Here is a 57,671-nt window from a genome sequence, read left to right on the forward strand (position 1 = left end):
AAGGAAAATCTTGTAACCAAATGTTAAGAGCCCAATAAGCAATAGGGATAGCGATAAAATTAGAAATGATTATAAGTTTGAGAAATTCTTGAGTTAATAGCGAAACAATATGATTGGTTGATGCACCTAAGACTTTACGGATACCAAGTTCTTTTTTGCGTTGTTCAGTCATAAAGGATGATAGGCCAAACAGTCCCATTGAAGCGATTAGAATACTGATGACTGAAAAAATAATAAATATGAGAGTTAAGCGTTCTTCCGTTTTAAATCTCTTATCAATTTTATCATCCAAAAAGGAATAATGGAATGCATGATTGGGGCTAAAGCTTTTCCATATTTTTTGGATGTAGGCTATGCTTTCACTTTGTTTGTTTTTTTTGATTTTAATATGGATAACATCTCTATCTTCAGGTTCTTCAGAGATAAATAAACTGAGTGGTTCTATTGTTGTACTTAGTGTTTGATAATGAAAATCGTGGATGACGCCAATGACTTTACCTGATCTCACATCTTTGTGTTCTCCAAAAGCAACGCCAAATTGCAGTTTTTTACCAATGGCGTTGGAGCCCCATTTAAATTTTCGACTTGCAGACTGGTTTATTATAAAAGCTGAGGTTGAGTCGGTTTTAATTGCTCTGCTGAATTTGCGTCCCTGTATCAATTTAAGGTTCATTAGATCGATATAATCAAAGTCAATTACATTAAAATTTAATGCATATTCTTTCATCCCGTTGGCTTCTTCGTAAAGGTGAACGGTTTTTGAATTCGAAAACCCGATTAAGGAATTGGAGGTCGCAACAGCTTCAATATTCGGGTTTTTCTTTAGTTCAGTTTTAAAAAGATCCATTCTTACTCTGAGAGATGAGTCGCGAATTGGAGCCACAACAATATTTTCTTTATCAAATCCCATATCTATATTTTTCAGGAAGAAGAGCTGGGTAATGACGATGATCGTCCCACTAATCATGATAGCAGAAACTGTAAATTGGCAAACAACCAAAATTTGCCTTAAAAGCTTATTCCCACTTCTGGCTTTTCGCCGTTTTTCAAGAATAGATACGGGTTGAAATGAGGATAAATAAAAAGCGGGGTAAAATCCGGATACAATGCCAAGGAATAAAGCTATTGCGATAATAGATAAGATGACATCCGGAGTTTGAAAAATGCTTAGAACCATGTTCTTGTTGAGGAACATATTGAAAAACGGAAGAATCAGCTCTACAATTATGATCGCAATAATTAGGGCGGCAAAAGTAAGACTTAAACTTTCCAATAGGAACAGACGAAAAATGTTCTCTTTTTGTGCGCCAACAACTTTGCGCATACCAACCTCTTTGGCCCTTTTGCTTGATCTGGCAGTGGCCATATTTATATAGTTGATTCCCGCAATTGAAAGGATAAATATGGCGATAACCATTAAAATGTAGATGTGTTTTATATTTCCCGTGGGGGCATCCCAGTTTAAATCTGATTTTAAATGTATGTCTGGAAGTTTTTGAAATATGATTTTGAAATCAATACCAAATTGCTCACCAAAATCAGTCATATACTTTTCATAATAAAGCGGGAACTTTTTTTCGACCTGATCAATAGAATGGTTTTCTTTGAGTAAGATAAAGGTGTAATAGCTAATATTCCAAAACGCAATTGGATCAGTTGTGTTAAAATCATCCTCACCACTTTGTTCAACCAGAGTACTTATGGAATACAGGATATTGAACCTAAAATGCGAATTGGATGGGATGTCTTTAATAACACCAGTGACCGTAAACTTGTACGTGTCATCAACCCAGATGACTTTGTTAATAGGATCTTCATCTCCGAAATATTTGTTAGCCAGCGTTTCATTTAATACAACAGAAAAAGGTTGTGTAAGTGCCTTTTTAGGGTCACCTTTTATTAAATTGTAGGAGAAAACATCAAAAAGAGTGGAGTCCGTATAGGCAATATGTTCCTCGTAAAAATCGTTGTTTTGATATTTTATTTGTTGTTTTCGCGTTGGTATAAACCGAACATATTCTTCTACTTCAGGGAAGTATTGTTTAAAGGTTGGCCCCATAGGTAAAGCTGAAGTGGCCGTACGATCGCGATTCCCGTTGAGAACAAAGTCAGATCCAATTCGGTAAATCCGATCGTGTTTCAGGTTGTATTTGTCGTAGGAATATTCATCGCGAATAAATAAAGTGATTAAGATTGTGCAGACTAATCCTATGGACAATCCGGCCATGTTAATGGCGGAATAGAACTTATTCCTGGATATATTTCGAATAATAGTTTTGAGGAAATTTTTGAGCATAGGATTGTTCGTTTATTCCATAAGTTGGTGTTTTGTATTTGAATGGATTATAGTTTTTGTCTCATATTTTCAGTTACAATATGTCCATCGAAAAGTTGAATGATTCGATGTGAACGATCAGCATCTGAAGGGGAGTGGGTTACCATAACGATGGTTGTCCCTGTCTCGTTGAGTTGAGTCAGTAGATTCATTACTTCTTCACCATTGGTAGAGTCAAGGTTTCCGGTCGGTTCATCGGCTAAAATAAGTTTAGGATTGGTGATAACAGCTCGGGCAATGGCAGCTCTTTGTTGTTGTCCTCCTGACAATTGTTGAGGGAAATGCTTGGCTCTGTGCATGATTTTCATTCTATCCAGAGTCTCATTGACACGTTTTTTACGTTCAGAACTTGAAACTTTCATGTAGAGTAGGGGGAGTTCTACATTTTCGTAAATGGTAAGTTCTTCAATCAAATTAAAACTTTGAAAAACAAAGCCAATGTTTTCTTTTCTAAGGTTGGTTCGTTGGCGCTCGTTGTAGCCGTCAACGCGTTCGTTATAGAAAAATAGTTCTCCACTGCTAGGGTTGTCCAATAAACCTAGAATATTCAGAAGCGTTGATTTCCCACAACCAGAAGGCCCCATGATAGCGACAAATTCACCTTCACTGATTTCCAGATTTACATTATTCAGAGCCGTAGTTTCCACCTCATTGGTTCTGAATTTTTTCATTAAGTTGTTTGTTTTTATCATGATATTTTAAAGTTCAGATTGTGAAAAATAGTGTTTGATTTTATTCGTATCTAATTGCTTTTATAGGTGTAATTTTTGCTATTCTATAGCTCTGATAAAAAACCGATACAAAGGCTATCAGGATAGATAGAAGACCAGCTCCCAAAAATTCCAACCACGAAATATGAATGCGATAAGCAAAACCAGCTAACCACCACTGCATAAGAAAATAGGCAATTGGCCAGGCAATAAAGTTGGCCAGTAATATCCATCTCAGAAAGCGGAAAAGGAATGATTTAAATAGGTTTTGAAATTCAGCTCCAAAGACTTTGCGAATACCCATTTCTTTATACTTCTGTTCAATAATGTATGACGACAAACCAAATAAGCCCAGAGCTGAAATGATAATTGCAATTAGGGTAAAGGAAATAAAAACCAGACTCATGCGCGATTCAGCTTTGTATAAATAAGAGAAATCATCTTTTAAAAGGCGATATGAAAAAGGGATTTTTGGAAAATATTGACTCCAAATTTCTCTGATTTTGTTTATAATGGGTTGTTCGCTTCCCGTGGTTTTAATTGCGATATATTTAAATTCATCGGAGCTGATAAGCATCAGTAAAGGCTTAACGCCAACTTGTAGGCTGTTGAAGTTGAAATTTTTGACCATGCCAATGATCTCGCCTTCGTAGTCCCAAATTTTGACTTTCGCTCCAATTATGGGTTTCATATTCATAACGGAAGCAGCAGCTTCGTTAATGATAAGCTTCAGGCTGTCAGCTCCTTGTTTTGATGAGAATGTACGTCCTTGCAACACTTCCATTTCAAAAGTTTCAATAAAATCATAATCGACGAAACTTAACTGGAATAAGACATCTTTTGCATCTTCCGATTTCCCTTTCCAGGAAATATCAGGTGTTGAATTTGTAAAATTAATGGGCATCTGATTGGCAGCAGTCACTTTGATTACCCCAGGTATTTTAATCAGATCTTCCTTTAAACCGGGGTAGTGCTTTTGAAAATTATCCAACATCTCAATGTAGATGATGTTGTCTTTTTGATAACCAATATCTTTGTCTTGAAGAAAATCTAATTGTTTGTATATAATACTTGTGCAGATAATTAAACCCACCGATATTGTAAATTGTACAATAACCATCAGTTTACGAAAAAAGTGGGAATCTCTGTATAATTTACCCTTTAGAATTCGGATGGGTTTAAATGATGACAAATATATAGCAGGGTAACTTCCCGAAATAAAACCTGTGAACAGAGCGACAGCTGCAAAAGATAGCAGTAAAATTGGATTCGATAGTTTTAGTGATAAATCTCTCTGAGTTAGTTCTCTAAAAAAGGGGAGGAGTAATTCCACCAAAACAACCGCTAATCCAAAAGCAAGCAAACTGATGAATATTGATTCTGCCATAAATAAAGCAAATAACCCTCTTTTGTGTGCACCAACAACTTTCCTGACAGCAACTTCTCTAGCTCGTCGTTCCGAACGTGCTGTGGATAAATTCATATAGTTGAAACATGCAATCAGTAGGATAATAAAGGCTACCATGGAAAAGATTCTGACATAAAGAATAGGGCTAAGCTTTTTACCACTGATTGAATGCAAATGATAATCAGAAAATTTTTGGAGAGCCAGGTCTGTATTGGATTGTTCTAAATTTTGTTTGATATAGGGTTTAATCTGAGTCTCTAAATATGGAATATAGGTATTGTTCTTAACCTGTATCATCGTTAAGAATGCATGGGAATCCCAGTTGTTTAGATTGAAACCCCAATTTTCTTTAATGAAGTTGAAAGGTAATAAATAGTCGAAGTAGAGGGACGAATTTTTGGGAGAATCCTCAAGAACCGCACTGACATGATATTTCAGGTTTGTATTGATGCTGATGGTTTTTCCCAATGGATTGTCTTCGCCGAAATAGCGCTTTGACATCTTTTCCGTAATAACAATTGAATGTTCATCAGGCATAACCAGGTTGGGGTTGCCAAGAAGAACGGGAAAGCTAAACATCTTGAAAAAATCTGAGTCAACACATAATCCCGATTTTTCAACAAAAGTTGATTCTTCAGTGCTCAGCATCAATTTTCCCCATGTTCTTGAAATACGGGTTGCCTTATCAATTTCGACAATATGTTCTTTCAGATTGCTGGCAAGTGGAGCAGGGGTTGCATAAACGGTGAATGTTTCGCCGTCAGCGTAATTTTGGTTCTCGTAAACACAGTATATCTGATTCTTGTTTTTGTGGAATGCATCAAAACTTAATTCGTACTCAACCCACAGTAAAATAAGCAAGCTACACGTAATTCCTGTAGCTAAACCTAAAATATTGATCAGTGAATATCCCTTTTGGAGATAAAGCTTTCTAAGAACAGTATTTAGAAAAATTTTGAACATTAATTTTGAGTATCTGTTGTTTTGAGCATTAAAGAAGTGTCAGAGTCCAATATGTTATTAAAAATTAAGTTGATTTTTTGCGAAAATAAGATTATTTATGACTATCCATATCTGCTTTTTAAATTACTGAAATTTTTATAATAATAAATAGAGTTTAACATTGCACTCTGTTACGTTATGAGTTTATTTATCAGCTAGTTTCATGCCAAAAGGTCTTGTCTTCTGTATATCAGTCTGTCGTGCTGTAATTTAATCATTTTTTGATTTGAAAAATGATTGATTTTCGAACAAGTTTTGTACGGAATCGAACGTTTTTATTTTGATTTTGGATTTTTAGTCCTATCTTGATGTTCGATTTTGGACACATTTAAATTAAAAAAACGCTTGGATTAGAACTGAGCAACCAAGATATAAAATCTGAAACAATGAATAAAGTTGGAAAAATTTTAGCAATTGATGATAATGAAGATATTCTATTTTCATTGAAGTTACTGTTGAAGCAGCATGTCGAATTGATACATACCGAATCAGATCCTGAATTAATACCGAAGTTGATGAAACAGGAAAATTATGATGTGATTCTTTTGGATATGAATTTTACCAAGGATGCTATTAGCGGACAGGAGGGCTATCATTGGTTAAATCGAATTCTCGAGATTGATCCCAGGGCAGTTGTGCTTTTCATTACGGCCTATGGTGATGTTGAAAAATCTGTAAAAGCTATTAAAGCTGGTGCAACTGATTTTATCTTAAAGCCCTGGCAAAACGAAAAGTTAATGGCTACGATTTCGTCAGCGATTAAGCTTAGAAAATCGAAAGAAGAGGTGACACAGCTGAAAACCAAACAAAAAGAGTTGAATGCGGTTCTGGATCAGCCCTTTAATGATTTTATTGGCGTTTCACCCGAAATGCAAACGGTTTTTGCAACCATACAAAAGGTGGCAGTAACTGATGCAAATGTGTTGATCCTAGGCGAGAACGGAACGGGAAAAGAACTCGTAGCGCGAGCCCTTCATCGCAATTCGTCTAGAAAGGATGAAGTTTTTGTTAGTGTTGACTTGGGTGCGATTAATGAAAACCTGTTCGAAAGTGAATTGTTTGGTCATGTGAAAGGTGCTTTTACCGATGCAAGAGCAGATCGTCCTGGTCGTTTTGAAATTGCCTCAGGGGGGACATTGTTTTTGGATGAAATAGGAAACCTATCTTTACCGATGCAGGCTAAATTACTGACGGTTCTTGAAAGACGAGAAGTTATTCGTGTGGGTTCAAACAAACCAATTCCTATTGATATTCGATTGATTTGCGCAACCAATATGCCAATTCTTCAGATGGTCGCTGAGGAGAATTACAGACAGGATTTGCTATATAGAATTAATACCGTAGAGATTAATTTGCCGGCACTTAATGAGCGATATGAGGATATTCCATTATTGGCTGAACACTTCTTGAAAATTTATGCAAAGAAGTATAAGAAGAGTTTTGGTCCACTTTCAAAAGCTTGCATCAATAAATTATACGACTATTCATGGCCTGGAAATGTGCGTGAACTTCAGCATTTGATGGAGCGTGCGGTTATTATGGCTGATGATAATAATTTACAGCCAAGCGATTTTCAGATAAACACCGGGCATTCACAGCAAAGCGATGTTGAGCTGGATAGTTATAATCTGGAAGAAGTGGAGAAGAATATCATTCAGAAAGTATTAAAAACCAATCAGGGAAATATTTCGAAAGCAGCCGGAGAACTTGGTTTAACTAGAACATCCTTGTATCGAAGACTAGAAAAATATGGTTTATAAAAGCTTCAGACTTAATTTTATTTTTAGGATTGTGGCGCTTTCGGCTGCAATATTTCTATTGGCTTTTGTTCTGTCAAAGAATAACTATTATACGACAGCCAGTCTTATTTTTCTTGTGATTATCTATCAGATATACGAGATGATAAAGTACGTCGAAAAGACGAATAGGTTGCTTAAAAACTTCCTTGAATCGATACGTTATTCTGACTTTACAAGAAATTTTAAGGTACAGGGCTTAGGGAGCTCTTTTGATAAATTACAAGAGTCTTTTAATGCAGTAATTTCTGATTTCCAGAAAATTAGAGCGGAGAAAGAAGAGCATTATTTTTACTTGCAAACCGTCATTCAGCATATTGGAATTTCATTGATCGCATTTCATCGAGATGGTTCGGTTGAGATGATAAATAATGCGTCTAAGAAACTGTTTCAAGTTAGTAATTTAACTAAGATTCAGGATTTAGAGAGTTTTAGTCCTGAATTTGTTGAGGCCCTTCTGAAACTGAAGCATGGTGAAAATACGCTGATCAAAGTCAACGATAATGATGATATTCTGCAGTTGGCCATTTACGCTACCGAATTTAAAATAAACGACAGGCAGGTTATTCTGGTTTCGATTAAGAATATCCAGTATGAACTTGAGGAACAGGAGATAGAATCATGGCAGAAACTGATTCGAGTGTTGACCCATGAAATAATGAATTCCATTACGCCTATCTCTTCTTTATCGAATACATTGACTACAATTCTCGACGACTTTGGAATGAATAATGTCAGTAAGTTTGATGAGAAAGATCAAGAGACTATCACAGAAGTGAAAATGGCCTTATCAACGATCCAAAAACGAAGTTCAGGTTTATTGCATTTTGTTGATACCTATAGAAATTTAACTAAGATACCGAATCCGAACTTTAGTATTTTTCCTGTTAAGCAACTTTTCGATAACATCCATATGTTGATGAAAGAAGAGATGAAACATAGAAATATTGAGTGTGATATCAGTATTGATCCTGAAACGATTGAACTTTCTGCTGACGAACTTTTAATTGAGCAGGTATTGATAAATTTGATAAAGAATTCTATTCATGCACTTGAGCATACAGAGAATCCTAAATTAAGTTTACGAGCTTATTTGAATAAGCGTGGTAGGATTTCGATTCAGCTTACCGATAACGGTCAAGGTATAATAAAGGAGGTGTTGGATAAAGTCTTTATCCCATTCTTCACCACTAAACCGAAGGGGTCCGGAATTGGATTGGCTCTTTCAAAGCAGATTGTACGTCTACATGGCGGTACGATAACAGCCCATTCTATACCCGATGAAAAAACAACATTTACACTCACTTTTTAATTATTTAAGGGTGTTAACAGATCTAAATAGGATTTGAAAAGGAGATAAAAGCAAGTGGTTTTCACTTGCTTTTTTTGTTTGAGAAAAGTATTGGGTTCGAATCAAAACACGGGTTTTGTTTTGTAATATATTGTTTATCAGTCGAAAATGAATATATTTAACTGTGTGTAATAAATCTCTCTAAATTTAAATCGAAGAAGATGGAAAAGCGGAATGTGATTATTTATTGGATAGCGACGGGCTTATTGTCTGCTATGATGTTGATGTCTGCATCGATGTATATTTTTAAGTATGAAATGGTGAGTCAGACCTTTGTTCATTTGGGGTTTCCTGTTTATATCATTTATCCTTTAGCAGTTGCTAAAATATTAGGAATCATCGCTATTCTCACAAAGAAATCTCAGTTTTTAAAAGAGTGGGCATACGCAGGTTTCTTTTTTGATTTTGTACTTGCTTTGTCGGCTCATTGGCTTGTTAATGATGGCGAATTTGTACCTGCATTTGTTGCTCTTATTTTGCTGATTGTGTCTTATCGATTTGATAAGAAAATGACCTTTTAAAAAAATACCTCTCAACATAGATTTATTGGGATAGAGCTATAAAAAAAGCTTGGCGAATAGCCAAGCTTTTTTTTGTAAATAGATTTGAATTGAGGATTATAAATCTTCAGGAAATTCCTTCAAATTGTTTTGATATATTTTCATTCCCGTTTTAGGATCGTAATGGGAGCTTGGTCCTGCAATACAACCGCCTTCACATGCCATTACTTCGATAAAATTACCACTGGTTTTCCCCGTTTTGGCAAAGGCTTTAAGCATATTAATCTTCTTTTTGTCTAAGCCATTTACAATAACGGGTTTGATATTTACGTATGGTTTTACTTCTAAAACAGATTGAGCAACCCCACCACTGGCAGCGTAAGCACGACCGTGATTTTTAATGCTTCGATCAAGTTCAATCGGATTGCCATCAATATTAACATGCCATCCTGTAAACAAACCGGAAAGTTCTTCAAAAGTCATCACATAATCCACATTGGGATCAGCCATTCCTTCGCGACGTTTGGCAATACAAGGTCCAATAAATACCAATTTGGCATTTGGGTATTGTTTTTTAGCCAATTCAGCCGTATAATACATCGGACTTTTTGTATGTGATACGTACTGCTCCATCATTGGGATGTGTTTTTTTACTGCTGAAACATAAGCAGGACAACAGGATGTGGTCATAAATGGAGCTTTATCTTCCAGACGTTCTAGCAACTCATCCGCTTCATTTACGGTTGTGACATTTGCACCTTTAGCAACTTCAATTACATCATGGAAACCAAGTTCTTTGATGGCACCAATAACATTTTCTGTTTTATATTTGAATTGACCATAGAGTGCGGGAGCAACCAGAGCGATTGTTTCTTGTTCTGATTTTAGTGATTTCATCACATCAACGATTTGAGAATTCTCCATGATTGAACCAAATGGGCAAGCTGTGATACATTTGCCACAATCAATACATTTCTCTTCATCAATTTGTTCCTTACCATGCTCATTTTTAGAAATAGCACCTACGGGACAGGCATTTTCACAGGGTACCGGCATGAAAATAATGGAGTGATACGGGCAAACATTCATGCAAATTCCACAATTGATACAGTTTTTAGGATCAATTTGAGCTTGACCATTTGCATTCCAACTGACTGCTTTTTTAGGGCAGTTCATCATGCATGGATGAGCGACACAGCCTTTGCACAAATTGGTTACGATATATGAATTTTGAACACACGCGGTACAGGCCTCGTCAACAACAGTTAATATCTTTTCGATAGGATTTTCTCTCTCAAGAGCTTCTGTGGCGTATTCTCCCAGTGTTTTAAGCTCATCACGATCATCTTCAAGTTCGAAACCCAAAAGTGGAATTAACTTTTCTTTAATGATGACTCTTTCCTTAAATATACAGCAGCGATCAGCATCTTCTCTGTTTCTGGGAGCCATCTGAAGGGGAACCCTATCAAGATTAGAAACAAGTTTTTCATCGTTAAAGAGTTCTGCCATATTGGCGACCAGATCTCTTCGAATAATCATTGTATTATCTACGTAAGCCATGCTTGCTGTATTTTTGGGTTATTGGGATTGTTTTTTTTGACGCCGCAAAAGTAGATATAATATGCTTTTTCTTTTAAAATTTTAATATGTTTTTTAATTATGTTTTTAAGTGTTGACATAAAAAAACTCGAATGAAACATTCGAGCTTTTTATTTAATTTTTTTTGTCGGTTTTTAGACCCAGTTCTTTCCCTTTTTTGAGCATATATTGATAGGCTTCTTCGTAGTTGTTCTGAATCTCACCATCGAGAATCGCATCTTTTATAGCTGTTTTGATATCTCCGATAACACGAGAAGGAGAAAGGTTGAACGTGCTGATGATTTCTTCACCACTGATAGGTGGTTGAAAATTTCGGATTGCATCTTTTTCTTCGACCTCTTTTAGTTTGCGTCTAACCAGTTGAAAATTGTCAAGAAATTTCTTCACCTTGGCTTCGTTTTTTGATGTGATATCAGCTTCGCAAAGCAGCATTAATTCCTCGATATCGTCCCCCGCATCAAATAATAAACGGCGAATCGCTGAATCGGTTACAACTTCTTGTGCCAAAACGATAGGGCGCATATGCAAGGAAACCATCTTTTGAACAAATTTCATTTTTTCATTCAAAGGCAGTTTCATATTCTTGAAAATCTTGGGGACCATTTTCTCACCTATAAAGTTGTGAGCATGAAAGGTCCAACCAATACCTTTGACAAATTTCTTCGTTCTTGGTTTTGCAATGTCATGAAGTAAAGCCGACCAACGTAACCACAAATTGTCAGAATGGCAGCATAAATTGTCAAGCACTTCAAGAGTGTGGTAGAAATTATCTTTATGGCTAATCCCATTTCGTGTTTCTCTACCTTTCAGTTTGTCGAATTCAGGGAAAATTAGCTGAAGTAAGCCCGCTTCATCCAGCAATTTAAAACCGATTGATGGTTTTTTAGACATCACAATCTTATTCATTTCCTCAATGATTCGTTCTTTCGAAATGATATGAATTCTGTCCTTATTGGCTTTTATTGCTTCGAAAGTCACATCAGAGATTTTAAAATCCAATTGTGTTGCAAAGCGAATTGCACGCATCATTCTCAGAGGATCATCTGAAAAAGTAATAATGGGATCAAGCGGGGTTTTAATAATCTTACGATTAAGATCATCTACGCCTCCAAAGGGATCAAGAAGTTCACCAAAGTTATTTTTATGCAGGCTTAATGCCAAGGCATTAATGGTGAAGTCCCGACGTTTTTGGTCATCATCCAGTGTCCCATCTTCTACAATCGGATTACGTGAATCTCTTTGATAGGACTCTTTGCGTGCGCCTACAAATTCGATTTCAAAGCCTTTGTATTTAAGCATGGCCGTACCATAACTCTTGAAAATAGAGACTTTAGTGTTACCTGCTCTGGCGGCCACTTTTTTAGCTAATTCAATGCCGCTGCCTATCACAACAACATCAATGTCTTTTGATTCTCTTTCAAGAAAAAGGTCTCGAACAAAGCCTCCAATAACGTAGGATTCCAGGTTTTCTTCAGTTACAATATCTGAAAGGATGGGAAATATGGGGTGTGTTAAAAATCTTTTCACAATATAATCTTATATAAATATCAATTCAGGAGCGTGTTCGGTTTGGCTTAAGCCCTTATAGGTTTCAAGTTTGAAACGAATATCTCCTTGATCGGGCAAAAATACAATTATTTAGGATCATTCTAAAATATAAGAATAGATAATCAGCTTTCTAATGAAATTGTATCAATTTAAAGATGATTCGAATGCATATTGTTTTTTAACGAATGGCAATTTGTCAGATTATTTTCTTGGCATGCTAATTGATATGCAAAAAGTAACATATTTACATTTTTAAATTTAATAAGCATGGTAGAACATTTAACATTAGCATCTTTCAAGGAAAAGGTGTTTGATTTCGAAAATAATAAGGATTGGAAATTTGAAGGGAATAAACCTTGTCTGATTGATTTTTATGCAGACTGGTGTGGCCCTTGTAAAGCGGTAGCTCCTGTTTTGGAAGAGTTGAAGAAGGAGTATGGTGACAAATTGGAGATCTATAAGATTAACACCGAAGAGGAAAAAGAATTGTCTTCTGTATTTGGTATACAAAGTATTCCTTCACTTTTATTTGTGCCACAGGATGGCCAGCCTCAAATGGCTCAAGGTGCCTTGTCTAAAGAATCCTTCAAACAAGCTTTTAAGGATGTTTTAGGCGTGAGTGAATAATCTTCTGAAATAAGAATATTCAAGTATATTTGAGCATTAATATTAAATCAGACAATTATGAGAATTTTAATAAAATCAACCTTCCTGTTAGGCTTCGTGTTCCTTAGTCTTGCAAGCTTTTCTCAATCGAAAGTGATAGCTTTAGACGATGAAGGTTTTAAAGAAAAAGTTTTTGACTTTGTGAAGGAAAAGGAATGGGTGTTTAAAGGTGATAAGCCCGTAATTGTTGATTTTTATGCGACCTGGTGTGGTCCTTGTAAAAGGGTTGCGCCAATTCTTGAAGAATTACAAGAGGAATATGGCGATGCCATTCAAATTTATAAGGTGGATACGGATAAGGCCAGAGCGGTTTCGGCTGCATTTGGTATCACAAGTATTCCTTCCTTTTTGTTTATTCCTGCCAAAGGGCAACCCCAAATGGCAAAAGGGGCTTTCCCAAAAGCAACCTTTGTTAAAGCTTTAACTGAAGTTATGGGAGTAAAGGAAGTTGTTAGTGAGAAATAGAGGATTGTTAAGTCTTTAAATATGAGAGCACCCAAGTTTTAAGGGTGCTTTTTTTATGCCAGCGACTTTGTTTGCTATCAGACATTCCTTGTATCTTTGTTGATAATGAAAAGTTTAGATCATTTTGTATTGAAATGAATTGAGACTTGTATTTTAAGGAAATCAAATTACCTTTGCGCACTAATAACAGTGGGGTGCCTTAAATAAACGGGCTGAGATTATACCCTTAGAAACAGATTAACTTCGGTTTCTTACACCTGATCCGGATAATGCCGGCGTAGGGAATTGCGAAATTACTATTCGCCTGATATCTCATCTTAAGAACCTCATTGCAATATTTTTTTATCGAATGCTGATCTATTCAGCCTAAAAAACTTTATTGTAATGTCTACAATCAAATCTAAATCTTTTTGTGCAAAACTAGCATTGTTGCTTGTTTTTCAATTTTTCTGTTTTACAGGATTCTCACAACTCACAATCAAAGGAAAAGTATTTAATCAGGATGGTAATGTACTTCCCGGAGCAGCCGTAGTTATTAATGGAAGCAATCACGGTGTTTCGACCAATTCAGAAGGGGAGTATCGAATTGAAAATCTTAAACCGGGTTCTTACGAAATTATTGCGAGCTTTTTGGCTTTTGAGTCTCAGACTCAGGAGGTTGATCTTGAATCGGATTTAACTCTTGATTTTATTCTTCAACATTCAGCTATTCTGGCAGATGAGGTTTTGGTGTCAGCAACCCGAGCGGATTCAAAAACGCCGGTTGTGGTGACCAATGTGAGTAATGAAGACTTGTCGAAACGTAACCTTGGGCAAGATATTCCTATGCTTTTATCAATTACCCCCTCTTTTGTGACTACAACTGATGCTGGTGCGGGTGTTGGATATACAGGTTTTCGTATTCGAGGATCAGATGCCAATCGTATCAATGTAACTGTTGATGGTATTCCTTTGAATGATTCAGAATCACATGGTGTTTTCTGGGTAAATATGCCTGATTTTACATCATCTCTCGATGATATTCAAATTCAGCGTGGTGTGGGAACATCAACCAGTGGAGCAGGTGCTTTTGGTGCGAGTATCAATATGCAAACACAAAATGTGAATGCCCTGCCTTATGCAGAAATCTCAAGTTCTGCCGGATCATTCAACACGTTTAAAAATACCGTTAAACTTGGAACCGGATTGAAGAAAGGTTTTGCTTTCGATGCGCGTCTGTCTAAAATTACATCGGATGGTTTTATTGATAGAGCCAGTTCTGATTTGCAGTCGGCCTATGTTTCGGCTGGATATTATGGTGAAAGAACCAGCGTGAAAGCCAATGTGATTGTTGGGAAGGAAAAAACGTATCAAGCCTGGAACGGAGTACCTAAAGTTCGTTTGGAAAATGATGAAGCAGGAATGCAACGTTATGCTGATCATTGGTTAGTTAGTCAGGAAGTGGTTGATCATATGTTGGCTTCTGATTCACGAACGTACAATCAGTACACCTATAATAATGAGACCGATAATTATTGGCAGAAGCATTATCGTTTGTTCTTAACACACCTGTTTGCGGATAATACAAAATTCAATTTGGCTTTCCATTATACACAAGGTGAAGGTTATTACGAGCAGTTTAAGAAAAATGATAAGCTTAAAAAGTATGGTTTGGCGCCAATCGTTATTGGAGGCGAAACGATTGAAAAAACTGATGTTATCCGTCGTAAATGGTTGGATAATGATTTTTACGGAGCTGTTTTTTCTTTTTCGAAGAAAATGGAATCGCTTGATTTGGTTGCAGGTGGTGGCTGGAACAAATATGATGGTGACCACTTTGGTGAAATTCGTTGGATGAAAAATGCCGGGGATGCATTCCTGGGTGATCATTACTACGATAATAATGGAACCAAAGAAGAATATAATGCTTACGTAAAAGCCAATGTTGCTGTAGATAATTATTTGAGTTTATATGCTGATATGCAATTAAGAGGAATTGACTATAAAATTAAAGGCATCGATTCTGATTTAAGAAATATTACTCAGAACCATGATTTTCTATTCTTTAATCCTAAAGTAGGTTTGAATTATGAAATCAATGAGAATCATCGCTTGTTTGCTTCTTTTTCAGTTGCTAATCGTGAACCAAACAGGAGTAATTATATTGATATTGAAGAGGGGAAAGTTCCAACGAGTGAACGCTTATTTGATTACGAGTTAACTTATAAGTTATCAAAAGCAAATTTCTTGTTTGAGGCGAATTTCTTCTATATGGACTATAAGGATCAGTTAGTTTTGACCGGGGGAGTTAATGATGTGGGGGCTGCTTTAATGATGAATGTTGATAAGTCTTATCGAACAGGTGTTGAGTTAAGTGCAGCGACCAATATTACAAAATCGTTTTCGTGGAAAGGGAATTTATCTTTGAGTGAAAATAAAATCAAAAACTTCACAGAAGGCGTAGAGAATTGGGATGAAGGGGGAAATACATTGTTTGACTTAGGCAAAACAGATATTGCTTTTTCACCTAATGTTACAGCGAATTCGATCTTTGCTTACAAACAATCCGGTTTTGGCGCTCAGTTTATTTCTCAATATGTAGGCAAGCAATACATTGATAATTCATCAAATAATGACAGAAGTTTGGATGCATACACCGTATCCAATATAAACTTTTCATATGAATTCAAACCAAAATTTGCTGAGAGTTTAAAATTTAATCTTTTGGTTAATAATGTATTTGATGCAGAGTACGAGTCGAATGCATGGGTGTATTCATACATCACAGGTGGCGAACGTTATCCAATGGATGGCTATTTCCCACAGGCTGGAATTAACTTTATGGCAGGCTTAAGTCTTACATTTTAAAAGGGAAAATACTCTAAATAATAATTTAGTTACTAATTTTAAAACCAAGCTGAGAGAGAGTCCTTTCAGCTTGGTTAGATATAAAAATAGGATGTTAGATTGGATCAGTGCAAACAGTGTTGAAATAATAGGAACGCTTTCAGGCTTTATTTTTCTGTATTTAGAAATCAAACAAAACAAATGGCTTTGGCCTGTTGGTTTGTTTTCTGCACTGATGTATATCTATGTGTTTTTTGTTGCTAAGTTTTATGCCGATATGGGGCTTCAGTTCTATTATGTCTTTATCAGCATATATGGTTGGTTCCATTGGTCACGCTCGAAAGGGCAGAATGAAGACGAATTACCTGTGGTCAATTTAAGTGTAGGTCTCTTTTTTAAACTTCTGTTGGCGAGTTTATTTATTTATATGGGCATTTCTTTTATTTTGGTCAATTATACCGATTCTCCTATACCTTACTGGGATTCTTTTACAACTGCTTTAAGTATTGTCGCCACATGGATGTTAGCTCGAAAGATACTTGAACAATGGCTGGTTTGGGTCCTTGTTGATGCCGTATCCATGGGATTGTATCTTTACAAAGGTTTATATCCGACTTCAATTTTATTTGCCTTTTATACGGTCTTGGCTTTGTATGGTTATTATCAGTGGAAAAAAGATATGCTAAAGTCCAAAGCATTCTAATGCAAATCCCTATTTTTGTGACTCATAAGTTTACAATATAGAAAATGAGATTAAAATCAGCAGTAATATTAGCCAATGGTAGTTTTCCGGTTCATGAAATTCCCTTGAATATTTTAAAAACATCGGAATGCCTGGTTTGTTGCGATGGAGCCATTAATAAGCTTGAAACTGCGGGTATAAAAGCTCATGCCATTGTGGGTGATTTGGATTCACTTTCTAATGATTTAAAACGCAAGTATCAGGATATTATCCATCATTTTTCGAATCAGGATACCAATGATTTAACCAAAGCGGTAAACTGGTGTTTGATGAATAAGATCAACGATATTACCATTGTTGGTGCTACGGGTGAACGGGATGATCATATGATTGGTAATATTTTTCTTTTGCCATCTTATACGAAAAAGATGAAGGTGAAAATGCTGACTGATTATGGGATTTTCACACCTGTTATGCGCTCCCGAAACTTCGATTCTTATATTGGGCAACAAGTTTCAATATTCTCTCCTCAAGCAGAAACCATTATCACGACAGCTAACCTACGCTACGAACTAACCAATCAGAAACTGGACATGTTGTGGCAAGGTACTTTAAATGAATCGATGGGGGATAGCTTTCGTATCGATTTTGAAGGGCCATCGTTGATTGTTTATCAGGAGTATTAATCTTACAATTGAATTGTGGCGGTTTATAATGGCTTTGAATACATTCAGTATGTATGATTATAGTGAATAGCATTTCTACAACTTGACAGATTTGACAGATCATAATATGGAGATAATTAAATAGATTTACAGTGTTAATCATTTATTTTAATTTGAATATTATGAAGAGAATATTAGTTATTATTTGTGTTCTAATCACTTCTTATGGTTATGCACAAGATATAAAATTTGGTGCAAAAGCAGGTTTGAATTTTGCAGATTACGTTGGTGATGATACTGGAGGTAATGATGCCGTTACAAAATTTTATTTTGGTGGTTTTGTTAATTCTCCTATAACTGAAAGATTGTCATTTCAACCGGAATTCTTATTCTCATTTCAAGGGGCAGAATTTGATGATGTTTTTGACAATAAAGTAAAATTCAACACTAATTACTTAAATATTCCGATCTTATTGAAGATGGATCTTGGTTCGAATGATTTTGTAAGTCTTTATGCTGGACCTCAATTGGGTATATTGCTAAGTGCTGAAGCTGAGGCTGACGGGGATACTGAAGATATGAAGGATGCTATGAATAGTTTACAATTAGGTCTGAATTTAGGTTTTTCATTAAAAGTAACAAAAGAATTTGCTCTTGATATCAGATACAACAGAGGTTTATCTAAGGCTTTTGACGGTGAAGGGAAAATATATTCTTCTGTGTTACAATTGGGAGCTTCTTTTATGTTCTAGCCTAGTATTATAATTTTCTTAAAACCTCTAAGGATTGAACTCCTTAGAGGTTTTTTTTTATCATTCAAGCAAAGTGTAACTCTTCCATATCTAGATTATCACTTCATCTTATCCTCAAATCGTCACATCTTCTCATTAACACATTTTAACTCTCATTAAAAAAACTACCTTTGCGGCAAATCTTAAATTATAAGCAATTGCTATGAATCGCAACAACTATTTATTTTTATTTATTCTATTTTTCTGCAGCACAAGTCTGTTGTCTGCACAATCCACAGAAGAGAAAAAGCCTATTAACGTAAAATTCGGGGGCTATGTACACTCTTTGTTCACATATGATACTCGCCAAACAGTAAGTGCTCGTGAGGGCTTTATTTTGCTATATCCTAAGGATGAACTTTTGGATGCTAGTGGTAAAGATATTAACAAAGGTGGCGTTTATAATATGGCTGTTATTCAGTCGCGTGTGAATGCAAAAATCACAGGTCCGGATATCTTAGGTGCTAAAACCAATGGTTTATTAGAGGCTGAGTTTATCGGTAATGCCGAATCTGATGTAAATGGTATGCGTTTGCGTCATGCCTTTGTGAATTTGAACTGGGGAAAAACCTCTTTATTGATTGGTCAGACTTGGTCGCCACTTTTTGTTGCTGAAGTTTTTCCAGGAACCGTAGGAGCCAATGCTGGTTTGCCTTTTAAGCCATTTGCTCGTAATCCGCAAGTACGTTTGACTCATAAAACAGAAAATTGGAAATTTTTAGCAGCTTTGGCATCTGAGCGTGATTATACAAGTACAGGTCCTTTGGGGGCAGGTAACCGATATTTAAGAAATGCTGGTTTGCCAATTATACAAGGACAGGTTCATTATTATGCAGGAAAGCATTTGATAGGAGCTAGTGCTGAATACAAGACTATTAAACCTTCACTTTTGAGTACAACAGGATCTGAAGAGAATAACGATCTTCAAACTTGGAAGAATGACGAAACCCTTTCTTCATGGGCTTTAATGGGTTATTTCAAGTTGAATTTCAAGCCACTTACAATTAAAGCACAAGCAACTTACGGATCGAATATGACCGATGTGTTAATGTTAGGTGGTTATGCGGCTAAGAGTTTAAATCCTGTAACCAACGAAGCTTCTTACACACCAATTAAAGTGTTAGGAACCTGGGCTGACTTTTCATATCAGAAAAACAACTATGAATTTGCCTTATTGGCCGGTTATTCAAAAAATTACGGCGCTGATGATGAGGTTGTTTCAAATATGATCTATAGTCGTAGTCAGAATATTGGCGAGTTGTATCGTATTGCGCCTCGTGTGTCAAAAAAGATTAACAACTTAAAGCTAGAACTTGAAGCTGAATATACGGCTGCTGCATATGCAGATTCTACTGATGGAGCTATTAATGAGAAAGCTGAGGTGATCAATTCTCACTGGGTTGGAAACACTCGTATTTCTGTAGGTTTATACTATTTCTTCTAACGGAGAAATTACAATATATAGAAAAGCTTCACTGATGAAAATCGGTGAAGCTTTTTTTTTTCAGGCTCTGTTATTTAATATTTATTTACGGGCTAAATTTACCAGTAAAATCTTTAGTTCTTCATTTAGAAGTTTTGTATGGCATGAGTAATTGTTAATGATTAGACTAATTGCAACGGGTGTGCCATCTTGTCTTTTAAGGATTCCGGAATAAGATCTGACGCCCGTCATACTCCCTGTTTTTGCGCTGAAATTCCCTGCCAAGTCACTTTGTTTTCCAAAACTTTTGAGTGTGCCATTTTGACCTGCAATAGGTAGTGAATTGAAAAAGGATGTTGCATTTTCACTTCTATTCATATGTGCCAGGACTTGATTTAAAGCCTGAGCTGATATCGCATTAAAGTGGGATAGACCACTGCCATCAAACAGAAATAAGCTAGTGGAGTCAAGGCCTTTTGATTGCCAGAATTCTTTCAAAGCACTGATGCCCGATTGCCATGATCCTTCATTTTTCTCGTTCATCCCAATTTGAAATAAAAGATGATCAGCAAACAGGTTGATGCTTTTTTGATTGGTTAAAGCGACTATTTCAGATAGGGGAGGCGACTTGAATATCAGTAAGGTTTTCTGAGTTTTTGTTCTAAAATCCTGCTCTTTAATTGGGATGCCTCCAGCCTGAAGAACCTTATTCAAGTCTGAAAGTAAAACCATATCAGGTTTTGATACGGCACCTTTTACTTTAAAGTCAGAGCGATTTTGAGGAATGGTTCCCTCGACAAGTCTATGCGAATCTGTTGGACCACCAAAGATATAAGCTCGGTCTTTATTGATGGTTGAGCTCATCACTTGGTTGGAGAATGTGATGCCACTTTGTTTGCTGTCAACTTTTATAATTTTGGTAAATTGTCCGGCTTCTTTTGACTCAAAATGCAGTGTGTAAGTATTGTCCTTATAACTTATTGCATGAGGTACCGCTCCATAATAATTCCCTATATCTTCCCAAATCCATGTGCGTGGCACAGAGCTCTTGTAGCAAGTTGTATCAACGATCAGCTTGCCATTAATTTGATGAATTCCATTTTTTTTTAGCTCCTGATATATCGAAGAGATAAAGCGGTTATTCTTAGGAAAATATTTGGATGCCAGACTAGGATCTCCATTGCCTTTGATGATGAGATTCCCCATCAAAATGCCATTTTTATCAATTCGGCCAGTGATAATAACCTCTGTTTGGAATTGAAAATTGGCGTCTAAAATTTCAAGGGCTGCCGCTGTTGTCAGTAGCTTTTGTGTTGAAGCAGGAGTCAGGCTCTTTTTTGAGTTGTGAGCGGCAAAAATTTCACCTGTTTTTAGATCCCGAATCTCAATGCCAATGCTCGCTGATTTAAAGATATCTTGCTCTACAAAAGTATCAACCAGCTTTTGATCACTATAATTTTGTGCAAAGACAGAAATATAGGCTAAAAGGAGGTAAGTGATGAAACAGTATTTTAAAATAAATCGTGTCATTATGATGTGAGTATATCTTTTGATCATTTTGCGTCAATTCCTAATCAGTAATTCATAATTATTTACTCTTCCATTTCATTCAAAATATTTTCAACTTCTTTTTCGGTATTGTGAAGTTTTTCTTTGCAGATTTTTAAAAGTTCAGAAACACGTTTTACTTTGTCAGAGAGTTGATCCACATCCAATTCTTCATTTTCAATTGCCTGAATGGTTTCTTCAATTTCAGTAATGGCTTCGCGGTAGTTTATTTTCTTTTTAGGCATGGTTTTAATTATTTAAGATTTTGGAATTAAGATTGCTGCTTAAGATGGTTGTAATTTATCGTAAAGCTTTATTTTTTTATCCGTTTGACCTGACTTTCAACACTTCCTTTGGCAAATTTGGTTTCGATGATATCATCTTCTTTCAGTTGACTGACATCTTTTACGATTTTACCTTGGTTAAGTGTTAAAGTGTAGCCCTTTTTCAGGATGTTTTCAGGATCAGCGTATTTGGCACTTTGCTCGAAAAGTTCGAGTTGATGTTTGTGTTTATTAAAAAATCGACGACTTACGTTTCTTTGTTTTAAAAGAAATTGATTGAGATTCATTTGTTCCATATCAAGTAGATGCTTGATATTCAACTTTAAATCGAAAGAGTAAGTCTGTAATTGATGTTTTGAGTTACGCAATAGACTTTTGCCAGAAGCAATGATGCTTTGTCTGGCCATATCCAGTTGGTTATTTTTGTTGGCTAATATCTGACGAACTTGAGGGGTGAACTTTTGTGACAGTTGCTGTAGTCGATCAGAGGATTCTATTAGAATATCCTGGATACTGGCGATAAAATTCTCCTGTAGTCCTTCGTGATAGGCTTCGCATTCGTCAAAACAATCGATTAAGAATTCGGCAGCAGCCGTTGGCGTCTTTACTTTCACATTAGCCACCATATCTACGACACTTTCATCACGTTCATGACCAATTCCGGAAATGACTGGAATTGGGAATTGTGCAATATTTTGAGCCAGGGCATAAGTATCGAAGCAATTGAGATCAGAAGTTGAACCGCCACCGCGGATGATAACCACAACATCAAAAATATCTTCGTAAGCATATATTTTCTCTAAGGTTTCTATGATAGATGCCTCTGCCTGATTCCCTTGCATAATAGCCGGGAATAGTTTGTGGTGAAATTTATATCCTTGTGAATTAGTATCCAGTTGATTCACAAAATCTTCATAACCGGCTGCCGTTGGTGATGATATAAGGGCTATAGTTTTTGGAATTTCCGGAAACAGAAGATCCCGATTCATATCAAAGACACCTTCTTGTTTTAATTTATCGATAACCTCTTTTTTCCTTCGAGCCATATCACCCAAGGTATATGTGGGATCAATATCCTTAATATTTAGGCTGTAGCCATATATTTCCTGGAACTCGACACTAACTTTTATCAAAACTTTAATCCCGGAACTAAGAGTTTGTCCTGTACTGGTTTTGAAATAAGGATGAAGCATTCTAAAGGTGTATGCCCATATCGTCGCACGCGCTTTAGCTGTAATCTGGTCGGTGTTTTCGTCTTTTTCGATTAGTTCCAGATAGCAATGTCCTGTTTGAGTTTGCCTCAGTTCTGATATTTCGGCAATCACCCAAATTTCATCCGAAAAGGCATTGGATAAATGCGATTTAATTTGATTGTTGAGCTGATATAAGGATATGCCTTTCACAGATGGGAGTTTATTTGATAAGATAAATTGATTATGTGTTCTCTGTACGTCTTACAAAATAGTTATTTTCTTCTTTGTTTCATCAAATATTCAGTGGGGTTCTCAATATAATGTTCGGGGTCAATATCCTTGTTTTTGTTTGCTTCCATGGCATCCAATTCTCTTTGTTGAATGGCATCAATTTCATCCTGATTATTGGCAACACCCATTGTGTATATTATCGTTTTATTAATCTGACCCTTTGGTGTGTAAAAGATCCACTTTTCATGTCGTTTGCCGTTCTTGTAAAATCCATCAATTTTAATAATGCCATTGTTATAATAGGTTGTGAAAGCATTATTTAATTTACCATTTAAATAGTGAGCACTGATGATTTTTTTTCCAGACCTGTTATAACGAATCCACTTTCCGTGTTTAAGGTTATTTTTATATTCATAGGTTTCGTATTCTTGGCTATTGGGATAGTAATACGTGCTTAATCCATCCTTTTTTCCATCCACATAATATTCCTGAATCAGAATCTGTTCGTTTTTGTCAAAATATTGCCACAACGAATCTTTCTTTTTGTTTGTATAGTTACCACTAGCAGCTAATTGTCCATAGGTATTGTATAGTTTTGCTTTGGCATTTTTCCCTTTATTAGAAAATAATAAATGTGCTTTTAGTGCTCCATTGTCATGATAACGAAGCATCTCACCTTCAGGATAGCCATCTTTGAAGTTTCCGGCATATATTTTTCTTCCCATTGGAGTGGTATTTTCCCAATAGCCCTGTTTGCGCCCCTGTTCATCTTCTTGATTGATGTTTTGAGCGGATAGAGTCAATGAAAATAGGAAGATCAAGCTGAAAGAAATGAATTTTGACATGAGTTTATACTTAATGTGTTGGATCTGTTAGTGTTGAATATTTAAATTGTTCTCTCTCAAAAATAGTAAGAATTTGTGAGAGAATAGTCGTTTGGGAGAAAGGCAAAATAATAAATGATATTCAGACTTCTGAGGATACTTTGAAAGATATGGAGAGCTATTTTAGTGCTGAACTGTGTTTGTAAGTTTTTAACTTGATAAAATAAAAAATGCCTACTGAAAATTATCAGTAGGCATTTTTTTATATTGAAGAAGCAGACGTGAATTGTCACGTTTACTTCTTAACTTTTAATTACTTCACTTCTTCGAAGTCAACATCAGTTACTTCATCGTCAGCTTTAGTTTGCTGTCCGCCTTGAGCACCTGCATCAGGTCCTGGCTGTCCAGCTTGTTCTTGAGCTTGAGCGTTGTAGATATCCTGAGATGCTGCCTGGAATACAGTATTCAATTCTTCAATAGCTGCATTGATTGCTTCAACATCCTGAGCTTTATGAGCTTCTTTCAATTTATTAAGAGCATCTTCAATTGGCTGTTTTTTGTCAGCTGGTAATTTATCACCAATCTCTTTCAATTGTTTTTCAGTTTGGAAGATTGTACTGTCTGCCTTATTCAAGGTGTCAACCTTCTCCTTAGCCTTATTGTCAGCTTCTTCATTTGCTTTTGCTTCGTCTCTCATACGTGAGATTTCTTCATCTGATAATCCAGAAGAAGCCTCAATACGAATTGACTGCTCTTTTCCTGTTCCTTTATCCTTAGCAGATACGTTTAGGATACCATTTGCATCAATATCGAACGTTACTTCGATTTGTGGTACACCACGCTGTGCTGGAGGAATGTTATCTAAGTTGAAACGACCGATAGTCTTGTTGCCATTTGCCATTGGACGCTCACCTTGTAGTACGTGAATGTCTACAGAAGGCTGGTTGTCGGCAGCAGTGGTAAAGGTTTCAGTTTTCTTAGTTGGAATAGTTGTATTAGCTTCGATAAGCTTAGTCATTACACCACCCATTGTTTCGATACCCATTGAAAGTGGAGTCACATCCAAAAGAAGAACGTCCTTAACTTCACCAGTTAATACACCACCCTGAATAGCAGCACCTACAGCAACAACCTCATCAGGGTTAACACCTTTTGATGGCGCTTTGCCGAAGAACTCCTGAACGATATTCTGAATAGCAGGAATACGAGTTGATCCACCTACTAAGATAACCTCATCAATTTCTGATTTAGTAATACCCGCATCTTTAAGAGCTAGTTTACATGGCTCAAGTACAGCTTGAATTAATTTATCAGCCAGTTGTTCAAATTGAGCACGAGATAATGTTCTAACCAAGTGTTTAGGCATACCGTTTACAGGCATGATATATGGCAAGTTGATTTCAGTGCTTGTTGAGCTTGACAATTCAACTTTGGCTTTTTCAGCAGCTTCTTTTAAACGCTGAAGAGCCATTGCATCTTTACGAAGATCTAAGTTCTCATCTTTAAGGAATTCTTCTGCCAACCAGTCAATAATGATTTGGTCGAAATCGTCACCACCTAAGTGAGTATCACCATTGGTTGATTTTACTTCGAAAACGCCGTCACCTAATTCCAGAACCGAGATATCAAAAGTACCACCACCAAGGTCGAATACGGCAATCTTCATGTCGTGATCTTTCTTATCCAGACCATAAGCCAATGAAGCTGCTGTAGGCTCATTAATAATACGCTTAACAGTTAAACCTGCAATCTCACCAGCTTCTTTAGTCGCCTGACGTTGTGCATCGTTAAAATATGCAGGAACGGTAATTACAGCTTCTGTTACTTCTTGTCCTAAATAATCTTCAGCAGTTTTCTTCATTTTTTGAAGAGTCATTGCTGAAATTTCTTGTGGAGAATATTTACGATCGTCGATTAATACACGTGGAGTGTTGTTGTCGCCTTTAACGACTTTATAAGGTACACGTTCGATTTCTTTAGTTACTTTATCGTATGTTTCACCCATGAAACGCTTGATAGAAGAAATCGTTTTAGTTGGGTTAGTAATCGCTTGACGTTTTGCAGGATCACCAATCTTTCTTTCTCCGTTTTCAATAAAAGCCACAATAGATGGTGTGGTTCTTTTTCCTTCGCTGTTAGGAATTACAACTGGTTCATTTCCTTCCATTACAGAAACACAAGAGTTGGTTGTTCCTAAGTCGATTCCAATAATCTTACCCATTTTATTATTTATTTAAGTTTTTAATATTCGATTTTGTTTTTGAGTTCATTTTTAAACTCGATTGGATTTAATCAAAGCCTGTGCCAATATATTTTCTGCCAAAAGCAATGCATATTTGGCACTGAGATTGTCAAAAAACGGCTTTTACATGTCAGAATTGCTGCCAAAAAGACATGATTGCGTCATCAATCACGAAAGAATAGTTTGTGTTTGGAGCAAGTATCCTGTGACTATCAGATTAAAAGTCGAGTTTGTCTTTGTTTATAGAATATTCTCGTCCATCTAGTTTATCTCTAACTGTTTCAACTTATTTCAATCTTTTTCTAACTTTGCGGAGTAAAGTTGCAATACTTAAAGTAGCTTTGCAGATTGAACTGTTTAAAAATTAGCAACAAAAAAAATGTCAATTCATAAAGAATCAATTAAACGAGTGACCACTCATATTCTTTCGGAGATGAAGCTGAAAGGAGAAAAAATTGCCATGTTAACATCTTACGATTATTCAATGGCTAGTATAGTTGATAAGGCAGGTGTGGATGTGATTCTAGTTGGAGACTCTGCTTCGAATGTGATGGCGGGTCATGAAACAACACTTCCAATAACTTTGGATCAAATGATATACCATGGCGCTTCGGTGGTTCGGGCTGTCAATCGTGCATTAGTTGTTGTCGACTTACCTTTTGGAACTTACCAGGGAAACTCGAAAGAGGCTTTATGTTCTTCTATTCGTATCATGAAGGAATGTAGTGCTGATGCCGTAAAGTTGGAAGGTGGACGTGAGATCCTGGAATCGGTTAATCGTATTTTATCAGCAGGTATTCCTGTAATGGGACATTTGGGATTAACCCCGCAGTCGATTCATAAATTTGGGACTTATGCCGTTCGGGCAAAAGAGGAGGAAGAAGCTCAAAAATTATTGGAAGATGCTAAAATGCTAGAAGAGGCGGGTTGTTTTGCCATTGTTTTAGAAAAAATACCAGCAAGTTTGGCAACTAAAGTTGCTGAATCAATTTCAATTCCGGTTATCGGAATTGGTGCAGGAGGTGGCGTTGATGGTCAGGTTTTAGTTGCACATGATATGCTGGGAATTACACAGGAGTTTTCGCCACGTTTTTTAAGACGATATCACAATTTGTTTGCCGAAATGAAGGGGGCAGTTGAGAATTATATCGAAGATGTGAAGTCGAAAGATTTTCCAAACGAAAGAGAGCAATATTAAGAATTTATAAATATTGAATTAGTGATTTTAGATTGCTAATGATACATTGACATATGGCAAAAGAAAAAAGATTAGAGGTATTGTATGAGGATAATCATATTATAGCTGTAAATAAGCGAAGAGGCGATATCGTTCAGGGAGACAAAACCGGAGATGAGCCTTTGAGCGAAATGGTAAAGGCTTACATTAAAGAGAAATACAATAAGCCAGGCGATGTTTATTTAGGCTTGCCTCACAGACTGGATAGACCTGTTAGTGGTGTTGTAATTTTTGCTAAAACAAGCAAGGCTCTTACTCGTCTGAATTTAATGTTTCAACAAAAAGGAGAGGAAGTTCGTAAGGTTTACTGGGCTATTGTAAGTAGTTGTCCTAGACTTGAAGAAGAAGTTCTGACACACTTCTTATTGAAAAATGAAGAAAGAAATAAGAGTAATGTTTTCGATAAGAAGAAAAAAGGGGCCAAAGAATCGACTTTAGAGTACAAACTTTTGACTCGATCACAGAAGTATTACTTATTGGAGGTTAAACTACATACAGGACGTCATCATCAAATTCGTGCTCAGCTGGCAAGAATTGGTTGTCCGATTCGTGGTGACTTGAAATATGGTTACCCTCGTTCGAACAAAGGGGGAGGTATCGACCTTCATGCACGTGAAATTAGTTTCATGCATCCGGTAAAACAGGAACCGATTACCATTAAGGCACCGATTCCTAAAAACGATAATCTTTGGAAAGAGTTATACCATTTGGTTATAGGTAAATCTTAAGGATAATTCAGCGATAAAATAAAAATGGCTAAATCTTCAGCATATGTTTGAGGATTTAGCCATTTCTTTTTTACGAACGCTGAGGTTTACTCGTCGAGCATGTCTTTTTCGAAATAAAGAGGCAGTAATTGCTTGATGTTTTCTATTTCGAATATCTGTTTTTGTCCATAAAGGAAAACTTGCATGGGGGTATTGTGACGCTCTTCGGTTTCCAATAAAACCTGACGGCAGCTCCCACAAGGTGGAATAGGTCTTTCAAGAAATTGCCCATTGTTATAACAAGCAATTGCAATGCTTTTAACAGGGATATTAGGGTATTTTGAATTGGCATAAAACATGGCAACTCTTTCGGCACATAAACCTGACGGATAGGCTGAGTTTTCCTGATTACTTCCCTGAATGATTTCGCCATTCTCAAGTAATATAGCAGCTCCAACACTAAATTTTGAATATGGGGAATATGATGACTGAGTGGCTTCTTTGGCTTTATTAATCAATTCTTGATTGATAGAATCAAGTTCTTCGATTGAATTGTATTCTAGAACAGTTGTAATTAGTTGAGTTTTCTTCATTACCATACAAATTTCCTGATAAATAATTTTTTATTACAAATTAACGGAGAATAGTAGGATTGTATTTTGATTTCCTATTTTTATGGTTGTTTACTAGAAGTGGCGATAAAGATATAGAATTATTATTAATATTTTGTAAAGGTGTATTTTTAATCCCTTTTGAAAATCATATTTTTCAAATATTGAAATCGACAATAAGCCTCTGGTTAATGATAGATTACGGTTCTAATATTATAAAGAAAGATATATGAAATTACATAAGCCTCTACTGATTTTTATTGTTTGTTGTCTGTTCTCAACACTGACTTTTGCCGAGAAAAACCCGAGGAAGGTTTATATTGACAAATACAAAGAATTGGCAATTCTTGAAATGCAACGTACAGGAATACCTGCCAGTATAACTTTAGCACAAGGCTTGCTCGAATCAGGCAATGGAAATTCAACTTTGGCTACAAAAGCCAATAATCATTTTGGAATAAAATGTCACGATTGGACCGGACCATCGATTAAAATTGATGATGATAGGAAAAATGAGTGTTTTAGAAAGTATAAAGATCCTTATCAGTCCTACAAAGATCATTCTGAATTTTTGACGAAAAGATCACGTTATGAATTCTTATTCAAACTGAAACCAACCGATTATAAAGGCTGGGCCAGGGGATTGAAAAAAGCGGGTTATGCTACCCACCCTAAATATGCTCGCATGCTGATCGATATTATTGAGGAGGAGGAGTTATATCTTTTTGATAGTAATACCAATAGAAATCAGTCCAGTCATCATGAAAAATCAAAATTTGAGAAGAGTCTAGGTGATTTAGATCTAAGGTTAGAGGTTGCCAATGGGGTTCATTTTATTAAGGTTATAAAGGGAGATACTTTTTACAATTTAGAAAAGAATATGGGGGTTAGCCGAGCCAAATTGTTGAAATATAATGAACTTCCTAAAGACTATGTTTTAAGTATAGATCAAATTTTATATTTCCATAAAAAAAGGAATAAGGCGGCCAGAGGATACAATTTCCACCTGGTAAAAGCGGGTGAGACTTTGTACGATATTTCTCAGAAGTATTGTGTGAAGCTTAAGAGAATTCGAAAGTTTAATGGTTTTTCTAAGAAACATGAAGTTTCTGCAGGCGACAGGGTTTATTTACGCAAAAGATAAGTTTAAAAATATTCCAGAGGAAAGAGAAAGACTATGTATTTATTAAAGAAGCGTTTTCTTTTGCTTTGAAGAAATTGCAAAAAATAACTTCTGATTTGAAGTCGCCTGAAGAGGGGCTTGAAAAAAAGGAGCAGTTTGGATTTCGGGTAGCATACCAACCTGTAATGTCGAAAAATAGAGTTTTTAATAAATAATAATTTCGTTATGAATAAATATCTTATGACCAGTCTTATTGGCCTAGCTATGTGTAGCTGTTCTATTACTCAAACTGTAGTAGAAGCTCCTTCGAGAATTAATATACCTAAGAATGCTTTATTTATTTCTCAATCAGGAACGGAATCGAATGTGTTGCAAACACTTATCGATTTGGAAAATAATGAGATGGTTGTTTTGACTTACAATCATTCTAATTTAATAAATGTAACAAGAACAGGCATAATTTTAAATCCTAACGATTATAAGCACTCTGTTGTAAAAGGAACTGATGCTCCTTTTGAGGAGGAAGTGGAACCACCTAAACCAGCAATAGTTGAAGAGAAATAGTTCAAGAATCATAGTCTGCATCCATTTGATGTAGATTATCTTACTACCCGATTATGACACGAAAAATAAAGTGGTGAATTTTTATGATTTAAAAAACCTCTTATTACCAAATTGACGTTTAGCAATAAGAGGCTTTTTATTTTAGAAGCAGTATCTATTCTCTTCAATTAATTTTTTAGCAATTATTCGTCGAGATTCTTTACTATTTAAACCTGAGTGTTTGGTGAAACGTTTGATGCCAAGTAGCATCATTCTTAATTCATCGCCAGAGGCAAAAGAATTAAGGGCATCTTTGGCATTTTTGTGAATACGATCAGCCGCATCGTACAAGAAAACTTCTGCCATGGCAATTTGTTCTTTGCAGTTTTCTTCTCCTTTTAATTCAATCAAGCGCTCAACTCTCAATAAAACAGATTCTGACAAGTAACAATCGGCAATGATATCTGAAATATTCATTAGTACCTCTTGCTCCTCACCTAATTTCTTCATGAATTTCTGAGCGGCAGCACCTGCTACTAAAAGAGCGGCTTTCTTAAAATTAGCGATAAGCTTATTTTCTCTGATGAACAGACTATCATCAACTTCACCAAAGTCAGGGATGGACATTAATTCTTTAGCAACGGCTTGTGAAGCGGATAAAAGGGGAAGTTCATTTTTAAAGGCTTTTTTCAGAAGGAAATCGACAACCAACATGCGGTTGATTTCATTGGTTCCTTCAAATATGCGGTTGATACGTGAGTCGCGATATGCTCTTTCCATAGGTGCTTCAGAAGAATAACCCATGCCACCGTAAATCTGTACGCCCTCGTCTACCACAAAATCCAGAGCTTCTGAACTAGCGACTTTCAGAATGGCTGATTCTGCGGCAAATTCTTTTTGAGCCTTTATAACTGCATCTTCTTTGCTCATTCCATTATCTATTAATTCAGTTAGGTTGTTATGTATATCGTTGCTGCATCGATAAATGGCCGATTCGATTGCAAATAGACGAATACATTGTTGTCCCATCTTAGCTTTTATGGCTCCAAAATTGGAGATACTCTTCCCAAATTGAACACGTTCGTTAGCATAAGTAATTGTGTTGGTGATGACATTTTTTCCGGCTCCCAATACAGCTGCAGCTAGTTTTAGTCTTCCATTATTCAAGACGTTTAGTGCAATTCGGAAACCATCACCCCTTTGGCCCAGAAGGTTTTCTGATGGAATTTTACAATCCTCAAAAAATATCATGCAGGTTGAAGATCCTTTGATTCCCATTTTTGGCTCTTCCTGACCCAAACTGATGCCATCGTACGATTTTTCAACAATAAAAGCACTCAGTTCTTTGTCATCGTCGATTTTTGCAAATACCGTGAAGACATCGGCAAAGCCAGCATTGGTAATCCACATTTTTTGTCCATTTAGAATGTAGTGCTTGCTTTCCTTGCAAAATGTGACTTTTGATTTACATGAACTGGCATCAGAACCAGCTCCGGGTTCTGTTAAGCAATAGGCTCCTTTGTATTCACCACTTGCTAGTTTGGGGAGGTATTTGTTTTTTTGTTCTTCAGTTCCATAATAAAGAATAGGAAGCGTGCTTATGCCAGCATGAGCTGCAAATGCAACCGCAAATGAGCTGTAGGTTCCGATTATTTCGGTGCTTAACATAGAGGTGTTCATGTCTTGTCCAAAACCTTCATATTTTTCGGGTATAGCTATGCCCAATAACCCCAGTTCTCCAGCCTTACCCAAAAGTTCAACCATCAAACCGTCTTTCTTGTTATCGATTTCATCGAGTAGGGGGGCGACTTCTTTTTCAAGAAAATCCCTACAGGTTTCTTTAATCATGATTTGTTCTTCAGAGAATTCTTCTGGAATGAATATGTCTTGCGGTTTGGTTTCTTTTACCAGGAATTCACCGCCTTTGGGATATTTTGTCGTTGTCATATCTGAGGATTTTTGAGTTCTTAATATTTTAAAATATCTGTTAGTGTTTTTCTTTTTGGACTAGAAGACTTCGAATATTCCAGCTGCCCCTTGCCCAGATCCCACACACATGCTGACCATGCCATATTTTTGTTTCTGTTTTTTCATTTCATGAATCAACTGGACAGTCAATTTTGTTCCTGTGCAGCCCAGAGGATGTCCCAGAGCAATTGCCCCTCCATTTATATTTGTAATGTTAGGGTTGATATTCAGCTCTCTCATAACAGCCAAAGCCTGAACCGCAAATGCTTCATTCAATTCCAATTGTTCAATTTGATTCATCGCTATGCCCGACCGTTTCAGAACTTTGGGAATCGCAGTAATAGGACCAATACCCATGTGTTTGGGTTCCACTCCGGTCACAGCATAATTGACGAAACGAGCGATGGGCTCAACATTAAGTTCTTTAAGCATCTTTTCTGATACAACCAGAACGAAGGCAGCGCCATCTGAGGTTTGTGAGGAATTTCCAGCAGTAACTGTGCCTTTCATATCAAATACAGGTCTGAGTTTACTTAAACCCTCTAATGTTGTATCTTTTCTTGGGCCTTCATCCTGAGAGATAATATGTTCTTTTTGCTCCAATATGTCGTTTCCATTTACGAAATTCTCAATCACTTTGATGGGGACAATTTCATCAGCAAATCGATTATTTGAAATGGCCTCTATCGCTTTTCTGTGAGAATGAAAGGCGAATTGGTCCTGATCTTCACGAGAGATATTGTATTTTTTGTGGAGGGCTTCTGCTGTGATTCCCATATTCCAGTACCAATCTGGATTGCCTTTGGCTATATTTAGGTTTGGAACAACTCGCCAACCTCCCATGGGAATCAATGACATGGATTCAGCACCACCAGCCAGTATACAATCCGCCAACCCCATTTCAATTTTTGAAGCAGCTATTGCGATGGATTCCAGTCCTGAAGAACAGTAGCGGTTAACCGTCATTCCAGGAATCGTAACACTATTCAGTCCCATTAAAGAAATCATCCGGCCCATATTCAGGCCCTGTTCAGCTTCCGGCATGGCATTCCCTACGATCACATCATCTATTTGGGTATTCGTGAGCATAGGGAATTGTCCCATGATTTCCTGAACGAGTTTGGCTGCCATATCATCGGGGCGAATCAGACGAAGCTTTCCTTTTTTTGCTTTTCCTACTGCAGTTCGTTTTGCGGCTATTATATATGCGGTCATAATATTTTGTGTTAGAGATTGATCTGTAGAATAACTTTAGGATTAGATTTTTTCAATATGAATAAATCAATTTCTTAATATTTTCCCTTTTTGTAATAGGCTTTGCATACGTTCCAGGGTTTTTTTCTGCTGGCAAAGTTTCACAAAGGTTTTGCGCTCCAGATTTAAAAGATAATTCTCTGAAACCTGGGAAGGTTCATTTAACTCACCTCCACTAAGTATTTTACCCAGTTCGATTGAGATGTGTTTGTCGTATTCTGAAATATAATTTCCGACCTGCATGCCGTCTGCACCCGAATAAACCAAACTAAGGCCTTCCTGACCAAGAACCGTAATATCCTTGGGTGGAATAGGAGGGGTGTAACCCTTTTCTATCATTATAAGGGCGGCTTGCTTAGCATATTTGAGTTGATGTTTTCTGCTGACAACAATTTCGTCAAGATCTTTTCTGAGGTAGCCCAGGTCGAAAGCTTCCCAAGCTGATGTCGAAACTTTAGCTTGTCCGATGGTTAGAAATTTATCTCTGAATCGGTTAATTCGGACATCATCTGTTTGGATTTCGTTAGATAAGCGTAAGGCAAATTCTTTTGTCCCTCCTCCGGCTGGAATAACTCCCACACCGAGCTCAACTAATCCCATATAGGTTTCGGCATGCGCAATCACCTTATCACAATGCATACTAATTTCACAACCGCCACCAAGCGCCATGTTATGAGGTGCAGCAATGACAGGGAATGGTGCATATTTAAGTTTGAGCATGGTGTTTTGGAATGTTTTTACAACCATGTCCAATTCGTCATATTCTTGTTCAATAGCTAACATGAAGACCAACCCGATATTTGCTCCGGCAGAAAAATGATCGCCTTCGTTTGATATGATTAGAGCTTGGTGATCAGTTTCTGTAATTTCGATGGCTTTATTGATTCCCTGAATAATTTCACTTCCGATGGTATTCATCTTAGAATGAAATTCTAAATTGATGATGCCATCACCAAGATTGATTATGCTACAGCCTTCATTTTGCCATAAGGTTTGGCTCGAGCGGATATTCTTAAGAGAAATAAATTGCTCCGAACCGGGAATTGTAATGTGTTTGTTTGCACTGATATTGTAATACTGCTGGTGTCCATCCTTAAGCTGATAAAATGATTCTTTATTTTCCATCATTTCATAAATCCAGGCAGCGGGTTTCATACCAAGTTTTTCCATTTGTGGAATGGTTTTCTCGAGGCCCAAACTATCCCAGATTTCAAAGGGGCCAATTTCCCAAGCAAAGCCTGCGCACATGGCTTCATCAATCTTAAACAAATCGTCTGTTATTTCGGGTATACGGTTCGAGATATAGGCAAATAAGCCGAAAAAGAGTTTTTGATAAAAGAGATTGATTTTGGAATCGCCGGAAATCAAACTTTTTATTCTCTTTGTTACTTCTGGGAGTGCTTTTGCCTTTTCAAATTCTGCAATTTTTAATTTTTGCATAGGTTGATAGTCAAAGCTATCCAGGTTTAGACTTAGGATTTCACTCTCACCATTTTCTTTTTTTACTTTTTTATAAAATCCCTGTTTGGTTTTAGAACCCAGCCACTTCAGATCTAACATTTTTTGAATATGCTCAGGCACTAAGAAAGTTTCCCTGGCTTCATCATTAACTAAAGCTTTTTGTAAGTTTTGTGCTACAAACACCAAGGTATCAAGCCCAACAACATCGCAGGTTCTGAAAGTTGCAGATTTGGGTCGACCAATAATAAGACCCGTTAGTTTATCTATTTTCTGAACAGAGAAATCCATCTCGTCCATCAGGTGAACAACAGACATCATAGAATAAATGCCAACTCTGTTTGCAATAAAAGCAGGGGTGTCTTTACAAGGCACGACAGATTTCCCAAGGAATCGTTCTCCGTAATGCGAGATGAATTCGACGACTTCTTTTAACGTTTCCTTAGCCGGGATAATTTCCAGTAGTTTTAAATATCGTGGGGGATTAAAAAAATGGGTTCCACAGAAATAGTGTTTGAAATTTTCACTTCTTTCCTGAGTTAATAATTGAATCGGAATACCCGACGTATTAGTCGTTATTAATGTATTTTCTTTTCTATAAAGTTCAATCTTTTCGTAGAGTGCTTTCTTTATCTCAAGATTTTCGACAACAACTTCAATTATCCAATCACAGTCATTTATTTTAGAAAGGTCATCGTCGAAGTTTCCCAAAGTTATTCTTTGGGTAAATTCTTTTTTGTATAATGGATCCGGTTTTAGTTTTAAAGTCCGATTGAAAAGCTCATGCGTGATTCTATTCTTAACTTGAGGATCGCTCAGGTCCAGTCCAAGCTTGACTTCTTTCTCGCTGAGTTCCTTTGGGGCAATATCCAGTAATAGCACCTGAACGCCAATGTTCGCAAAATGACAAGCAATTTGTGCACCCATTACACCTGCTCCAAGTACGGCAACTTTCTTTATTTTATAGTTCATAGTGTGTGATTTATCGATAGAATGAGATTAGTTGGTATAGATATCTTTGATTAGATCCCGATATTTTTCTCTTAAAACCTTACGTTTTAGTTTAAGTGTTGGTGAAAGTTCTCCCGTTTCAGGGGTCCAGGTATCGGTTACAAGTCGCATACTTTTTATACGCTTGGGGTGATCGTAGTGTTTATTGTTTTTTATTAATTCACGCCAGATACGTTTTATGATTCTGTCGTTACTAATAATTTGTTCCTTACTGTTGTATGGAATGTTTTTTCGTTTCGCATAGGACTCCAAAAAATCGAAATTTGGTGAAATAATCACTGCAGGGAAACGTTCTGCTTCACCAATGACAATAACCTGATCGATAAAGGGAGATTCTTTTAATTTGTTTTCCATTACTTGCGGTGCGATGTATATCCCACCTGATGTTTTGAATATCTCCTTTTTTCTATCTGTGATTTTCAGAAACTTATTATCCTCCATACAGCCTATATCTCCTGTATGAAACCAGCCATTTTCATCGATAACTTGTTGGGTCAGTTCCGGATCTTTATAATAACCCAACATGATATTTGGGCCTTTGGCTAATATTTCGCCATCGTCAGCTATTTTCACTTCCACACCTTTGATAAGGGGGCCAACAGTTCCGAAGCGGATATCAGGCCATGTGCTTTGATTGGCAGCAATAATTGGTGAGGTTTCAGTCAGACCATAGCCCTCTTGTACCGGAATACCAGCCGCCCAAAATAAGCGTTCCAAACGAACCTGAAGAGCCGCTCCTCCGGAACACATGAATAGGATGTTACCGCCTAAAGCTTCTTGCCATTTACTGAAAACAAGTTTTCTGGCAATTTTTAATTTAAACTCATACCATTCTCCGTTTGCTCTGTTAAGTTCATACCGGTAGCCTAGGCTTACAGCCCAGTTGAATAGGGAACGCTTAAAAAAACTGAGACTTTTCCCTTTGGCCATAATTTTATCGTATACCTTCTCTAAAAGTCGTGGAACTGTTGCAAACCCATGCGGTTTAATTTCTTGCAAGTTTTCTCCAATGGTATCCATGCTTTCGGCATAATAAATACTGAGGCCTTTGTATTGGTATTGATAATTAACCATACGCTCGTAAACGTGATTGATGGGTAAAAAACTTAAAACCTTGTGGCTTGAATTAAGGATTAAACGTTCAGCTGAAGCCAGAACATTACTTAGAAAATTTTGATGAGAAAGCATCACACCTTTGGGTGTACCAGTAGTCCCGGATGTATAAATAATGGTTAATAAATCTTTAGGTGAAATGCTGTTTTTTATCTCAAGAAGTTTTTCCGTCTGTTTACTTTCAGATTCTGTCCCAAGTTTTAATAATGTTGACCAGTTTACAACCTCATTGATCTGATCAAATGAGTAAACTTTGGGTACGAAAGTTTGATTGTCAACGGCCTCCTGAATTTTTGTATAATGCGTTTCGTTTGCAACAAAAATAGCTACAGGTTTACAGTGCTCAATTATATAATTGTAGCTTTTGCTTCCTATGGTTGGGTAAAGAGGCACATGAACTAAGCCGGATTGGGCCAAGGCCATGTCTAAGAAGTTCCATTCAGGGCGGTTGTTTGAAATACTAACAACACGGTCCCCTTTTTTAAATCCTAATTCTAGAAAAGCAAATGCTAACAGATTTGAATTACGGATATACTCTTGTGTGCTGTAACTTATCCATACTCCATCTTCTTTCTTTACAAGAGCTGAGAGTTTATCAGGGAAATGCTGCTGATAATTATCTAATAAATCAAATATGCGCGTTACCATAAGCCTATATTTTGATGTTAAACGGACTTCTGTTGGCGTATGCCTATATTGTTTTCTAATGATAATGGGAGAATCTACGCACCTGATGAGGTGTATAGATTGTTAAAAGTAACGAAACTCAACTGCACAGATCGGGAAACATGTTTCGTTGAAAATGTGGATTTATTTAATCCTCTTTAAAAGTTAAGCAAATCTTTTTTGAAAAGGAAAAATATTTTGTGAAGGGAACTGTAGCTTCTTTGTGAAAGAAATTAATACTGTGTTTTAAGAATTAAAATTCATGGATTGGGCCGATCAACAAAAAAGAGGTTACCTCTTGGAGATAACCTCTTTCTATCAAATTTATTTAATAATTCCTAGTCGGTTAGGAGCTTGTAGTTATTGATTTGCTGAAAACCTCTCAGGAAATCACCAATATCCATCTTTTTCTTTCCAGCCATTTGAATGGTAGTTAGATTTATAAAACCGCCATCAACAGCCACTTTTAAGTATGTTTTCTTATCACTTATAAGTGAACCTGTAGGGTGTGAATGTTCTGCTATTTCTTTAAATGCAGAATAGACTTTAAGAGCTACTTTTTTATCATTAGCGTCTATGAGTTCTGTCCATGCTGCCGGGTAAGGACTCAGCCCTCTAATGTGATTGTGAATCTTATCAATTGTGGCTGACCAGTTTATTTTACAATCATCCTTAAAGATTTTTGGAGCTACTTTTAGTGTTTCGCCTTCAGTAATTAAATCTTCTTGTGGAATTTGCGGATAGCCACCGGCTTCAATGGCCCGAACAGTTTTGACAACCAGTTGAGATCCGATTTCCATTAATTTATCATGTAAAATCTCAAGGTTATCATTTTCTCCAATATTGACTTTTTCCTGAAAAATGACATTCCCGGTGTCTATTTCTTTTTGCAGGAGAAAGGTGGATACACCCGATTCTTTGTCTCCATTCATAATTGCCCAATTGATGGGCGCAGCGCCACGGTAGTGAGGGAGTAAAGAAGCATGAAGATTTAATGTTCCATATTTAGGCATATTCCAGACCATTTCGGGTAACATTTTAAATGCTACCACGACTTGTAAATCGGCATTTAGTGCTTTTAATTCTGCAAGAAAGTTCTCATTTCTGAATTTCTCGGGTTGGAGAATGGGTAGGCCTTTTTCAAGAGCATATTTTTTTACAGCTGACTCTTGAATTTTTTGACCTCGACCGGCTGGTTTATCCGGATTGGTAACAACTCCAACAACATTGCAGCCTGACTCTATTAGGGCATTAAGCGGAGCTACAGCAAATTCGGGAGTTCCCATATAAACAATTCGTAAGCTATTCTGACTCATGTTGTCTTTGTTTTTTATTCTTTTAAAGTTTGATTGCCTTTGGTATGTTTGGGAAAGTAAGGACAGTGTTTGCATCCATTTCCGCAACAATAGCCTCTTTCACTGAGGTATTTCTTAGTTAATATGCGGTAGCCATCGGGGCTCATGTAGTAATCGATATCTGGTTTTAATTCGTCGAACATAGTAAATCAGTCGTCTGTTTGAGGAGGTTTCATCCCTATTGTTTAATTTCAAGGAATTGTTTCATTTTCTCATTTTTGATCGTCACTGATAAGTGATATTGAGAAATTTTCCAAGTTCCATTTTTTAATGTCAACACACCTGAGGCTCGGCACACGCCCATCCATGTATTGAGTAGTTCATTGAACCAGGCTGTATGACCATCTTCTGAAAAATAGATTTTTCTGTCGAATGCTTTAAAATCCCAAGCTTTGCCTTTAGCAAAATAAGGCTCACAAAATGAATAAAATTCGTGTTTTGTCCATCTCTCAGAAGCATCAGTTCCTATATAAATGGCATCATCTGCAAAAGCTGAGAAATAGCTGTCAATATCGGCATGACTTGCTGCTAAATGCCAATTATCTAATAGCGTGTTCAAGTCTTCAGAGGTTGTCTCTGTTTTGTCTTGACAAGACCCTAAAGTAATTATGACTGCCAGAAAAAATAGAATTCGCTTAAGCATCTTTTTTCGAGAAAAGTTTAGCTGGATTAATCTTTTTAAAGAAATTAATATAGACATCGATATTTAAGATTCCTGAATCAGTTGTAGCCTTATAGGTCAGTATAATACCCAATGGAAGAATAACAATGGATGAAATCCACATTCCCACGAATGGAGATAAAACAAGCTCGCGTGCAGCTCGTTCACCCGTCATTGAAATGATGTAATAGATGATAAAGAAAATAACCGATACGATAACAGGCATACCCAAACCACCTTTTCTGATGATAGCGCCTAGAGGTGCTCCAATAAAGAAAAAGATAATGCAGGCGAAAGATAATGTGAATTTACGATGCCATTCGTTATCGTGTTTTTTTATCCACTTATTTTTAGCTTGTTGTATAGATAAATTTCTTGAAATACGCTCCTTGGATTTTCGACTGTAAGTTAGCGCATTGCCAACCGATCTGAGTTTGTCACTTAAGTCGAGTTGTTGATATAATGAGTCAGCACTCCAGGTTTTAGCATTTAAAAGAATCTGGCGAGTTGAATCATTACGAGCAGTTCGACTCTCTTTTTTAAAGTATTGATAGCTTGATAACTGGTGTGCTAATCGTTGTTTTTCTTCGTTTAACTCATTTACAAGAGTGTCCTTTTGTAGAGCAAGTTGCGTCAGATTCAACATTCGGTACGAATTGCGAAAGCGATCCTCATCGGTGCGTTTCAGTTCATTACCTGGCAGGCTAATTGTTGTTTTATATAACTCGAATTTGCTTCTTTGAGAGGGGTGTTTATCCCGATCTCTATGCTTTTTAGGTTTAACATCTTCGTATATGTTGCCACTATAAAGCGTTAAATCCATGAATAATTTATCTTCACTTGTTGACATGCTTCCGGAATCAGCAATAATAACCTGCTTATTTCCTTCATTAGCCCGGTGGTCATAAATTAGCAAATCATAAATCATTCCGGTTTCTTTGTTTATTTTACCAACCTTAATGCCAAAACCCGGAAGATCAGTTGTGAAGACCCCCTCTTTTAAAACAAGTTCAGGATTTTGGTGTTTGATATCGTAAAGCAGAGCACTTGTTTTAAGTGAAGCAACGGGCATGACATAGTTCGAAAAATAAAATGCACCCAAACCTATAAACATAACAAGGATAATTAGTGGACGCATGATTCGTTGCAAAGAAATGCCTGCAGCTTTCATCGCAATCAACTCATAGTTTTCGCCCATATTTCCAAAAGACATGATGGAGGCTAAAAGAATTGCTAATGGAAGTGCCATGGGGACAAGGGTGGCTGAAACGTAGAACATGAACTCTGCAATAACAGTCCACTCCAGGCCTTTGCCAACAAACTCATCGATATAGCGCCAGAGAAATTGCATGAGCAAAACAAACATGCAGATGAAGAAGGTGAACGTTAAAGGACCTAAAAAACTTTTTAGTATAAAGGCGTGTAGTCGTTTCATGGATCTGGTATTCAATATTAAGAATCAAGCGAGGTTGATTGACTTAATACAAGCTCATTTTATAATGCAAAAAATAAGACCAGTTATATATGAAATCTGGTCTTACTGCTTACAAAAATAAAGTATTTTATCAGGAATATATGTTTTTGAGTGTTAAAAATTATGCACCCAACACGTGTTTCAGTTCTGAGATTTGAGTATCCCAAAGTTCCATGTTTTCATCAATTTCGTCTTCGTCAGCGAAATCAGTAATAATTAATGATAAATCATTGGTTAATGCATCTATTTCAAAACGAAATTCAAAATAACTGTCTTCATCTTCACTATCTAACCAATGGAATCGAACAACTTGGTTCTCTTTCTTATAAACCATTTCAGCTTTCTGTTCAGATCCATCCCATTCAAAAGTGAAGATTTTTCCTTTTTGATTTACATTATCCGCAAACCATTCAGACAATCCACTTGAAGTACTTAAGCGTTCAAACAATACCTTTTGAGAGGCGTGAATGACATATTCTAAATCGTATTTTGTCATATGTTTAGATGTTTTCTTTTCAGGTTGAGTTATTTCTTAATATCTGTATTGTAAATGCTTAGCTAATATCATGTTTGTCCTAATCGATGGTCTGATATTCAGGCGCAAAAGTAATAAATAATACTTAACTAAATTATCTTTTTATCTTTATTCTAAAAAAGAATGAAAACGTAATTATGAGTCCTCTAGTATATATTGTTTGGTATAAGATATGCAAAAAATAAATCTTTTCAGTGGTTTGTAATTGTTTTTATCAGTTATTTGAAAAAATTCTGGAAAGATGGAAAATAAAAAAAGGCTTAGATAAATCTAAGCCTTTTGAGTAGCGAGAGGCGGGTTTGAACCGCCGACCTCATGATTATGAATCATGCGCTCTAACCAACTGAGCTACCTCGCCGTTTCTCAATTGCGATGCAAATATAGCGTCTATTTTTAATTTAAAAAATCTTTTTTTTTATTTTTTGATATTTCGATTCTGATATTTATGAAACCCTTTAGAACACAGAAGCCTGTGGGATTAAAAAATATTTGTAGAAAAGAAGGAAAATAAAAAAAGGCTTAGAAAATCTAAGCCTTTTGAGTAGCGAGAGGCGGGTTTGAACCGCCGACCTCATGATTATGAATCATGCGCTCTAACCAACTGAGCTACCTCGCCGTTTCTCAATTGCGATGCAAATATAGCGTCATTTCTGAATAAAAAAAAAGGAAGATCTTAAATTTTAATTTAAAATATTTCGATTGAGAATTGGTGTCTTTGTTTATTAGATAGTTAGCCTTTAATATTTTTTTCAAAAAAAGTTATTCATTAGGATTTTCATCAGAAAAATGAGGGAATGCCTATTGTTAGTGCCATACAGAAAGCTTGTTTCTGAGTAAGTGATTGGGTAATGTTTGTGTTCTGAATAAAAAAAATGGGTGATTCAAACAATAATTAATCACAGATTTTCCTAAGTGTATTTGACTTGAGAATTGTATCTTTGTCTGCCTTTCATAAATAAGGGAAAATTGAATCTTTAATCATATAAAAACACCATACTATGACTAACAATTGGTTTGAATGCAAAGTGAAATACGTTAAAATTGACGAAAATGGTAAAGAAAAGAAAGTAACCGAGCCCTATTTAGTAGATGCCGTTTCTTTTACTGAGGCGGAAGCTCGTATTCATACCGAATTGGAAAAGATGATTCATAGTGATTTTATTGTGACCAATATAAGTAAGTCAAATATCAGCGAATTGTTTCCAAACGAGAATGGGGATCGTTGGTTTAAGGCTAAAACGACTTTTGTTTCCGTTGATGAGGAGTCCGGAAAAGAGAAAAAGTCAAACAACTACATGTTGGTTGAGGCCAATAATGTAAAAGATGCTTACGAATATTTAACTGAAGGCTTAAGCGACATGATTGTCCCTTTTGAAATTCCATCAGTTGCTGAGAGTCCAATTATGGATGTGTTTCCATTTTTTAAGGATGAGCTAAATGAGGAAATTCCTGAGAATTTAAAACCACTTGCCGAAGTCGAAGACTAAATTAGTTAGTCTCAAATATAAAAGGAGCAAATTCACAATTTGCTCCTTTTTTGTTTTTAGGTTTTATTTATTCTGATTTGCATCGTAATTTTACGGAAACGATTGTTTTCTGTTGAAAAACATTTTTCGAATACTGTTTTATGTGAAGTAGTATTGGAATTCCGGGTTGGTAATTTACTGTAATGCAGTTGGTTGATGGTTTTGTTTTGTCTTTTTTATTTGAATATCGAAATTGCATTTAATTAGTGGACAAAATCTGAATGAAACTTTACATTTGCTGAATAAAATTATCTAAAAATAGACGCGATATATTGCCTTGGGGGGTGGTATTGAAGCAAAAGCATTAACATATGAAGACAAGAACAGAACACGATTTATTAGGTTACAAAGAAGTTCCTGCAGAAGCGTATTATGGAATTCAGACTCTAAGAGCAATTGAGAACTTTGATATTTGTGGTGTAAAGCTTAGTGCATATCCAAAATACATCAAAGCTCTAGCCATGGTAAAATGGGCTGCAGCAAAAGCCAATAATGATTTAGGATTATTATCAGATGAATTGACTGCTGCTATTACTGAAGCTTGTCAGGAAATTATTGATGGAAAACTTATCGAAGAATTTCCTGTTGATATGATCCAGGGTGGGGCTGGTACCTCAACCAATATGAATGCGAATGAGGTGATTGCAAACCGTGCTTTAGAAATCATGGGCTTTGAAAAAGGTGATTATGAGAAATGTCACCCAAACAATCACGTTAACCTTTCTCAATCGACTAATGATGCATATCCTACTGGTATCAAGATTGGTTTGATTCTTAAAAATGAGGCTTTGGTTGCGAACCTGAAAGAGTTAATTGCTTCTTTCAGAGCTAAAGGTGAAGAATTCAAGGATGTTTTGAAGATGGGTCGTACCCAGTTGCAAGATGCGGTACCAATGACTTTAGGACAAGAGTTTGAAGCATGGGCTGTAAATCTTGAAGAAGAGATCCTTCGTCTTAATGAAAATGCAAAGCTATTCTTAGAGGTTAACATGGGGGCTACAGCTATTGGAACCGGTATCAATTCTGAACCAGAATATTCTGAGAAATGTATCAAGCATCTACGCGATATTTCAAAAATGGAAATTGTATTGGCAGGTAACCTTATTGAGGCGACTCCTGATACAGGTTCTTATGTGATGTATTCATCAGCAATAAAGCGTTTAGCTATTAAGCTTTCTAAAATCTGTAATGACTTACGCTTATTATCTTCAGGACCTCGTTGTGGATTCAATGAAATTAATTTACCAAAAATGCAGCCTGGTTCTTCTATCATGCCAGGTAAAGTAAATCCTGTGATTCCTGAGGTTGTGAACCAAATTGCTTATAAAGTGATTGGTAATGATTTGACCGTTACTTTTGCTGCTGAAGCAGGACAATTGGAATTGAATGTTATGGAGCCGGTAATGGTTCGTGCCATGTTGGAATCAATTGAAATGTTGAAAAACGGTATGTCGACTTTAAAAGAGCGTTGTATCGATGGTATTACAGCAAATGTTGAGCATTGTAAAGAGATGGTTCTTAATAGCATCGGTATTGTAACAGCTGTTAATCCAACTTTAGGGTACGAGGCGTCATCCAGAATTGCAAAACGTGCATTGGCAGAAAATCGAAGTGTTTACGATTTGATTCTTGAAGAAGGTTTATTGACGAAAGAAAAACTTGATGAAATTCTTGCACCAGAACGTATGATTAAGCCACAAAAATTTATTAAAGCTTAATTGTTACGAATTATCATATTTAGAAAGAGCCATCTTAAGGATGGCTCTTTTTTTTATTGATTGAGAATAAGTTTTTTAATTGTTTTAATCCAGGCAGGATTATCGTTTAGACTTTCAACAAGAACCAATTTCTCTCCCCCATTTTCAGTGAATAGATCGGTGAATTCACCTCCGATTTCGATTGTTGTTTCCAAACAGTCGGCAACAAAGGCCGGGCTGAATACCATAATGTTTTTCTTGCCTTCCTGAGCCAGCTGAATCATTAGTTTATCAGCAAATGGTTCCAGCCAATCTTTATCCAATCTCGATTGAAAAGCAACGGTGTATTTGTTCTTAGGAATGTTGAGTTCATTTGCAATGAGTCTTGCATTTTCGTAGCAAGTAGCCTTGTAACAGTAATAATCGGTTTCACGATTAAACGTTTTGTCACAATCACAGGTTTTGCAATTTCGTCCTGGGTGCACTTTATTGATTTGTCTGATGGGTAAGCCATGAAACGAAAAGACAAAATGATCAAAGCTTGTTAAATCATGTTTCAATGCATTGTTTGTAATAATTTTGATGTAATCCGGATCTTCAAAAAACTGATTGATGATATTGACCTCAGGAATGACTTCCCAAGGCTTCATTAGTTCCATCACGCGTTCAATCGTTGATCCTGTTGATGAAGACGCATATTGCGGATACATGGGAAAAATGATTAAACGTTCCGGCATTTCATTCTTTATTTTACCAAGAACTTTGGGTAAAGATGGCTCATTATAGCGCATCGCCAATTCGACCTGATAGTTATCGCCTAATTGGGCTTGCAACTTCGATTTCACGCTTTCGCCATAAATCAAAAGAGGTGATCCCTCAGAAGTCCATAGCTTTTTGTAAATTTTCGATGAGGATTTTGCCCTAAAGGGAATGATAATCAGATTCACTAAAATTTTACGTAGAAGCCAGGGAATATCAATAACTCGTTTATCATTAAGAAATTCTTTCAGATACGATCTGACATCTTTTACATTTGGACTTTTGGGAGTTCCAAGATTGATAAGAAGAATAGTTGTTTTTTTATTCATTTTCGTGTTGAAGTTGGATGAGCTTGTGTGAAGATATTTAAAAATGAATCAATGAGCAAGCGAATTTAGTTTCTCTACAGATATTCAATCCAGTTGATGTCTTTTCTTAAAAGCTTGATGGTTTCATCCTCAGGCGAGCCTGATTCAATTTTATATTGATAAGTCCATTTCACTTCGGGAGGCATGCTTACCAGAATGGATTCGGCTCGACCATTGGTATCTATTCCAAATCGGGTTCCTTTATCTTGTAAAAGATTAAATTCAACATATCGGCCACGACGATGCAACTGCCAGTCTTTTTCCTGATTGGAGTAGGGGTTATTGGCATTTTTTGTCATGATTTCAGCATAAAGAGGTGCAAAGAGCTGTCCAATTTCCATTACGAAGTTTAAAATTTCTTCTTTTTTCAGACCCTCAGATTCATTCAGATGATCAAAAAATATACCTCCTACACCTCGGGTTTCATTTCTATGACTTAGAAAAAAGTAATCATCAGCCCATTTTTTATATTGGGGATATAAATCAGGAGTATATTTATCGCAAACGGCCTTGAGAGCCTGGTGAAAATTAGCGGCTTCCTTTTTGTCAATATAGATAGGGGTTAAGTCAATTCCGCCACCAAACCAATAGTTCCCATCAGCCAGCTCGAAGTAACGAACATTCATGTGGACTATAGGAACATGAGGATTTTCAGGATGCATGATAAGTGAAACACCTGTGGCAAAGAAATCATCACATTTAATCTGTAGTTTCGATTTTATTTTTTCAGGTAAACGACCATGTACCGCAGAAAAGTTAACGCCACCTTTTTCTATGATATTACCATTTGCGATGATTCGACTTCTTCCGCCACCGCCACCTTCCCGATTCCAGATATCTTCTTTGAATTTGGCTTTCCCCTCAGTGGTTTCCAGTGTTTGTGTGATTGTATTTTGGAGCGATTTAAATTGATCAGCTATTTGTTCTTTAGTCATTTGAACGATTTTCAGATGGATGATTTTGTTACTTGATTCTTTCAGAGATTAGACCTTTGTTTTCCTCTTTTTGAATTGAAAACGACTAAGCATTTTCTTTTCAAAAGCCCAAAAGAATTTGTGTTGGCCTAATATTGAGCCTACAATAAGGAGTAGAATCTGATAGGAGGGAGTGATGATTAAAATACTCATCGGGATTTTTATCCAGAGACTTGTTTCGGAGACAATTCCCAAGTGTGCAAAGATTGGACGACGAACCATGACGGCTAAACTTCCGGTTACAGAAAAAGTAATAAGGATGAGAATGAGTTGAAAATTAGACTCGATCTCCCATCTATTTTTAAGTTTTTGAAGCATTTTGTTTCGATATTTAAATTCATTTCAAAGATAGAATAAAATACCTTTTAGTCTTTAATTGGAGCTTTCAATTGTTATTGTAATTTTTTATAAGAGTATAGAGCAAAAAAAAAGATGTCCAATTGGACATCTTTTTTTATATATGATTTGATGATTTCTTATTCAGAAACTCTTTCTAACCACTTAAGCATGAAAATCATGATAAACATTGAGATTGAACATGCAACAATGAATACTGTCCAGGTTAACCAAATAGGTACACCAGCATATAGCATTGCTCCAAATACCAATAATTGGTTTCCTGCACCAGTTGCACCTAACCAAAGACCTTGCATTAGACCTTGATACTGTGGAGGAGCTACTTTCGATACGAAAGAAATTCCAAGTGGACTGATGAAAAGCTCAGCTACAGTTAAGATAAAGTAGGCACCAATCAATAGGAATGGAGTCACTTTAGCAGACTCAGGAAGACCACCCATTTCTTTAACAGTTGAGAACAATGGCACATCAAGAGAACCTAAAGTCATCAATACATAAGCCAATGCAGCGATAAGCATACCGATAGCAATTTTCTTAGGTGTTGAAGGCTCAATTCCACGATTACGTAACCATCCGAAGATACCAACTACAAGTGGTGTTAGGAACACTACAAAGAAAGGATTCATTGATTGGAAGATCTCAGGATTTAAATCAATACCACCAATTTTCAAGACCGTGTAATCTCTAGCAAACATGGTAAGAGTTAAACCATTTTGGTGGAAAGAGAACCAGAAGAAAATAACAACCCCGAATACTGCTAATAAAGCGTAAATTCGCTGCTTAACTTCTTTGATATCCATTTCAACAACAGTGTTGTTAGCTTTAGCTTCAGCAGCTTTTTTCGCAGGATCTGGGAAGTTAACCTTATTTTTAAGGTAGATAACCAATGAAATTAACATTGCTAAAATCGCAACACCAAATGCGTAATGGAATCCTTCGTTGAAAACATTTAAGTAGTCGTTACTGAAGGCTGTGAAATCTGTTACAGGAGCAGCACTAACTTCGTTTGCCAGAGCGTGGAAACGTTCTGCAGCTTGTTCAGAAAGTGTACCTCCAATTTGTTGGTGACAAAGTTCAGGTAGAGTAGCATTGTATGTGTATCCCGCTCTAGATAACCACCAGCTTCTTAAAGCAGGAGCAATCATTGGAGCGAAAATACCACCAACATTAATAAACATATAGAATAAAGAGAAACCAGAGTCTCTGACCTTATCGTACTTTGGATCATCATACATTTGACCAACCAAAGCCTGTAGATTACCTTTAAATAGACCGTTACCAAAAGCAATTACAGCTAAACCAATACATGTAGCAGTAAGGTATAGAGCCATACTTGGCACTGGTGTAGGAGTTGGAATAGCTAGAAGTAAGTAACCAAAAGCCATCATTAATAAACCTGCAAGAATTGTTCCCTTGTAGTTTTTTGTTCTATCGGCAATAATACCACCTACAATAGCTAAGAAATAAATTGAAGAGTAAAAAGTTGCATAGATTAGACCTGAGTCAACTTCATTCAAACCAAATTTAGCTTGTAAAAATAATACCAAAATAGCCATCATGGTATAGAATCCAAATCTTTCGCCCATATTAGCTAAGGCGGCAGGAATCAGACCTTTAGGATGTCCTTTAAACATAAGTTGTTTGTTTTAATTTATTAATAGTTTTTATTTATTTTCAGAGATGGACAAATATATAAAAATAAAGTAAGGCATTAGATAATTTTGGGGTTTATGATATTAATTTAAATCGTTTCCGTAATATACATTTCTTAATGTTTTATCTTTGATAGTGAGATTAAAAAAAACGATCAGAAAAATTCTCTTGTATGAAAATATTCACTTCGAAACAGATTGCTGAAATTGATGCTTTTACAATAGCACATGAACCGATAGCTTCTATTGATTTGATGGAAAGAGCCGCCGAGCAACTTTTTTCCTGGATAAAAAAACGATATTCTGAAGAGCAGAGTTTTCAAATATTTGTTGGGCCTGGAAATAATGGGGGAGATGGTCTGGCTTTGGCACGCTTACTTTCAAAAACAAAGTTTAAGGTTGAAGTGTATCTTGTTAAGGTGAGCAAGAATTTGTCTGTTGATTGTCAAGTGAACCTCGATCGGTTGAGAAGTCAGAATTTGGTTTCAATTTCTGAGATTTCAACATCACATGACTTCCCTGTCATTTTTGATGATAGTGTTGATGTTGATGCTCTTTTGGGTTCTGGCTTGTCCAGACCTCTTGATGGATTATTGAAGGATTTGGTTTTATATCTTAATACTTCAAAAGCAGAGCTTGTAGCTATCGATATTCCATCGGGTTTGTTTGGTGAAGATAATTCGTTAAATAATCTGCATCATTGTGTTCGTGCCGATTATACGCTTAGTTTTCAATTCCCAAAATTATCTTTTTTGTTTCCTGAAAATGTAGACTGTGTTGGCAATTGGCAGGTGTTGCCGATAGGCTTGCACTCGCGTATTATTGATGAGATGGAAAGTCCTTATCAACTTGTTGATGAAAATGATATTAAAAAGAGACTGAAAAAACGAGGACGATTTAGTCATAAGGGCATTTACGGACATGGTTTATTAATTAGTGGAAGCTATGGAAAAATGGGAGCAGCCATATTGGCTTCAAAGGCAGCTTTACGTTCAGGTATTGGTTTACTGAGTACGCATATTCCACGCTTGGGTTACGATATTATGCAGACTGCTGTTCCCGAATCGATGGTGAGTATCGATCGTTCAGATATTATATTTACGGAGTATCCGGATTTGGAAAGTTTTGAAGCCATTGGAATTGGACCTGGAATTGACACTAAGCAAAACTCGTTCAGAGCGCTTGAAGAATTGTTTGAGGAATGCGATAAACCTTTAGTTCTGGATGCCGACGCTCTTAATATTATGGGGCAGAATCCGCAGTTGAAAGATAATTTGCCTAAAGGGTGTGTGCTGACACCGCATGTAAAGGAGTTTGAGCGATTGGTGGGAAGTTGTAGTGATTCTTTTGATAGGAATATGAAACAACGTGATTTCTCCAAAAAACAATCTGTTGTAATGGTATTAAAGGGTGCCTTTTCAGCAATAACGGATCAAAACGGCCGTTGTTATTTTAATTCAACCGGAAATCCGGGAATGGCAACGGCAGGAAGTGGGGATGTTCTCACAGGAATAATATTATCTTTGTTGTCACAGGGGTATCCTTCACTTGATGCTGCTCTGATAGGTGTTTATGTGCATGGACTAGCGGGTGATATGGCTGCTGATGAACTGGGACAGGAAGCATTAATAGCGGGTGACCTTGTTGAATACCTGCCCAAAGCCTGGAAAAAATTAAGAGAGTAAATTGATTAGCTTAAAATGTAATTTGTAATATATAATAAGATGTTAAGACTTGTAGTAAAAATATTGTTGGTAGCTGTTTGCTGTATGCAGTTTACGGCGGTTACAGCGCAAAAGAGGAAATCTGATTTAGATGTGCCATCAACAGTTGTTTATGCTTTACCCAAAACCATTTTGAATGTTGATGTTGTTGTCGAAAAGAAAATTCGTAAGGTTGGACCGTTTGCCGGGTTTTCAGAAAAATATATTGGCATAAGTCCCAAAATTACGGCTGATGAAGTTAAATGGAATATTCAGTCCCTTACTATAACAGAGAAGGGTGAAGTTGATCCGCAGCATTTTTATAAGCTGACAAGCGTAGAGAATTATGAGCCCAATTTAATTCAATTGACTCCGGAAGGTTTAATTCAAGGCTTTAATATGAAGGCCGTAGATGTTGCAAATGAAATTACACCTCAGTCTTTACAAGAGGATGTCGACTTTGAGATTGAGTATGGTCAATTTTCAATTGATCCCAATTTGTTAACAAAAAAAGATACTGTTTTTAAGGTTGTTGAAACCGATACGGCTTTTATTAAAGTTCCTGAACTGAAGGAGCTGGCTTTTGCAAAATCGATAGAGGATAAAGCCAAAGAGGCGGCCCATCAATTATTTAAGTTGAGAAAACGCCGTTTTAAAATTCTGACGGCCAATTATGAAGTTTTACCTCCAGATGGAAAAGCTTATGAGGTGATTGTTCGTGAACTGGACAAGTTGGAAAAAGAATATCTGTCTCTTTTTTTAGGTAAAGAAGTTCGTGTATTAGAGACAGGACATTTTACTTATAAACCTAAAGCTACAGATAAAGGTGGTGTTTTGTTTCGTATTTCGCCAGAAAAAGGACTTGTAGAGTCTGATGATTTAAAAGCAGTTCCTGTTCGTATTGAATTGAATAATCTTGGTGTGACATCTGAGTTGCCTGTTTTACCAGTTGATCCCACAGTTGTGCCAGATCGTTTAATTTATTATCGAATTCCAGGTCAGGCTGATGTTGTGATTTCAAAGGGAAAACAAGTTGTATATCACAAGAGGCATTTGATCAGTCAATTTGGAAAGATCTTTAGTTTACCATCTCAAGTTTTAATGCACGAGGGGTATAGTTTGGAATTTTATCCGGAAACCGGAGCTATAAAACGTATTTCGAAACAGAATTAGGTGAATGTCTGATTATACAAGAAGAGGGAAAAGTTGATACTTTTCCCTCTTCTTGTTTTTTAAAAACAATGGTTTATAAGATTAATTCTCCGATACCTTCCCTAACGACTTCGAATTCTCCATTGGTACAATCGATAATAGTTGAGGCGACATTGCGTCCAAATGATCCATCAATAACCAGATCAACATCCTTTTGGTATTTTTCGTGGATTAATTCAGGATCGGTTGTGTATTCCACCACGTCATCAGGATCGTGAATGGATGTGGTCATAATTGGATTACCTAATTCTTCTACTATGCCTAAGGGGATAAAATGATCAGGAACCCTAATACCTACATTTTTTTTCTTGCTCTTAAACAATTTTGGCAAATTGCTACTTGCCGGAAGGATAAAAGTAAACGCACCCGGTAGGTTTTTCTTCATCATCTTAAATATTCCATTGTCAACTTTAGCATATTCTGACAAGTTGCTCAGGTTGTTGCAGATGATTGAGAAGTTTGCTTTTTCAGCAGATACACCTTTAAGCTTTGCAATTTTTTGTATAGCCTTATTGTTGTTAATGTCACAACCAATAGCATAAACAGTGTCGGTGGGATAGATGATTACGCCACCATCCCGAAGAATTTCTGCGATTTTCCGAAATTCTTTATAATTCGGATTGTCTGGGTAGAGTTTGAGTAACATTTTAGATTATTAGGGGATTTTTGCCTTAAAGATATAAGTTTCCTTCAAATTCAGACAGATATGAATTTAATTATCATCATTTTTTATTAAAATGGGCTTGTGATATGCCGTTTTTTAAGACTTGAAGCCGATATTTTTTTTGTTTCCCTTGAGGATTGGAAAAGTGAAAACGAAATGTGCGTAAACAAAATAAGGAGCTTAGCGCTCCTTATTTATTGTAGATGATTAATAACTTAGCTATTCAGCTTGTTATAGTCTGCTAAAAACTGTTCCAAACCTTTGTCAGTTAAAGGGTGGTTTAATAAGCCTGTGATTGCACTTAATGGGCAAGTTGCGACATCGGCACCTGCTTCAACACACTGAAGAATGTGCATGGTGTGACGGATAGATGCTGCCAATACTTCTGTTTCGAAGCTGTAGTAGTTGAACATGTCAGCAATTTGAGCAATTAGATCAACGCCGTCAGTTCCTATATCGTCTAAACGACCGACAAAAGGAGAAACGTAAGTTGCACCTGCTTTGGCTGCTAGTAAAGCCTGACCTGAAGAGAAAATCAGGGTACAATTGGTGCGAATATTTTTCGAACTCAAATATTTTACAGCCTTAATTCCGGCTTTAGTACATGGAACTTTGACAACAATCTGAGGATGTAAAGCTGCTAGTTCTTCACCTTCCTTAATCATGCCTTCATAATCGGTTGCAATAACTTCGGCACTTACATCACCGTCAACGATATTGCAAATGTCTACGTAATGCTGTTTGATGTTTTCGGCACCTTTGATTCCTTCTTTAGCCATAAGAGAAGGATTCGTTGTTACACCATCTAGTACACCTAGATCTTGTGCTTCTTTAATCTGATCGAGATTTGCTGTATCGATAAAAAACTTCATACTTTATAGTATTAGGGTTGGTTAATGATGATCGAAAATACACTATTTTTTCTGATCAACAAAGATGAATGAATTGTTCTTTTGGGAAGGGTGGATTGGTTGATCTTATTTCAAACAAAAAAAGAAAGTCATTTGACTTTCTTTTTTGTTTTGAGCCGGTGGCCGGAGTCGAACCGACGACCTGCTGATTACAAATCAGCTGCTCTGACCAACTGAGCTACACTGGCAACTTTTTGACTGAATTATAGCTTTCAATCTTAGCTTTAAAATGGAGCCGGTGGCCGGAGTCGAACCGACGACCTGCTGATTACAAATCAGCTGCTCTGACCAACTGAGCTACACTGGCAACTTTTTTGATTGAATTATAGCTTTCAATCTTAGCTTTAAGATGGAGCCGGTGGCCGGAGTCGAACCGACGACCTGCTGATTACAAATCAGCTGCTCTGACCAACTGAGCTACACTGGCAATTGTGTGTTCTTATATGAGCCATTGATGAGATTTGAACTCATGACCTCTTCCTTACCAAGGAAACGCTCTACCCCTGAGCTACAACGGCATTGTTTAAAAGAACAAAAGAAAGTCAAATGACTTTCTCTTTTTGTTTTGAGCCGGTGGCCGGAGTCGAACCGACGACCTGCTGATTACAAATCAGCTGCTCTGACCAACTGAGCTACACTGGCAAGTGGATAAGCAAGCTACGTCGCATCGCTACAACCACTTACCCTTGCTGCCTTCCGACCCTGGGGGAGTTCAGTAGGAGCTGATCGCATAGTTGCTTATCCGGTGACAAAAGTAGAAAAAAGTTGTTACCCTCCAAACCTTTTGGCGAACTTCTTTTCCTAATTATTCGAGCTTTCTACTCAATAGATTTATTTTCAGCGAAATAATTTTTTGAAAATAATGTGTTTTTTTTGAAGCCCTTTGTTTATTTGCCCTCTGTAATGTGAAAGAATGTTTATTTATTTCAAACTTTTAAGCAATATCTTTCAAAAAGGATATCTTTGTTTTCCATATAAAGTAGGGCAAAAACAAAGATGAGTTGGTCTACTTTCTGTAAATATTGAAAAGTTTATTTAAAATCATATGCAATCACATTCAAACCCTTTACTACGCCATAGTTTTCTATTTGGATCACTTGTTGGTGGAATTTTAATTCTGACTTCTTTGATGTTTTATTTTCGGGGAGTACCGATTTCAATAAATCCACAAATAACGTCGATCAATTATTTTCTGATAATGACAGGAATTTATTTTGGTTTAAGAATCTATCGAAACGATGTTCTTAATGGCGTTATAAGTTACGGAAGAGCGTTGGGAGCTGGCGTTCTTATTATTGGAATTGCTGGTGCTTTTTATGCCATTTATATTTATATCCTGATTAAATATTTTGATGCATCGATATTGCAGGAGTTCATCGATTTGATGGAGAAAAGTTTTGTTGAAGCAAAATATAATGAGAAGGATATTGAACTACTGATGAGTTTTTATGAAAAGATTACCCCCGGAGTTTTTGCCTTTGCGCAGTGGTTTAGTAAATTAGGTGCGGGATTCTTCTTTTCATTGATCCTGGCTTTTTTCTTCAGCCGAAATTATGGAACATTGAGGAATAAAATAAATGATAAAAAGGAAAACTAAGCTATGGATATTTCAGTAGTAGTACCTCTGTATAACGAAGATGAGTCTTTGCCAGAATTGTTAGCATGGATTGACCGTGTTATGAAAGAACACCACTTTTCATACGAAGCTATTTTAGTTGATGATGGAAGTAAGGATACATCCTGGGAGGTTATTAATCAACTTCAAGCTATTTATTCAACGGTACGTGGGATAAAATTCCGCCGCAATTACGGGAAATCTGCAGCTTTGTTTTGTGGTTTCGAAGCCGCTAAGGGCGATGTTGTGATAACCATGGATGCCGATCTTCAGGATTCTCCTGATGAAATTCCAGAATTATACAGAATGGTAAAAGAGGAGAATTACGACATTGTTTCAGGTTGGAAACAAAAGCGTTACGATCCGATAACCAAAACGATTCCGAGTAAGTTTTTCAATCGAACCGCACGTGCAGTTTCGGGTATTCGTTTACACGATTTCAATTGTGGTTTGAAAGCTTATAATTGCAAAGTGATTAAAAGTATTGAGGTTTATGGTGAAATGCATCGCTATATTCCAATCCTGGCTAAAGAAGCCGGATTTACGCGTATTGGTGAAAAAGTAGTTCAACATCAGGAGCGTAAGTATGGTGTTACTAAATTTGGATTAAGTCGATTTGTGAATGGATTTTTAGATCTGCTTTCGATATCGTTTATGACTCGCTTCGGTAAAAAGCCTATGCACTTTTTTGGTCTGTTAGGTAGTTTCATGTTTATTATCGGTTTTTTGTCGTCAGCTTGGATTGGTGTGCAGAAACTGATGAGTATGAGTCACGGGGTTAAGGCTCCTTTAGTAACCGACAGCCCCTATTTTTACATAGCACTCACCACTATGATTATTGGAACTCAGATGATATTGACGGGTTTTGTAGCTGAGTTGGTTAGTCGTAGTTCATCGGATCGGAATTTGTATCAGATTGATAAAGAGATCTGAACAAGGTGATGGAAGAATAGAAAGTGAATTCAGAAAACTGTTCATTGTTAATTGATTTAGATGTCAAAACGTATAATAAGATTTTTATTGATGATTTTTCCTCGTCCGTTTTTAATTCGGATGAGTTTGGTTGTCAACCGCATTGTGGGTGTTTTTTTAATTGGGAATAATGTTGAATGTCCTATATGTGGAGGTCATTTTCGTAAATTTCTGCCCTATGGCTATACTAAGAAGTCCGGTAGAGATAATGCTTTATGTCCTCGTTGTTTGTCTTTGGAGCGTCACCGACTGATGTATTTGTATCTAAAGGAGAAAACCGATTTTTTCACCAAAGATTTAAAAGTTTTGCACATTGCGCCAGAGCAGTGTTTTTACAAGCGTTTTAGAGCTTTGGAAAACCTGGAATATACTACAGGTGATTTGGAATCGCCTATTGCCGATGTGCATTTTGACGTTCAGGCTATTCCTTTTTCTGATGAAATTTATGATGTTGTGATTTGTAATCATGTATTGGAGCATGTTGATGATGACAGGAAAGCCATGTCTGAAATTTATCGAATTCTTAAGCCTGGAGGATTTGCAGTACTGCAGGTACCACAGGATACAAATGCCGAAAAAACATACGAAGATCCAACAATTACAGATCCATCAGAAAGAGAGAAGCATTTCTTGCAGAAAGATCATGTTCGTTTGTATGGTCTCGATTATGCGGAGCGTTTAAGTTCGGTTGGTTTTAAAGTGACAGCAGATGCTTATTCGAATAACTATCCCGAAGAAACAGCAAAACGATTTAGATTACCAATGAAAGAAATATTCTATTTCAATCAAAAATAGGTTTCTAATAAACATATTTAAGAGCCATGTATGGGCAGTATTTACTGCTTATTCGTGGTTTTTTTTGTTGTCTTGAATAATAACGATTGCCCTTAATCAAAAAATAATTATTGAAAAACGATAAATAAGTATTGTTTTGCATGTTTTTATTGTTTAGGTTTGTTGAATCTAATCACTAAATGTTTTATTAAATGCAAAATAATTACAGAATCATTAATTTTTTAAGAAAACTATTTAAGGTCTTTTTATGGCTTTCAATAATAAACTTAGTTTTCATTGCATCAATTTCTATTATTGAAATCTTCATAGGGAGCGAAAATGTAATAGATTATCCTTTAAAAGGAAAGCAATCTGTTGATCCAAGTTTTTTGTATGATATAAATAAGGTCGGCGAAGTTAAAAATGCTCAATTTACTTTCGAATTAGATAAAAAAGAGGATGGGTCTTTTCTATCAATCTTTTATAATATGATTATTACTCTATTTTATGGATTACTAATATTTTTCATTTCGAAATTATCGTATAAGTTTTTTGTTGATTTACAAAAGGGCTGTTTGAAAGGTGAGCTATTTTTAAAGGTAAACTATTTTAGAATAAAAAAAATAGGTTTTTTGTTGCTTATTTTAGTTGTATTTAATTGGCTTGATGAAATTATAAGTGA

General features: G+C 36.4%; 48 protein-coding genes, 7 tRNA genes and 1 other RNA gene (2 of these 56 only partly in view). 22 read left to right on the forward strand and 34 right to left on the reverse strand.

All coding sequences use genetic code 11. The features are described 5' to 3' along the window. From EV201_RS11655 to EV201_RS11665, 3 genes are all read right to left on the reverse strand, one after another. Positions 1–2,296, reverse strand: the 5' portion of a protein-coding gene (locus EV201_RS11655; RefSeq protein ID WP_130307828.1) for an ABC transporter permease. Its footprint begins 134 nt before the window's first position; 2,296 of the gene's 2,430 nt are visible here — the first part of the coding sequence; the start codon lies at positions 2,294–2,296; the stop codon falls past the left edge of the window. Between the two features lie 47 nt (positions 2,297–2,343). Continuing rightward, complete coding sequence (locus EV201_RS11660; RefSeq protein ID WP_242610488.1) at positions 2,344–3,006, reverse strand: ABC transporter ATP-binding protein; 663 nt, start codon at positions 3,004–3,006, stop codon at positions 2,344–2,346. Positions 3,007–3,067: 61 nt separating this feature from the next. After that, positions 3,068–5,416: an FtsX-like permease family protein gene (locus EV201_RS11665; RefSeq protein ID WP_130307830.1), complete on the reverse strand. Its 2,349-nt coding sequence runs from the start codon at positions 5,414–5,416 to the stop codon at positions 3,068–3,070. 425 nt (positions 5,417–5,841) lie between these two features. On the opposite strand from EV201_RS11665, the gene EV201_RS11670 reads away from it, so the two are divergent. The 3 genes from EV201_RS11670 (at position 5,842) to EV201_RS11680 (ending at position 9,123) form a co-directional block, all read left to right on the forward strand. Beyond that, positions 5,842–7,215: a sigma-54-dependent transcriptional regulator gene (locus EV201_RS11670; protein ID WP_130307831.1), complete on the forward strand. Its 1,374-nt coding sequence runs from the start codon at positions 5,842–5,844 to the stop codon at positions 7,213–7,215. After that, positions 7,205–8,563, forward strand: coding sequence for a sensor histidine kinase (locus EV201_RS11675; protein WP_130307832.1), 1,359 nt, complete (start codon positions 7,205–7,207; stop codon positions 8,561–8,563). The genes EV201_RS11670 and EV201_RS11675 overlap by 11 nt, the downstream gene beginning before the upstream one ends. A gap of 200 nt (positions 8,564–8,763) precedes the next feature. Next, positions 8,764–9,123: a DoxX family protein gene (locus tag EV201_RS11680; protein WP_130307833.1), complete on the forward strand. Its 360-nt coding sequence runs from the start codon at positions 8,764–8,766 to the stop codon at positions 9,121–9,123. A 96-nt stretch (positions 9,124–9,219) separates the two neighbouring features. Here the strand turns inward: EV201_RS11680 and EV201_RS11685 are convergent, their stop codons facing one another. Beyond that, positions 9,220–10,662, reverse strand: a complete 1,443-nt coding sequence (locus EV201_RS11685) for a monomeric [FeFe] hydrogenase (RefSeq protein ID WP_130307834.1) — start codon at positions 10,660–10,662, stop codon at positions 9,220–9,222. A gap of 153 nt (positions 10,663–10,815) precedes the next feature. Next, positions 10,816–12,228: a CCA tRNA nucleotidyltransferase gene (locus EV201_RS11690; protein WP_130307835.1), complete on the reverse strand. Its 1,413-nt coding sequence runs from the start codon at positions 12,226–12,228 to the stop codon at positions 10,816–10,818. Between the two features lie 288 nt (positions 12,229–12,516). On the opposite strand from EV201_RS11690, the gene trxA (EV201_RS11695) reads away from it, so the two are divergent. The 7 genes from trxA (EV201_RS11695) to EV201_RS11725 all read left to right on the forward strand — a co-directional run bounded on the left by trxA (EV201_RS11695) (position 12,517) and on the right by EV201_RS11725 (position 19,788). Then, a complete protein-coding gene (gene trxA, locus EV201_RS11695; RefSeq protein WP_129252286.1) occupies positions 12,517–12,876 on the forward strand; it encodes a thioredoxin in 360 nt (119 codons plus the stop codon). 57 nt (positions 12,877–12,933) lie between these two features. After that, positions 12,934–13,380, forward strand: a complete 447-nt coding sequence (gene trxA, locus EV201_RS11700; protein ID WP_130307836.1) for a thioredoxin — start codon at positions 12,934–12,936, stop codon at positions 13,378–13,380. A gap of 384 nt (positions 13,381–13,764) precedes the next feature. After that, entirely contained in the window at positions 13,765–16,227 is a 2,463-nt protein-coding gene (locus EV201_RS11705; protein ID WP_130307837.1) for a TonB-dependent receptor, read from the forward strand. Positions 16,228–16,318: 91 nt separating this feature from the next. Beyond that, positions 16,319–16,909 carry a nicotinamide riboside transporter PnuC gene (gene pnuC / locus EV201_RS11710; RefSeq protein WP_130307838.1) on the forward strand — a complete coding sequence of 197 codons (591 nt, stop codon included), beginning with the start codon at positions 16,319–16,321 and terminating at the stop codon, positions 16,907–16,909. A 44-nt stretch (positions 16,910–16,953) separates the two neighbouring features. Next, positions 16,954–17,574: a thiamine diphosphokinase gene (locus EV201_RS11715; RefSeq protein ID WP_130307839.1), complete on the forward strand. Its 621-nt coding sequence runs from the start codon at positions 16,954–16,956 to the stop codon at positions 17,572–17,574. 161 nt (positions 17,575–17,735) lie between these two features. After that, on the forward strand, positions 17,736–18,305 hold the full coding sequence (locus tag EV201_RS11720; protein WP_130307840.1) for a porin family protein: 570 nt from the start codon (positions 17,736–17,738) through the stop codon (positions 18,303–18,305). Between the two features lie 202 nt (positions 18,306–18,507). Beyond that, positions 18,508–19,788, forward strand: a complete 1,281-nt coding sequence (locus tag EV201_RS11725; protein ID WP_130307841.1) for a hypothetical protein — start codon at positions 18,508–18,510, stop codon at positions 19,786–19,788. A gap of 81 nt (positions 19,789–19,869) precedes the next feature. Here EV201_RS11725 and dacB read toward each other — a convergent pair whose 3' ends face one another. The 5 genes from dacB to dnaK all read right to left on the reverse strand — a co-directional run bounded on the left by dacB (position 19,870) and on the right by dnaK (position 26,068). Further along, a complete protein-coding gene (dacB, locus tag EV201_RS11730; RefSeq protein ID WP_165389643.1) occupies positions 19,870–21,297 on the reverse strand; it encodes a D-alanyl-D-alanine carboxypeptidase/D-alanyl-D-alanine endopeptidase in 1,428 nt (475 codons plus the stop codon). Positions 21,298–21,359: 62 nt separating this feature from the next. Then, positions 21,360–21,560, reverse strand: coding sequence for an exodeoxyribonuclease VII small subunit (xseB, locus tag EV201_RS11735; protein WP_130307843.1), 201 nt, complete (start codon positions 21,558–21,560; stop codon positions 21,360–21,362). A 68-nt stretch (positions 21,561–21,628) separates the two neighbouring features. Further along, a complete protein-coding gene (gene xseA / locus EV201_RS11740) occupies positions 21,629–23,002 on the reverse strand; it encodes an exodeoxyribonuclease VII large subunit (protein WP_130307844.1) in 1,374 nt (457 codons plus the stop codon). A gap of 62 nt (positions 23,003–23,064) precedes the next feature. Then, positions 23,065–23,868 carry a toxin-antitoxin system YwqK family antitoxin gene (locus tag EV201_RS11745; RefSeq protein ID WP_130307845.1) on the reverse strand — a complete coding sequence of 268 codons (804 nt, stop codon included), beginning with the start codon at positions 23,866–23,868 and terminating at the stop codon, positions 23,065–23,067. A gap of 292 nt (positions 23,869–24,160) precedes the next feature. Continuing rightward, positions 24,161–26,068: a molecular chaperone DnaK gene (gene dnaK / locus EV201_RS11750; RefSeq protein ID WP_130307846.1), complete on the reverse strand. Its 1,908-nt coding sequence runs from the start codon at positions 26,066–26,068 to the stop codon at positions 24,161–24,163. Positions 26,069–26,468: 400 nt separating this feature from the next. Here dnaK and panB point away from each other — a divergent pair, with 400 nt between their 5' ends. Together panB and EV201_RS11760 are read left to right on the forward strand one after the other, a co-directional pair. Further along, complete coding sequence (panB, locus tag EV201_RS11755; RefSeq protein WP_130307847.1) at positions 26,469–27,287, forward strand: 3-methyl-2-oxobutanoate hydroxymethyltransferase; 819 nt, start codon at positions 26,469–26,471, stop codon at positions 27,285–27,287. Positions 27,288–27,340: 53 nt separating this feature from the next. Further along, complete coding sequence (locus EV201_RS11760; RefSeq protein WP_130307848.1) at positions 27,341–28,054, forward strand: RluA family pseudouridine synthase; 714 nt, start codon at positions 27,341–27,343, stop codon at positions 28,052–28,054. An 86-nt stretch (positions 28,055–28,140) separates the two neighbouring features. Here the strand turns inward: EV201_RS11760 and cdd are convergent, their stop codons facing one another. Then, entirely contained in the window at positions 28,141–28,626 is a 486-nt protein-coding gene (cdd, locus tag EV201_RS11765) for a cytidine deaminase (RefSeq protein WP_130307849.1), read from the reverse strand. Between the two features lie 247 nt (positions 28,627–28,873). Between cdd and EV201_RS11770 the strand changes: the two genes are divergently transcribed. Continuing rightward, complete coding sequence (locus tag EV201_RS11770; protein ID WP_130307850.1) at positions 28,874–29,788, forward strand: glucosaminidase domain-containing protein; 915 nt, start codon at positions 28,874–28,876, stop codon at positions 29,786–29,788. A 219-nt stretch (positions 29,789–30,007) separates the two neighbouring features. Beyond that, a complete protein-coding gene (locus EV201_RS11775) occupies positions 30,008–30,331 on the forward strand; it encodes a hypothetical protein (protein ID WP_130307851.1) in 324 nt (107 codons plus the stop codon). A gap of 141 nt (positions 30,332–30,472) precedes the next feature. Here EV201_RS11775 and EV201_RS11780 read toward each other — a convergent pair whose 3' ends face one another. From EV201_RS11780 to EV201_RS11825, 11 genes are all read right to left on the reverse strand, one after another. Then, positions 30,473–32,257 carry an acyl-CoA dehydrogenase family protein gene (locus EV201_RS11780; RefSeq protein WP_130307852.1) on the reverse strand — a complete coding sequence of 595 codons (1,785 nt, stop codon included), beginning with the start codon at positions 32,255–32,257 and terminating at the stop codon, positions 30,473–30,475. A gap of 60 nt (positions 32,258–32,317) precedes the next feature. After that, complete coding sequence (locus EV201_RS11785) at positions 32,318–33,493, reverse strand: acetyl-CoA C-acyltransferase (protein WP_207224476.1); 1,176 nt, start codon at positions 33,491–33,493, stop codon at positions 32,318–32,320. A 66-nt stretch (positions 33,494–33,559) separates the two neighbouring features. Beyond that, complete coding sequence (locus EV201_RS11790; RefSeq protein ID WP_130307854.1) at positions 33,560–35,962, reverse strand: 3-hydroxyacyl-CoA dehydrogenase/enoyl-CoA hydratase family protein; 2,403 nt, start codon at positions 35,960–35,962, stop codon at positions 33,560–33,562. 27 nt (positions 35,963–35,989) lie between these two features. After that, positions 35,990–37,762: an AMP-dependent synthetase/ligase gene (locus tag EV201_RS11795; RefSeq protein ID WP_130307855.1), complete on the reverse strand. Its 1,773-nt coding sequence runs from the start codon at positions 37,760–37,762 to the stop codon at positions 35,990–35,992. Between the two features lie 356 nt (positions 37,763–38,118). After that, positions 38,119–39,096 carry a methionyl-tRNA formyltransferase gene (fmt, locus tag EV201_RS11800; RefSeq protein WP_130307856.1) on the reverse strand — a complete coding sequence of 326 codons (978 nt, stop codon included), beginning with the start codon at positions 39,094–39,096 and terminating at the stop codon, positions 38,119–38,121. A gap of 14 nt (positions 39,097–39,110) precedes the next feature. Further along, positions 39,111–39,278 (reverse strand): DUF5522 domain-containing protein, encoded by a 168-nt coding sequence (locus EV201_RS16385; protein WP_165389644.1) that lies wholly within the window; start codon positions 39,276–39,278, stop codon positions 39,111–39,113. A 35-nt stretch (positions 39,279–39,313) separates the two neighbouring features. Then, positions 39,314–39,778 (reverse strand): nuclear transport factor 2 family protein, encoded by a 465-nt coding sequence (locus EV201_RS11805; RefSeq protein ID WP_130307857.1) that lies wholly within the window; start codon positions 39,776–39,778, stop codon positions 39,314–39,316. Then, positions 39,771–41,231, reverse strand: a complete 1,461-nt coding sequence (locus tag EV201_RS11810; protein WP_130307858.1) for an LptF/LptG family permease — start codon at positions 41,229–41,231, stop codon at positions 39,771–39,773. The genes EV201_RS11805 and EV201_RS11810 overlap by 8 nt, the downstream gene beginning before the upstream one ends. A gap of 160 nt (positions 41,232–41,391) precedes the next feature. Beyond that, positions 41,392–41,766, reverse strand: a complete 375-nt coding sequence (locus EV201_RS11815) for an START-like domain-containing protein (RefSeq protein ID WP_130307859.1) — start codon at positions 41,764–41,766, stop codon at positions 41,392–41,394. A 323-nt stretch (positions 41,767–42,089) separates the two neighbouring features. Further along, positions 42,090–42,163 (reverse strand) — tRNA-Met (locus EV201_RS11820). A gap of 184 nt (positions 42,164–42,347) precedes the next feature. Then, a tRNA-Met gene (locus tag EV201_RS11825) sits at positions 42,348–42,421 on the reverse strand. Between the two features lie 382 nt (positions 42,422–42,803). On the opposite strand from EV201_RS11825, the gene EV201_RS11830 reads away from it, so the two are divergent. Together EV201_RS11830 and aspA are read left to right on the forward strand one after the other, a co-directional pair. Beyond that, complete coding sequence (locus EV201_RS11830) at positions 42,804–43,292, forward strand: DUF4494 domain-containing protein (protein WP_130307860.1); 489 nt, start codon at positions 42,804–42,806, stop codon at positions 43,290–43,292. Between the two features lie 350 nt (positions 43,293–43,642). Further along, positions 43,643–45,049: an aspartate ammonia-lyase gene (gene aspA, locus EV201_RS11835; RefSeq protein ID WP_130307861.1), complete on the forward strand. Its 1,407-nt coding sequence runs from the start codon at positions 43,643–43,645 to the stop codon at positions 45,047–45,049. A gap of 53 nt (positions 45,050–45,102) precedes the next feature. Here aspA and hemH read toward each other — a convergent pair whose 3' ends face one another. The 4 genes from hemH to EV201_RS11855 form a co-directional block, all read right to left on the reverse strand. Then, positions 45,103–46,116 carry a ferrochelatase gene (gene hemH / locus EV201_RS11840; RefSeq protein ID WP_130307862.1) on the reverse strand — a complete coding sequence of 338 codons (1,014 nt, stop codon included), beginning with the start codon at positions 46,114–46,116 and terminating at the stop codon, positions 45,103–45,105. A 74-nt stretch (positions 46,117–46,190) separates the two neighbouring features. Beyond that, positions 46,191–47,090, reverse strand: coding sequence for an oxygen-dependent coproporphyrinogen oxidase (gene hemF, locus EV201_RS11845; RefSeq protein ID WP_130307863.1), 900 nt, complete (start codon positions 47,088–47,090; stop codon positions 46,191–46,193). 48 nt (positions 47,091–47,138) lie between these two features. Continuing rightward, positions 47,139–47,447, reverse strand: coding sequence for a DUF6787 family protein (locus EV201_RS11850; protein ID WP_130307864.1), 309 nt, complete (start codon positions 47,445–47,447; stop codon positions 47,139–47,141). A gap of 158 nt (positions 47,448–47,605) precedes the next feature. Further along, positions 47,606–49,120 carry a peptide MFS transporter gene (locus EV201_RS11855; RefSeq protein ID WP_130307865.1) on the reverse strand — a complete coding sequence of 505 codons (1,515 nt, stop codon included), beginning with the start codon at positions 49,118–49,120 and terminating at the stop codon, positions 47,606–47,608. Positions 49,121–49,311: 191 nt separating this feature from the next. On the opposite strand from EV201_RS11855, the gene EV201_RS11860 reads away from it, so the two are divergent. Both EV201_RS11860 and EV201_RS11865 read left to right on the forward strand, forming a co-directional pair. Next, entirely contained in the window at positions 49,312–50,823 is a 1,512-nt protein-coding gene (locus EV201_RS11860; protein WP_130307866.1) for an NAD(P)H-hydrate dehydratase, read from the forward strand. 39 nt (positions 50,824–50,862) lie between these two features. Next, positions 50,863–52,014: a DUF4831 family protein gene (locus EV201_RS11865; RefSeq protein ID WP_130307867.1), complete on the forward strand. Its 1,152-nt coding sequence runs from the start codon at positions 50,863–50,865 to the stop codon at positions 52,012–52,014. Positions 52,015–52,087: 73 nt separating this feature from the next. On the opposite strand, the gene EV201_RS11870 is transcribed toward EV201_RS11865, so the two are convergent. The 8 genes from EV201_RS11870 to ffs form a co-directional block, all read right to left on the reverse strand. Further along, a complete protein-coding gene (locus EV201_RS11870; protein ID WP_130307868.1) occupies positions 52,088–52,699 on the reverse strand; it encodes an L-threonylcarbamoyladenylate synthase in 612 nt (203 codons plus the stop codon). Positions 52,700–52,932: 233 nt separating this feature from the next. Continuing rightward, positions 52,933–53,589, reverse strand: a complete 657-nt coding sequence (gene fsa / locus EV201_RS11875) for a fructose-6-phosphate aldolase (RefSeq protein ID WP_130307869.1) — start codon at positions 53,587–53,589, stop codon at positions 52,933–52,935. 153 nt (positions 53,590–53,742) lie between these two features. Further along, a tRNA-Thr gene (locus EV201_RS11880) sits at positions 53,743–53,816 on the reverse strand. Positions 53,817–53,858: 42 nt separating this feature from the next. Next, positions 53,859–53,935 (reverse strand) — tRNA-Thr (locus EV201_RS11885). A gap of 43 nt (positions 53,936–53,978) precedes the next feature. Further along, positions 53,979–54,055 (reverse strand) — tRNA-Thr (locus EV201_RS11890). Between the two features lie 19 nt (positions 54,056–54,074). Next, positions 54,075–54,146, reverse strand: a tRNA-Thr gene (locus tag EV201_RS11895). A 50-nt stretch (positions 54,147–54,196) separates the two neighbouring features. Beyond that, positions 54,197–54,270 (reverse strand) — tRNA-Thr (locus tag EV201_RS11900). 2 nt (positions 54,271–54,272) lie between these two features. Beyond that, an RNA gene (gene ffs / locus EV201_RS11905) (signal recognition particle sRNA small type) lies at positions 54,273–54,371 on the reverse strand. Between the two features lie 302 nt (positions 54,372–54,673). On the opposite strand from ffs, the gene EV201_RS11910 reads away from it, so the two are divergent. From EV201_RS11910 to EV201_RS11925, 4 genes are all read left to right on the forward strand, one after another. After that, the gene (locus tag EV201_RS11910) at positions 54,674–55,225 is read left to right on the forward strand and encodes a DUF4199 domain-containing protein (protein ID WP_130307870.1); all 552 of its coding nucleotides are present in this window, start codon (positions 54,674–54,676) and stop codon (positions 55,223–55,225) included. Positions 55,226–55,228: 3 nt separating this feature from the next. Further along, positions 55,229–56,176 (forward strand): glycosyltransferase family 2 protein, encoded by a 948-nt coding sequence (locus tag EV201_RS11915; protein ID WP_130307871.1) that lies wholly within the window; start codon positions 55,229–55,231, stop codon positions 56,174–56,176. A gap of 60 nt (positions 56,177–56,236) precedes the next feature. Beyond that, positions 56,237–57,010, forward strand: a complete 774-nt coding sequence (locus EV201_RS11920; protein WP_130307872.1) for a class I SAM-dependent methyltransferase — start codon at positions 56,237–56,239, stop codon at positions 57,008–57,010. Between the two features lie 191 nt (positions 57,011–57,201). After that, positions 57,202–57,671, forward strand: the 5' portion of a protein-coding gene (locus EV201_RS11925) for a DUF2975 domain-containing protein (protein WP_130307873.1). Its footprint extends 163 nt past the window's final position; only the first 470 of its 633 coding nucleotides appear in the window; the start codon lies at positions 57,202–57,204; its stop codon lies off the right edge, out of view.

Origin of the sequence: Ancylomarina subtilis, assembly GCF_004217115.1 — a bacterium.
GTDB lineage: Bacteria > Bacteroidota > Bacteroidia > Bacteroidales > Marinifilaceae > Ancylomarina > Ancylomarina subtilis.

Excerpts from the sequence above, each read along its gene's own strand:
- EV201_RS11680 (WP_130307833.1), top strand. The coding sequence starts at position 8,764 with ATGGAAAAGCGGAATGTGATTATTTATTGGATAGCGACGGGCTTATTG.
- EV201_RS11760 (WP_130307848.1), top strand. The coding sequence starts at position 27,341 with ATGGCAAAAGAAAAAAGATTAGAGGTATTGTATGAGGATAATCATATT.
- EV201_RS11805 (WP_130307857.1), bottom strand. The coding sequence starts at position 39,778 with ATGCTTAAGCGAATTCTATTTTTTCTGGCAGTCATAATTACTTTAGGG.
- EV201_RS11780 (WP_130307852.1), bottom strand. The coding sequence starts at position 32,257 with ATGACAACGACAAAATATCCCAAAGGCGGTGAATTCCTGGTAAAAGAA.
- panB (WP_130307847.1), top strand. The coding sequence starts at position 26,469 with ATGTCAATTCATAAAGAATCAATTAAACGAGTGACCACTCATATTCTT.
- EV201_RS11910 (WP_130307870.1), top strand. The coding sequence starts at position 54,674 with ATGCAATCACATTCAAACCCTTTACTACGCCATAGTTTTCTATTTGGA.
- dacB (WP_165389643.1), bottom strand. The coding sequence starts at position 21,297 with ATGACACGATTTATTTTAAAATACTGTTTCATCACTTACCTCCTTTTA.
- EV201_RS16385 (WP_165389644.1), bottom strand. The coding sequence starts at position 39,278 with ATGTTCGACGAATTAAAACCAGATATCGATTACTACATGAGCCCCGAT.
- EV201_RS11810 (WP_130307858.1), bottom strand. The coding sequence starts at position 41,231 with ATGAAACGACTACACGCCTTTATACTAAAAAGTTTTTTAGGTCCTTTA.
- EV201_RS11675 (WP_130307832.1), top strand. The coding sequence starts at position 7,205 with ATGGTTTATAAAAGCTTCAGACTTAATTTTATTTTTAGGATTGTGGCG.
- EV201_RS11775 (WP_130307851.1), top strand. The coding sequence starts at position 30,008 with ATGACCAGTCTTATTGGCCTAGCTATGTGTAGCTGTTCTATTACTCAA.
- EV201_RS11815 (WP_130307859.1), bottom strand. The coding sequence starts at position 41,766 with ATGACAAAATACGATTTAGAATATGTCATTCACGCCTCTCAAAAGGTA.
- hemF (WP_130307863.1), bottom strand. The coding sequence starts at position 47,090 with ATGACTAAAGAACAAATAGCTGATCAATTTAAATCGCTCCAAAATACA.
- EV201_RS11705 (WP_130307837.1), top strand. The coding sequence starts at position 13,765 with ATGTCTACAATCAAATCTAAATCTTTTTGTGCAAAACTAGCATTGTTG.
- EV201_RS11685 (WP_130307834.1), bottom strand. The coding sequence starts at position 10,662 with ATGGCTTACGTAGATAATACAATGATTATTCGAAGAGATCTGGTCGCC.
- cdd (WP_130307849.1), bottom strand. The coding sequence starts at position 28,626 with ATGAAGAAAACTCAACTAATTACAACTGTTCTAGAATACAATTCAATC.
- dnaK (WP_130307846.1), bottom strand. The coding sequence starts at position 26,068 with ATGGGTAAGATTATTGGAATCGACTTAGGAACAACCAACTCTTGTGTT.
- xseB (WP_130307843.1), bottom strand. The coding sequence starts at position 21,560 with ATGCCTAAAAAGAAAATAAACTACCGCGAAGCCATTACTGAAATTGAA.
- EV201_RS11785 (WP_207224476.1), bottom strand. The coding sequence starts at position 33,493 with ATGACCGCATATATAATAGCCGCAAAACGAACTGCAGTAGGAAAAGCA.
- EV201_RS11665 (WP_130307830.1), bottom strand. The coding sequence starts at position 5,416 with ATGTTCAAAATTTTTCTAAATACTGTTCTTAGAAAGCTTTATCTCCAA.
- EV201_RS11920 (WP_130307872.1), top strand. The coding sequence starts at position 56,237 with ATGTCAAAACGTATAATAAGATTTTTATTGATGATTTTTCCTCGTCCG.
- fmt (WP_130307856.1), bottom strand. The coding sequence starts at position 39,096 with ATGAGTCAGAATAGCTTACGAATTGTTTATATGGGAACTCCCGAATTT.
- EV201_RS11850 (WP_130307864.1), bottom strand. The coding sequence starts at position 47,447 with ATGCTTCAAAAACTTAAAAATAGATGGGAGATCGAGTCTAATTTTCAA.
- pnuC (WP_130307838.1), top strand. The coding sequence starts at position 16,319 with ATGTTAGATTGGATCAGTGCAAACAGTGTTGAAATAATAGGAACGCTT.
- EV201_RS11715 (WP_130307839.1), top strand. The coding sequence starts at position 16,954 with ATGAGATTAAAATCAGCAGTAATATTAGCCAATGGTAGTTTTCCGGTT.
- EV201_RS11660 (WP_242610488.1), bottom strand. The coding sequence starts at position 3,006 with ATGAAAAAATTCAGAACCAATGAGGTGGAAACTACGGCTCTGAATAAT.
- EV201_RS11670 (WP_130307831.1), top strand. The coding sequence starts at position 5,842 with ATGAATAAAGTTGGAAAAATTTTAGCAATTGATGATAATGAAGATATT.
- EV201_RS11855 (WP_130307865.1), bottom strand. The coding sequence starts at position 49,120 with ATGTTTAAAGGACATCCTAAAGGTCTGATTCCTGCCGCCTTAGCTAAT.
- EV201_RS11870 (WP_130307868.1), bottom strand. The coding sequence starts at position 52,699 with ATGTTACTCAAACTCTACCCAGACAATCCGAATTATAAAGAATTTCGG.
- EV201_RS11915 (WP_130307871.1), top strand. The coding sequence starts at position 55,229 with ATGGATATTTCAGTAGTAGTACCTCTGTATAACGAAGATGAGTCTTTG.
- EV201_RS11790 (WP_130307854.1), bottom strand. The coding sequence starts at position 35,962 with ATGAACTATAAAATAAAGAAAGTTGCCGTACTTGGAGCAGGTGTAATG.
- EV201_RS11725 (WP_130307841.1), top strand. The coding sequence starts at position 18,508 with ATGAATCGCAACAACTATTTATTTTTATTTATTCTATTTTTCTGCAGC.
- trxA (WP_129252286.1), top strand. The coding sequence starts at position 12,517 with ATGGTAGAACATTTAACATTAGCATCTTTCAAGGAAAAGGTGTTTGAT.
- EV201_RS11795 (WP_130307855.1), bottom strand. The coding sequence starts at position 37,762 with ATGGTAACGCGCATATTTGATTTATTAGATAATTATCAGCAGCATTTC.
- EV201_RS11770 (WP_130307850.1), top strand. The coding sequence starts at position 28,874 with ATGAAATTACATAAGCCTCTACTGATTTTTATTGTTTGTTGTCTGTTC.
- EV201_RS11865 (WP_130307867.1), top strand. The coding sequence starts at position 50,863 with ATGTTAAGACTTGTAGTAAAAATATTGTTGGTAGCTGTTTGCTGTATG.
- EV201_RS11720 (WP_130307840.1), top strand. The coding sequence starts at position 17,736 with ATGAAGAGAATATTAGTTATTATTTGTGTTCTAATCACTTCTTATGGT.
- EV201_RS11745 (WP_130307845.1), bottom strand. The coding sequence starts at position 23,868 with ATGTCAAAATTCATTTCTTTCAGCTTGATCTTCCTATTTTCATTGACT.
- trxA (WP_130307836.1), top strand. The coding sequence starts at position 12,934 with ATGAGAATTTTAATAAAATCAACCTTCCTGTTAGGCTTCGTGTTCCTT.
- hemH (WP_130307862.1), bottom strand. The coding sequence starts at position 46,116 with ATGAATAAAAAAACAACTATTCTTCTTATCAATCTTGGAACTCCCAAA.
- aspA (WP_130307861.1), top strand. The coding sequence starts at position 43,643 with ATGAAGACAAGAACAGAACACGATTTATTAGGTTACAAAGAAGTTCCT.
- EV201_RS11860 (WP_130307866.1), top strand. The coding sequence starts at position 49,312 with ATGAAAATATTCACTTCGAAACAGATTGCTGAAATTGATGCTTTTACA.
- fsa (WP_130307869.1), bottom strand. The coding sequence starts at position 53,589 with ATGAAGTTTTTTATCGATACAGCAAATCTCGATCAGATTAAAGAAGCA.
- EV201_RS11830 (WP_130307860.1), top strand. The coding sequence starts at position 42,804 with ATGACTAACAATTGGTTTGAATGCAAAGTGAAATACGTTAAAATTGAC.